The sequence below is a fragment of the Pseudoduganella sp. R-34 genome (assembly GCF_049904655.1).
Taxonomy (GTDB): domain Bacteria; phylum Pseudomonadota; class Gammaproteobacteria; order Burkholderiales; family Burkholderiaceae_D; genus Rugamonas.
The window spans coordinates 6,273,336-6,331,006 of the sequence record NZ_CP184572.1; the positions used below are offsets into that span (position 1 = coordinate 6,273,336).

Genomic DNA, 57,671 nt, shown 5'->3' on the forward strand with positions numbered 1-57,671 from the left:
AAAGTCGGACAGGGCACGTACTTTGGTCTGCAGGTGGCGGTTGCCCGGATAAACGATGTAGGCCACGCGCGGTTGCAGATGCCAGTCCGGCAGGACGCGTTCCAGCGCGCCGTGGGCCAGCATCGGCCGGGCAATGAAGGATGGCAGCGAACCGATGCCCTGCCCGGCCGCCAGCATCTGTCCCAGCATCAGGCTGTTGTCCAGCCACATGCGCACCGGCGGCTCGATTTCGACCGTCCCTCCCTCGCCATCCAGCCGCCACAGGCCGGGCGCTTCCGCCAGGCGGAAGGCCAGGGCGCGGTGGGCAAGCAGGTCGTGCGGCTCCTGCGGCGCGCCGTGTTCTCGCAGGTAGCTGGGGGAGGCGCATAGCCATTGCTCCACCTTGCCGGCCGAACGTACCACCAGCGAGGAATCGGGCAGCGTGGTGCGCACGCGCAGCGACAGGTCGAAGCCTTCCGCCACTACGTCGAGCAAGCGGTCCGCCATGGTCAGCTCGACGTCGATCTCGGGATACTGGTCCATGAAACGCGCCAGCAGCGGCGGCAGCACCACCAGGCTGAGCGACATCGGTGCGTTGATACGCACGCGCCCTTTCATGGCGGCCTGCTCGCCGCTGGTGCTGCGTTCAAGCTCCTCCAGTTCGTCGAGCAGGCGGCAGCATTCCTGGAAATAGGCGCGGCCGGTGTCGGTCAGGCTCATGGTGCGCGTGGTGCGCAATAGCAGTGCTGCGTGCAGGCCCTGCTCCAGCCAGCGCACCTGCTTGCCGATGCCGGCCGGCGACAGCCCCAGTTCCTCGGCCGCCTTGCTGAAGCTGCCGCGCTCGACCACGCGGCGAAAGGCGTGCATGGCCGCCAGCTTGTCCATTCGATCCTCCTGGTAAAAAGTCTTTATCAAAAACGCCTGATTATCTTAGCAGCAGAATCAAATATGCTGGCCTCACTGAACTTTCTTTCAAGGGAACCAAGATGAGACTCGCAACTACCCTCGCCGCCTTGCTGCTGTCCGCCAATGCCCTGGCCGCCGAACCAGGCACCAGCCCGTGGGGGCCGCAAGATGAGATCGGGCGCCTGAACCTGGTCACGCAAGCCTCCCGCGCGGCCATCCTGGCCCGCATCAGCGGAGGCCGCGCATACGACCTGTCGGTGGACTATTTCGTCGGCATGCCGAGCTGGCAGGCTGCCGGCGACCCGCCTTACCTGATGTGGATGACGCATACGCCGCACGGCAATGTGCTGTCGGACCCGATGGAGACCGGCAAAGCCATGAACCAGCACGTCAGCTACACGGGCAGCGCCATCTCGATGTATGCGCACATGGGCACCCATATCGATGCGCTCAACCACTTCGGCCTGAATGGCAAGATCTGGAATGGCTTCAAGGCTTCCGAACACCTGGGAGACCGGGGCTGGAAAGTGGCCGGTGCGGAGAAGCTGCCGCCCATCGTGGCGCGCGGCGTGCTGATCGACGTGGCGGCGGCCAAGGGCGTCTTCATGCTGCCGGATAACTACCGCGTCACTGGCAAGGACCTGGCCGAAGCGCTGGCGCGACAGAAGGTGGCGCTGCAGAAAGGCGATGTGGTGCTGATCCGCACCGGGCGCATGCAGCAGTTCGAGAAGGCCCAGGCCTTCATGCAGAACCCGCCCGGCATGGGCCTGGATGCGGCGCGCTTCCTGGTGGAGCAGAACGGCGCGATGGTGGTGGGGGCGGACAACCTGAGCTTCGAGGCCTTTCCTTCCGAGGCCAAGGACAACTACATCCCGGTCCACACCTACCTGCTGGCCGAGCATGGGGTGCCCATCATGGAGCTGGTCAACCTGGAAGAACTGGCGCGCGACAAGGTCTATGAGTTTGCCTTTATCGGCGCCTCGCTCAAGCTGCGCGGTGCGGATGCGGCGCCAATGCGGCCGATCGCGCTGCCGCTGCGCTGATCACTCCTGGTGGACGTCGCGGTAGGCCAGCATGTCCACCAGGCGTTCTTCCTTGTCGGGATCGAAGCCGCAGGTGGCTTCGAACTTCTCCGGGTTCTCGTAGGTTCCGAACAGCATGTCCCACCACACGATGTCTCCGTAGTTGTTCTTGTGGCGGCCGTACTGGTGGTGGATGCGGTGCATCTCGGGGCGCTGGAAGAACCAGCCGACCCAGCGCGGCGTGGCGACGCTGGTGTGGTAGAAGAATTCGCCGAGCGCCGTGCACAGCGTATAGACCGCGCCGGCTTCCGGCGACAGGCCAAGGAAGGCATAGACCAGCAGGCTGCCGATGATCGAGTTCACGATCATTTCGCCGGGGTGCTTGTAGAAGGAGGTAATGACTTCGATGCGCCGCGGGCTGTGGTGGATCTGGTGGAATAGACGCCACAAGAGGTCCGATTCATGGCGCACACGGTGCCACCAATAGAACACAAAGGTGGCGATGAAGTAGGCCAGCAGGCCGCCGGCAACCGGGCCGACATGGTCCGACAAGTGCAGCAGCGAGGCTTGCGAAGTCCAGCGTTCCCAGCTCACGCCGGCCAGCAGCACGACGCCAAGCTGCACGGCATTGATGGCAAGAACGCGCACGGGCCAGGTGCGGATACGGGGAAGTTTCCAGCCGGGGCGCAGGCGCTCCAGTACAAAGCAGGCGGCGAAAACAATGAAGATTGTGGTGAGCATGGCGTGTCCTTTCGTTTGGCAAGGACGAAATGATCGCGCCAGCGCTTTGCACAAGCCCCGAAATTCCGCCGAGGTATCGGATTCAGATACTGCCGGCATATAGGGCAAGTTCTCGCCTGTTGGCGGCCTAGCATGGTGGCTCTTTCAAACAGGAGACAACCATGAAAAAACTGATTGGGGCACTGGCGCTGGCGGCAAGCGGCGCGGCTGGCGCGGTCGGCGGCACGGCGACGGCAAGTGCACCTGCTGCCGCCGAAATCGAACGGGCGCGGCATGCTTTCGACTTCCTGCACGGCGACTGGACGGTGCAGAACCGGCGCCAGTCCGATTACGCCAATCCGGACAGCCCGTGGGAAACCTTCAGCGCCAGCAACCTGGTGCACGCGCTGCCGGCCGGCATCGGCAACTACGACGAGTACCGGCCGCTGGGCGACTGGCGGCCCGGCTTCGTGGCGATGACCTTGCGCGTATTCGATCCAACGACCGGGCGCTGGAGCATCTACTGGCTGACCAACCGCGACGGCGGGCTCGATCCCGCCACCGGCACCTTGCTGCCGCCGGCGGTGGGCCGTTTCGATGCCGATGGCGTGGGACGCTTCGAAGGCGAAGAAGTCTACAAAGGCCGCACGGCCCGCGTGCGCTTCACCTGGACCCGCAGCAGCGAGCGCCAGGCGCGCTGGGAGCAAGCCTACTCCTGGGATGATGGCACCAGCTGGCAGACCAACTGGGTCATGGAGTTCACCCGTCGATAGCTCAGATCTTCACGCGCACGTAAGCCATGACGCTACGCGGCGCACCTGGCTGGATCTGGAAGTTGTTGTTGGCCGATTCGTAATACACCTTGTCGGCAAGGTTGTTCAGGTTCAGCCCGGCTTCCCAGTTCTTGCCTTTGTAGCCAAGCATCGCATCGAAGCGCACATAGGATGGCAAGCGCACCGCATTGTCCTCAACGGCGAAACGGTCTCCCACGTAGAAGGCGCCGGCGCCGATGGTAAAGCCGTGGCCCAGCTCATAGTTGGACCACAAGCCCGCCGCATGCTTGGGAATGTTGGCGGGGCGATTGCCCACCCTGTAGTTGTTGGACTGGGTAATGCGGGCGTGGTTGACGGTGGCATTGGCAAACACTTTCCAGCCCTGCGCCAGGCTGCCCGTCAAGTCGACTTCGAGCCCGCGGCTTTGCTGTTCGCCGGTCTGCACCTGGCGCACGCCTGCCGGATCTGAAGGGTCTTTGGTCGCCACATTGCGTTGCGTGATCTCGTACAGGGCGACGGTCGACTGCAGGCGTCCATCGAACCATTCGCTCTTGTCGCCAATCTCCTTCTGCAAGGATTCAACTGGCTTGATCTGTGCAAAATCCTTGCCGCCGTAGAAGAAGTCATTCCCTACCGGGAGGAAGGAGCGGCTCAGGTTTGCGTACAGCGCGTGCGCCTGGCCCGGCTGGTAAACCACGCCGATGCGCGGGCTCCACACCGAGTCGGTGCGGCTCTGGACCAAGCCGGTGCGCCGGTCCTCCTGTTCCTGCTTGAAGCGGTCGAAGCGCACGCCGGCAAGCATCTTCCACTGCTCGTTAAACGAGACCTGGTCCTGTGCATACCATGCGGCCGTATCGGCCTTGAAGTCGTTGTCGATCGTGACCGGCAACGCGGCCAGGTCCGGCATGGCCATGAGCTGCTGTGGCGCCTGCAAGCTGACCGGCGTGGTCGCGGCAGCACGCACCAGGCGGCCGGACTTCTGGTGTCCCAGCTCAACGCCGGTCATCAGCGAATGACGAACGCCGCCGGCATCGAGCTGATACGCCGCTTCGGTCTGGTTCAGGAAATTGCTCTGGTCCTGAGGGAAGTAGGTGATCTGGCGACGCACTTGCGTGTTGGCTGCAGCCAGGCCCAGGGTGCGGGTATTGATCGCATCCAGCTTCAGCTTCGAATACTGGAAGCTATTGCGCAGAACCAGCTTGTCGTTGACCGCATGTTCGACATTGAAGCGGGCATTTTGCGCATCCGTCCTGGCGTAGTCATAGCGCTCGCCGTAGAAGTTGCCGACCGGGACATCGGCCGGCACGCCGTTCAGCGAAGGGATGCCACGATCGGGGGTACGGTTTTGGTGAAGGAATTCGGTTTGCAGCAGGAAGCTGGTGTCGCGCCCCGCCGTCCAGGCGATGGATGGCGCCAGCACTGCACGCTCGGAATGGACCACGTCGCGGTAGTTGTCGCCCGCTTCGTAGGCGCTGGTCAGGCGGAACGCTGCCTGTTCGCCAGCAGCACCGCCCAGGTCCAGGTCGATGCGGCGGAAGTTCTCCGAGCCGCCGCTCAACGTCACTTCGCGCACCGGCGTTTTCACCGGCTTCTTGGTGACGCGGTTGATCACGCCGCCCGCCGAGCCACGGCCGTACAGCACCGCGGCCGGGCCCTTCAGCACCTCGATCCGTTCCACATTGCCCAGGTCGCGGAAATACAGGCTGTCGTCGCGCATGCCGTCAAGCAGGGTGTCGCGGGTGGCGTCGAAGCCCCGGATGTAGAACTGGTCGCGCCGCCCTTCCCCCTGGGACGGGGCAACACCGCTGACGTTGCGCAGCACATCTTTCATATCCACCGCCCCTTGCGCCCGGATCAGCTCTTTGTCGACGAACTGCACCGACTGCGGCACGTCACGCAGCGGCACATCGAGCTTGGTGGCGCTGCTGGTGCCGTGCAGCGGATCGGACGCCGCTGCCGTCTGCACGGTGACCATCGGCAGTTCGGTGTCCGCCGCATAGGCAAATTGCGAGCACAGTGCGGCGGCGGCCAGCGCCAGGACATGGGGTTGAATACGACGATGTTGCATGACTTTCCTTCGGATGTGACGTTAAAAAAATCGTTAAGGCCTACGCATCTTCCTGCAGGTAGATATGCTGTGGATGCGGATGGCGCAGGAAATCGTGGTGCGAGATGTGCCAGGCGTAAGCGCCCGCATACTGGAACAGCAGCAGGTCGCCGACCCGCAGGCGATCGAGCATGGCGTCGCTGGCCAGCACGTCTTTCGGCGTGCATAACTGGCCGGCGACCGTCACCGACCGCTGCACGGATTCGGGACGCGAATAGGGATGGTTCCAATCCTCCACCGGCACTACCCGGAACGGATGGCTGTGGCCCTGTGCATAAGGGGTACGGAAGTGATGCGTGCCGCCGCGCACGATGGCGAATACGCGCTCTCCCGCCTCCTTGATGTCCAGCACCTCGGTGGCGTAGTAGCCGCAAAACGCGCTGACGAAACGCCCGAGTTCAAAGCGCAGGCGCGGCACGTCATCGCCATGCTGGCGTGCTTCTTCGGCCAGCAAGCTTGCCAGGCCGGCGCTGAAGCGCGGCCAGTCGAACTGGCGCTGCGGTTCGCGGTAATTGACCCCGATACCGCCACCGACGTTGATATGCTCGATGCGCAAGCCGTATTGTTCGCACCATTCGCGCGCCTGGCGCAGGTAGGCTGACAGCAATTGCAGGTGTTTGTCCGCATCGAGCTGGTGCGACAGCAGGTGGAAGTGGAAGCCGCGCAACTCCAGGAGTAGCTCTTGCCGCAGCCGTTCCAGGCAAGCCGGCAAGTGCTCGATGGCGATGCCGAACTGGGTCGGCTTGCCGCCCATTACCAGCGTGGTGGTCGCCAGCTCGGCCAGCGGCGGATTGACGCGCAGCAGGATCGAGGCCGGCTTGCCGCCGGCGTGGGCCAGCACCGCCAGGCGTTCCAGTTCATGCAGGCTTTCCACGTGCACCGTGGCGCCATGCTGCAAGGCCAGCGCCAGCTCGCTATCCAATTTTCCCGGTCCGCTGAAGATCACCGGCACCTGCGGAAAATGCTGGCGCAGCCAGGCGATTTCACCGCCGGACGAGGCTTCAAAACCATCGACGGTTGGCGCCAGCGTTTGCAGCAGGGGAACGTCCGAATTGGCTTTGATCGCGTAGAAGAAGTCGCATTGGCCGGGCAATCCTTCGCGCAAATGCACCGCGTGGCGCTTCAGCGCCGGCAAGTCGTAGATGAAGGCGCACAGCGGTTCATCCAAGGCGGCGTGCGCCTGCTTCGCCGCCGCGATCGCGCGGTCCCAGTCGAGCCTCATGCGAGTTGCTCCTTGATGGCGGCCAGCGGATTGACAAAGGGCGCGTAGTCGGCCGCGCGGTCGGCCTGCTTGAGGAAGCGGTTGCACAGGTTGCCCTTGGCCGGCAACGGTTCGCCATCGAGTACCGAAGCGATGCGCGCGGCGGATTCCGTCGTGCCGTGCAGGTGCTGGTATTGCTGCAGGTGATGGCGTACCTGCGTCCACAGCCTTTGCTGCAGGGCCGGATTGCCGGCTGCCAGCTGGTGGATCGCTTCGCAAAAATTGTTGACGAACAGGCAGTAGGCGATGCGCTTCCAGCCGCGCTCGCGGTCGTACTGCAGCGCTGCCTGCGCACGCTGGCTGACGCCGGACAGGCGGCTGGCGCCCCACTCTTCCTGCACCAGCTTGACGCCTTCGAAATCGCGCAGGAAGGCTTGCGCCGGCCAATCCCCGACCAAGCCGATCACCACGTTCTGCAGGTGCGGCTCGAACACGACGCCGTGCGCGAAGTAGCAATGCAGCACCGGATACATCATCTGTTGCACATAGCGCGAGAACCACTCGACAGCCACCGCCTCGGGCGCCATGCGCTCACGCTCGGCGATCTGGCGCAGCAGTGCCGACAGGCGCGCCTCGCCCAGTACGTGGTTGCCGAACAAGGCACCGGCCAGCAGGGGCACGGCGCCCGGCAGCAGGTTGTGCTGGTCGAAATTGCCGCGCAAGATCAGGCCGAAGCCTTCCGTGATTTCGCGCTTGGCATCGGCGTCGCCGTCGCGCAGGTTGACCGAGAGGAAGGCCGGTTCCGGCATGATGGCGGCGCCGGGGAAGCGCTCCCTCAGTTCCGGAATCAGGCCGCTCATGATGCGGTTCACTTGCAACGCGCCTTCCAGCTCGTACACCGCGTTCTTGCGCACGCAATTGGTCAGGCGCACATGCAGCGAGAATTTGTAGAAATATGGGTTGCCGGGCTGGTACAGGGTGCGTACCGAGGAGGTCGGGTAATACAGCTCGCCTTGCGCTCCCAGGTGGCGGATACGGCCGTCGCGCATGGCGGCGGCGATCAGCGGCTTTTCCAGCAGCCAGCGCGCCTGCCAAGGGTGGGCGGGAACCAGCAGGTAGTCGTCGCCGGCCACCACCCCTTGCGGCGCCTGGGCGGCCAGGATGTCACCGCAGGATTGCGCCAGGGTCGACTGCTGCAGCACGGCGTCGCGCTGCACGGCAAAATAGTGCAGAGGGAAGCCGCCGCGCAGTTCCGGCGAATAGCGGCGCAGGTCTTCTGCGCTGAAGCCTTGCCTGCTCTTGGGCGCGGGATGGAAGGGATGGCCGTAGGTCAGCGACTGTTCGGAATCCAGGTAGGCCGCCAGCGGATCGGACGGCATCGCGTTTGGCCATGGTGCTTCCAGGATGGCCGTGGTGACCTGCACGCTGTCTTCGATCTGCGCCAGCAATTCGTGGTTGTAGGGCTGGCCGGTCTTTGCCGCGAGGTCGCGGATGATCAGGTCGGCCAGCATGCGCCAATCCAGCAAGGCCCATGGCTGGCCGGCGCTCTTGCAATACAGCGCGGACAGGTAGCGATAGTTGGCGGTTGGCGAGTCATCCTGCACGGCGACCACGACGCGGCTATCGAGACGCGGCAGCACGATGTGCAGGGCCTGGCCGGTGGCCAGTGCGCAACGCAGGGCGAGCGGCCAGTCGTTCTGGCCGAACAGCGGGCCGACGCTGGCGTGTCCTTCCGGGATGGCCACTTCGCGGCAATAGCAGTTCAACAGGGTTTCCAGGCTGCGCTGGCTGGCGGCGCAGTACGCCGCCGACATATTCGGACTACGGTGCAAAGCTGATGTCGACATGAAATTTCTCCAAGCATGTGATGGCTGGCTACACGATCAGTCGGTGCTGTGCGCTGGCTGTTTGAAATCGCCCCGGTATAGGCGGAACATGAGTACAACGAGATAGATGCAACTGGCCGCGAGCGCCGCCGCGCCAAGCAGGAAATGGGATTGCAATCCCCAGCGCTCGGCGGCGATGCCGGCAGCCAGGCCGGCTGCCACCGCGCCCCATTTGGTGCTGCCCTCAAGGGAGCCGAAACGGCGGCCGGCGTTGCCGGCGTCGGTGATCGCGGCCACCATCCCGTGCAAGGCGATATAGCTGGCCGTCATCGCCACGCCCATCACGAGGCGCCATGCGGCCAGCGCTGCCAGAGAATGGCTGCCCGCCTGTCCCAGCAAGGCCGCGATGAGCACTGCCTGGGCGGCAGCCAGCGTCGCAAGCAGGCGCCGGCGGCCGCAAAAGCGCGACAACGGCAGCGCGCACAGCAAGTACACCAGGTGCGGCAGTCCGAACAGCAGCCCCGGCGCCGCCCCAGGCAAGTTCGCCAGCGTTTGCTCGGCATACGGCACGAAGTAGGGAAAGGTGATCACCGTCGCGAAAATGAAAGCGAATTGCAGGCCATACAGTTGGCCGGGCGGGATCGCTTCGCCGGCGAGTGCCTTGCCATCGCCGTCCGTGGCCAGCGCCTCGCTCGCAGCCGGCGGGGCCGCGACGGCCGGCAGGCGCCAGACCAGCAGGGCAGACAGGAGCGGCAGCAGCGCCAGGTAGCGATACATCAGCAAAGGTTCGGCCCCATGGGAGAGCATTCCCATCAAGGCAGGCCCGGCAAACAAGGCGGCGCGGGCCGAGCCTTGCATCAGTGTCAGCAAGCGGGTCAGGCGATGGCCGCTCACCACCGTGGCCAGGTAGGCGTTCGATGCGGCGAAGGTGCCGCCCAACAGGCCTTGCAGGATCAGCGCCGCGGCAAACTGCCAGACATTGCCGGCCAGGCTGGTCAGCCAGAAGCTCACCGCCAGCCCGAGATGGGCGCGCAACAGCAAGCGCTTCTTGCCATAGCGGTCGGCCAGGCGCCCCCACCATGGATTGGACAGCGCCGCCACCAGCGTCGGAATGACGAACAGCCAGCCGGCCAGCCATGCGGCATTGCTGCCCAAGGCCTCGTGCAGGATGCGGTCATAGAACGGCGGCATGCCCAGCGCGGCAAAGGCGGCGGCGAAATGGCCCGCCAGCGTGGCGGCGACAATCCGGCGCGTGCTCATGCGCTCGCCTTCGGTCGCCATCGATGCAATGGATTGGGCACGGTTTGCAGGCGCGCTTCGGTTTCCGCGAACAGGCGGCGCTTGGCCAGTTGCTCGATGCGGATGGCGGGAGCAAACAGGTCGAATGCCGCAAAGCGTTCGACAAGTTCCGGATGGCGCGCCTGGTAGCGGCCGATGCAGGCCGCGATGCGGCGCCAGAAATCGGCTTCCGCCAGGCCGTAGTGCTGCTGCAGGAACATCGCCAGTTCGCCGAAGTTGATGAAGAATACGGCGTCGTGGAAGTAGTCGTGCACCTCCTCCGGCGACATGCTTTCCATTCCCGCGGTGGCGTTGACCTGCTTGCGGAACGATGGCGTCGGCAGCAACTGCGGGCAGATGCCGGGATCGGCCAGGTATTGGCGCACGAAGCGCAAGCCGCCCGGCAAATCCTTGAGCGCAATGCGGTTGGGCAGGCCGGCGCGATGGATCAGCACGATGTTCTGCGCATGGGCCTCCATGCCGATGCCTTGCGCATAGAGCAGGTGGATCAGCGGCGGCAGCGAGGCTTCCATCAGCGCATCCAGCCACGGCAGCAGGCCATGCTGCTCGACCCACGGAGCGATGAAGGGGCGGCCATCCGCTTCACACTGCGAGAGGCCGGAAAACGGTGCGGCGGCTTCGCCAGCCTGCAAGGCACGGTCGGCACTTTCGCGCCAGACTGCGCCCAGCATGCCGTATTGCGCTGCCTGCAGCGCCAGCGGCAGCCCGGCATCGCGATAAGTGATGCCGGCCACTTCGCGCAGGAACACCAGTCCGGTGGCGCGCAGCGCTGCGTCGCGCTGCAGGATGTCGTTCAGCCAGTCCGATACCGGCGGCGCATTTTCCACGTTATGACAGGACAGGATGCGGTCAGCCGAGGTGTTGACGATACCGATCGGCAGTTTGACATGGGCGGCCAGCGGACGCGTGGCATTGGCCAGCGAACGGATCGATTGCAACGGCCGGTACACGTCGCTGCCTTCGCCAAGCCAGACCAGGTCGCGGCTGTGCAGCAAGGGGAACAATTGGCTGGCGATCTTCTCGCGCCAATGCCACGGGTGCGCCGGCAACAGCCAATAATCATCCGGCTCCAGTCCCATGGCGGCCAGCCTGGCGCTGAAACGCGCGTACTGCTCCTCGCCAGCTTCGCTGCGCAGGAAAGATGGCAAGTCGATGTCGCGGCAGGCGGCGACGTTGGCCTTGGCGCGCCGCAGCGCCAGCCAGGACAAGCGTACCGCCGGGGCAAACTCCGGCCCGTAGGCGGCATTGTCGAGCGGATCGAAGCCGACGCGCGACTTGTAGCAGGGGTGGTAGGGGTGCGCGTCCTGCAACTGGCCTTCCAAAGCGGTCAGGTCGCGCCCTTCGCCATCTTGCCGGCGCGTGTAGCGTGCCAGCGTGTCTTTTTGCAGCGTCTGTTGCAGCTCATGCAGGAAGCGGTGCAGCAGGTTCTCGTCGGTATCGATCAAGGCGCCTGCTTCGAGCACGAATTCCTGGAGCGATGCGACGGGCCGCGCGCCATCGGGCGCGCTGCGCATGAGCGAGGCGCCATCCACCCGGATGCGGCCGAAGCTCTCGCTGACGCGGCCCTTGCAGCGATAGGCTACCGGCTGGCCGGCCGCCGTCCGGCCGGGAATGTGGAAGCACACGCCGTCATCCTCTTGCGTGATTTCCGCAGCCAGCACCTGCTCGAACAGCAGTGCCTCGATCAGTTGGCGCAGCACACGCTGTTGCGCGGCCAGATAGTGTTGCGAAGCCAGGGCGTCCGCAAACAAGTCCCAGGTGATGGGCGAAGTCATACCGCCGCTCCAGCGGCAGCGAAGTTGGTCCACATAGGGGATTCCTTGGAAAGCGTGCCATGCCAAGGGAATGCCGGATCGCGCTCCCTGGCAAAACCTCAATGACTGGCAGCTCTCCGCAACTTAAGGAAGCCCGCTGGCTGTGTGGTGTGCAGTGAATAAAAATGCAATTCGCCGATCATAATACAAATGAGAATCATTTTCAATAAGATGGCTGAATCGGAACGGCGGGGGCAAAAAAAACGGAGCCGCGAAGGGCTCCGTTCTTGGGGCGGCAGGCGCTTAGACGACGATGGTCTGGTGTTCGCCTTCCGCGCGGGCGCGGATCTTGCCGATGCGGGATACAGTCTCGCCGGCTGCGGTCAGCTGGGCGACGGCTGCGTCGGCGTTTTCAGCGGACACGATGACGGTCATGCCGATGCCGCAGTTGAACACGCGGTGCATTTCGGCGTCGGCCACGCCGCCGTGCTGCTGCAACCACTTGAACAGTGGTGGCATGGTCCACGAAGAACCATCCAGTTCGGCAGTCAGGTTGTCGGCCAGCACGCGCGGGATGTTTTCCACCAGGCCGCCGCCGGTAATGTGCACCAGGCCTTTGACTTCCATCGATTCCATCAGCGCCAGCAGCGGCTTGACGTAGATGCGGGTCGGCTCCATCAGCACGTCGGCCAGCTTGCGGCCGTGGAAGTCGGCTTCCAGGTCCGGCTTGGCCACTTCGATGATCTTGCGCACCAGGGAGTAACCGTTGGAGTGGGCGCCCGAGGAGGCCAGGCCCAGCACCACGTCGCCCGGCTGAATCTTGCTGCCGTCGATCAGTTTGGATTTTTCCACCGCGCCGACGGCGAAGCCGGCCAGGTCGTATTCGCCGTCCGGGTACATGGACGGCATTTCAGCGGTTTCGCCGCCGATCAGGGCACAGCCGGAGATCTCGCAGCCCTTGGCAATGCCCTTGATCACGTCGGTGGCGGTGGCCACGTTCAGCTTGCCGCAGGCGAAGTAGTCGAGGAAGAACAGCGGCTCGGCGCCCTGCACCAGGATGTCGTTCACGCTCATGGCCACCAGGTCGATGCCCACGGTGTCGTGGCGGTTCAGCTCGAACGCCAGTTTCAGCTTGGTGCCGACGCCGTCGGTGCCGGAAACCAGCACCGGCTCCTTGTATTTCTTGCTGATCTCGAACAGCGCGCCGAAGCCGCCGATGCCGCCCATCACGCCTTCGCGCATGGTGCGCTTGGCGAATGGCTTGATCGCTTCAACTAGGGCGTCGCCGGCGTCGATATCGACACCTGCGTCACGGTAGGACAGGGAAACATTCGAAGGTTGGCTCATGGTGTTGTCGCAACTGAGGCGGAAGAATGGAAAAGCGGTGGCCGAATACGGCAAGTCCGCTATTTTAGCATTTTTGCCCCCGCATTTTCTCTTGTTATCGGCCGTTTTCAGCCACCGGACCGGCAAACTTCCCCAAATCCAGGGCGCGCACCCAGCTTCAGCAGGCGTGCAGCCAATTCCTCGTTCTGCTTTTCCAGGGCGACGTCGTAGGGCGTCAGGCATTCGTTGTCCGGGCTGGCCTTGCCATTCGGGTCGGCGCCTTGTTCGATGGCGAAGCTGACGCGGGCGGTTACCGCCGCCACGCATTTCTGCCACTCCGCTTCGAAGCGCTCGGGAGCAACCAGCTTGCGCGTCATGTCCTTGTCGCATTCGCTGACCAGGCGCACCAGCATGCTGCGCTTGCCCCAGGTGCTGCCGTTGGGATCGGCGCCCAGGGCGACCAAGCGCTTGGCGGCGTCAAACTGGTCCTTGCGGATGAAGCGGTTGAGCAGGGCCGAATAAGTCGTGGACTGGACGTTCGGGTTGGCGCCGGCCTGGATCAGCAGCGCCAGGAATTCATTATCAGTCTCGCAATGGTCGCAGGTGGACAGGTTGATGCCCTTGGCGCTGGCGCCGTGCTCGATCAGCAGTTGGGCCAGCGCCAGGCGGCGCGGCCAGCTTTCCTGCGGGGCATTGCGGGCGAAATAGGCCTGGCTCACGGTCTCCTGCAGCAGCACGGTACCCAGTTCGCCGGAGATGTCGGCCTTCCCGGCCAGGTATTCGAGGACGGCGAAGCGCTTGGCGTCCCTGGCCGGGTCGGGCTTGGTCAGGTAGGTATTGACGGCCACGCCCAGCATGTTTTCCGGCGCAAAGCTGGGGTCTTTCCTGGGGTCGAAGCGCTTGATGCGGTCCAGGTCACCCTCGTCCGTTGCGTCGATGACCTTGGTGGACGGCTTCTTGAAGTTCACCGCCTCGGCGACGTTGGCAGCGGCGTTGGCGGCGGCGTTTGCCACGCTGGCTGCAGCGGCCATGGGCAGGCACAGCAGGCGGTTGAAGCCTTCGCATTTTTCGCCATCATCCGCTGCCATGGCAGGGGAATGCGCGGCGAACGCCAGGGACAGGGCCGCTATGGCGGCTTGGGTACGAACAGACAGCATGACTTCCACTTCAAAGTTTATTTATGGAAATATTAAACTACTGGTAGGCCCCGCGCATGGTGTTTTTAACAGCAGAGGCGTTAGAATAGCCCTTCCTTCGTCCCGACCACGCCCCAGCAGATGCCTCTTCCCCTCTCGGCAGAACAAAAACAAACGCTATTCTGGGTATCGGTCTGGGCCGCCTTCTTTTTCCTGCTCTGGGTCCTGGGGCCGGTACTGACGCCCTTCCTGGCCGCCGCCATTTTCGCCTATGCGCTGAATCCCGCAGTCGACAAACTGTGCCGCCTGCGCCTGTTCAAGCGCTGGAAGATGCCGCGCGCACTGGCAGTATCCATCGTTATCACGCTGTTTGGCGCCGCCGTGCTGGCGCTGCTGCTAATCGTGGTGCCGGTGCTGCAAAAGGAAATCCCGCTGCTGCAGGCGGCCATTCCCGCTTCGCTGGCAAAACTGAATGACACGCTGGGGCCGCGCCTGCAGCAACTGGGCGTGGAATTCACGCTCGATGGCGCCAGCATCAAGGCCCTGGTGGCCGAAAAGATGGCGGAAAGCGGCAACCAGATCTGGACCGCCGTGCTGAATTCCGTGCGCACCGGCGGCAGCGCCGTGCTGGGCTGGCTGGCGACGCTGGTGCTGATCCCGGTCGTGCTGTTCTACCTGCTGCTGGACTGGCACCAGCTGCTGGCGCGCATTGCCGCTGCCGTGCCGCGCCGCTACATCGGCGCCACCATGGAAATGGCGCGCGGGTCGGATGCCTTGCTGGCGCAATACCTGCGCGGCCAGTTGCTGGTGATGCTGGTGTTGTCGGTTTATTACTCTACTGCGCTGGCGGTGGCGGGTTTCGACGTTGCGCTGCCGGTCGGCATCCTGTCCGGCGTGCTGGTCTTTATCCCCTATCTCGGCTTCGGCCTGGGCCTGCTGCTGGCGCTGATGGCGGCGGTGCTGCAATTTACCGACTGGAGCGGGCTGGTGGCCGTGGCCATCATCTACGGCCTGGGCCAGGTCATCGAAGGTTTTTTCCTGACGCCGCGGCTGGTGGGCGAACGCATCGGCCTCGATCCGCTGGCCGTGATCTTCGCTTTGTTGGCCTTCGGCCAGCTGTTCGGCTTCGTCGGCGTACTGCTCGCTTTGCCTGCTTCCGCCCTCTTGATGGTGGGTTTCAGGCACTTGCGCCGCCACTACCTGCGCAGCAGCTTTTATAATGCGTAGTGTGAAGATCGATTACGTTAGCAAAAAATCCACAAAGCCGGGACAAGTCCAATGAAACAGCTGGTGCTTGACCTGGGTGCGGAGCCGGTGTGCACCCTCGAATCCTTCGAGGTGGGCCGCAATGCGGAGGTGGCGGCGCTGATGCGCCAGTTCGCCGACCGCAGCTCCCGCGAGCATTTCGCCTACCTGTGGGGGGAAATTGGCGCAGGCAAGTCGCACCTGCTGAAGGCGCTCGCCTCGAGCGACCGTGCGCGCTATATTTCGCCGTTTTCGATTGAAACCGAGTTCCTGTATTCGCCGGACGTGGACCTGTACCTGCTGGACGACTGCGAAAAGCTGTCGCCGGTGGCCCAGATCGATGCCTTTGCCCTGTTCAACGAGATCCGCGCCAACAACGCCTTCATGGTGAGCGCGGGCTCGGTCGCCCCGGCCGTGCTGCCGGTGCGCGAGGACCTGCGCACACGCATGGGCTGGGGCCTGGTGTACCAGATCCATGGCCTGACCGACGAGGAAAAACTGGCAACGCTGACGCAGATGGCGGAAGCGCGCGGTTTGACCCTGTCGCCCGGTGTGCTACCTTACCTGCTGTCGCACTTCCAGCGCGACATGGTATCGCTGTCCTCGATGCTCGACTCGCTCGACCAGTATTCCCTGGAAACCAAACGCCCGATCACCCTGCCCCTGCTGCGCGAATGGCTGCAGGAGGAAGCGAACGAATGATGAAACTCGCCCTGTTCGACCTTGACCATACCCTGCTGCCGATCGATTCCGATTTCGAGTGGGGCCAATTCCTGTGCCGCGTAGGCGCCGTCGACGCCGTAGAATTCAAGCGCCGCAACGAAGAGTTCTTCGCACAGTACCAAGCGGGCACCCTGGACCCGGTGGAATACCTGGAATTTTCGCTCGGAACCCTGGCTTCCTTCGAGCCTGAGCAACTGGCCGAACTGCAGCAGCAGTACATGACCGAAGTGGTGATGCCGAACATCCTGCCTGCCGCCCGCGCGCTGCTGCAAAAGCACCTCGACGCCGGCGACCTGGTGGCGATCGTGACGGCGACCAACCACTTCGTGGTGGCGCCGATCGCCAAGGCCTTCGGCGTGGAGCACCTGATTGCCGCGATGCCGGAGCGCGATGCCGCCGGCCGCATCACCGGCAAGCTGCTCGGCACGCCAACCCAGGGCGAAGGCAAGATCGTGCACACCAAGGCATGGCTGGAGAAATTGGGACACTCGCTGGACAGCTTCGACAGCGTCCACTTCTACAGCGATTCCCATAACGACCTGCCGCTGCTGTCGATCGTCAGCCATCCGATTGCGACCAACCCGAACGCCAAGCTGTCCGAACACGCGACCGCGCAAGGCTGGCCACTAATTCACCTGTTCAATGATTAAGAAATTCATCCGCAAGATCCTGGGCGTCAAGAACGCGAGACCCCGCAACGAACCGCTCGTGCTGGGCCCGAAGGACCATGGCATCGACCCGCGCATGGTGTCGAACAACGCGATCCGCGTCACCAGCACGCTGCAGGAAGCCGGCTTTGAAGCCTTCGTGGTCGGCGGCGCAGTGCGCGACCTGCTGCTGGGCGTCAAGCCGAAAGACTTCGACGTTGCGACCAATGCCACCCCCGAACAGGTGAAGCGCCTGTTCCGCCGCGCCTTCATCATCGGCCGCCGCTTCCAGATCGTGCACGTGATGTTCGGCCAGGACCTGCTGGAAGTGACCACCTTCCGCGGCACCACCACCGACAATGCGCCGAAGGACGAACATGGCCGCGTGCTGCGCGACAACACCTTCGGCTCGCAGGCGGAGGACGCGGAGCGCCGCGACTTCACCATCAACGCCATGTACTACAATCCTGCCACGCAGGAAGTGCTGGACTACCACGGCGGCATCGAGGATATCCGCAGCAAGACGCTGCGCATCATCGGCCAGCCGGAAGCGCGCTACCGCGAAGACCCGGTGCGCATGCTGCGCGTGGTGCGCTTTGCGGCCAAGCTGAAATTCTCCATCGAGCGTTCGACCGCCGAGCCGATCGGGGTGATGGCGCCGCTGATCGACAATGTGCCTGCGGCACGCGTGTTCGACGAGATGCTCAAGCTGCTCACGTCCGGCCAGGCCCTGGCCTGCCTGCAGCAGCTGCGCAAGGAAGGCCTGCATCACGGCCTGCTGCCGATGCTGGATGTGGTGCTGGAACAGCCGATGGGCACCAAGTTCGTGACGCTGGCGCTGGACTCCACCGACAAGCGCGTCATGGCCGGCAAGACCGTGTCGCCGGGCTTCCTGTTTGCTTCGCTGCTGTGGCACCAGGTGCTGGAGAAATGGGAGGCCTACCAGGCGGCGGGCGAATTCCCGATTCCTGCGCTGCACCTGGCGGCCGACGAAGTGCTGGAGTCGCAGACCGAGAAGCTGGCGATCCAGCGCAAGATCGGTTCCGACATGCGCGACATCTGGGCCATGCAGCCGCGCTTCGAGCGCCGCAATGGCAAGAATCCTTACAAGCTGCTGGAACACCTGCGCTTCCGCGCCGGCTACGACTTCCTGCTGCTGCGTTGCGCTTCGGGCGAGATTGACCGCGAACTGGGCGACTGGTGGACGGCTTTCTATGAAGGCGACGAAACCATGCGCGCCGAACTGGTGTCGACCGCATCGTCCGGCGGTGGCAAGAAGAAGAAACCCGCGGCACGCCGCAGTCGCGCCGCAGCGCTTGACGACGCGCCGGTGGATGCCAATCCGGATGGCGAAGAAGGCGACGAGTCGGATGACGATGACTTCCTGAATCCGCGCCCTGAGGGCGAAGCGCCGACACGCAAGCGCCGCCGTCGTCCGCGCCGCGGCCGCCGCAGCGGCGGTGGCGGCAACGCCCCGGCCGGCGAAGCTTGATGCCTGTTACCGCGTATATCGGCATTGGCGCCAATCTCGGCGATGCGCGCGCGAATGTGCTGGATGCTTTCGAACGCCTGCGCAAAGTGCCGGGTTCCACGCTGGAGGCGGTGTCCTCGCTGTACCGTACGGCGCCCATCGATTCTTCGGGCGACGACTATATCAACGCGGTCGCCCGCCTGAAGACCTCCCTGCCTGCGCAGGCGCTGCTGGAAGCCCTGTTCGACATCGAGCAGGCCCACGGCCGCGAGCGGCCTTACTTCAATGCCCCGCGCACGCTGGACCTGGACCTGCTGCTGTACGGGGATGAACAGATTGCGACGCCGACGCTTACCGTGCCCCATCCGCGCGTGCACCAGCGGGCGTTTGTGCTGATGCCGCTGCTGGAGCTGGCGCCCGAGGTGGTGCTGCCGGGACTGGGGCGCGCGGGCGACTTCGCGCCTTCGGTTTCCGACCAAGGTATTATCCGGCTTTAAACCGGTAAACCTGGGTCCGACCCGCAGGGTCAGACCCAGTCTGCTCGACTGCCGCGGGTTTCGGTTGTGCGCCGGAACCAAACCCGTGGCTTCAAGACCGTCGAGGGTCAGACCCTTCGGGTCTGACCCTGGTTTACCGGTTTTGCCCGCTGTGTACAATAGCGCTTTTCGAATTTAAGGACATCCCATGTCTGGCAACCTGCAAAACCCTTACCCGGCGCCTGCGCGTGCCGTCCCTACCAAGGCGGTCACGATCCCTTCGATTAACGCCCTGAAGGCAGCCGGCGAAAAGATCACCATGCTGACCTGCTACGACGCCAGCTTCGCCTCCCTGATGGACGGCTGCGGCGTGGAAGTGCTGCTGATCGGCGATTCGCTGGGCATGGTATGCAACGGCCACCAGTCCACCCTGCCGGTGACCGTGCAGGAAATCGCCTACCACACCGCCGCCGTAGCCCGTGGTGCGAAAAACGCGCTGATCCTGGCCGACATGCCTTTCGGCTCCTACGCCACACCTGAGCAGGCGTTCAACAACGCCGTGCAACTGATCCAGGCCGGCGCACACATGGTGAAGATCGAAGGCGGCGCCTGGGTTGCCGAAACCGTGCGCTTCCTGGTGGAGCGTTCGATCCCGGTTTGCGCCCACCTGGGCCTGACCCCGCAGTCCGTGCACACGCTGGGCGGCTACAAGGTGCAGGGCAAGACCATCGAGAGCGCAGAACTGCTGAAGCAGGATGCGCTCAAGCTGCAGGCCGCCGGCGCTGCCATGGTGGTGCTGGAGGCAATTCCTACCGCGCTGGGCAAGGAAGTGACCGACATGCTGTCGATGCCGACCATCGGTATCGGCGCAGGTCCGGATTGCTCGGGCCAGGTGCTGGTGATGCACGACATGCTGGGCGTGTTCCCAGGCCGCAAAGCGCGCTTCGTGAGGAACTTCATGGAAGGCCAGGTCTCGATCCAGGCTGCGGTATCGGCCTATATTGACGCCGTCAAGGGCGGCACCTTCCCGGCACTGGAGCATTGCTTCTGAACCCGCTGAACGACGACGAGTACGACCGGCTCGATGAGCTGCTGGCCGAGATCGGCCCGCAGAGCATGGACGTCGCCAAGCTGGAAGGCTTCCTGACCGCGCTGGTGGCCGGCCCGGCCGAGGTGGCGCAGGAGGCGTGGTTGCCAGCAGTCTGGGGCGGCGCAGCCGGCAATGACGAAGCTGCCGCGCTGGCTGTGCGCCATCACGACTATATGCGCGTGTGGATGCAGAAGGACCCGGGCAGCTTCGAGCCGATCTACGAATGCGGCGGCAACTGGACTGCGGAAGCGTGGTGCGAAGGCTTCATGGCGGGCGTGGGCGCTGCGCCTGAAGCGTGGGCACCCCTGCGCGCCCAGCAGCCTGCCTTGCTGCTGCCATTCCAGGCGCCGCTGAACGCCGCCAAGGTGCCGCAGTCCGTCATCAGGATCAACGAATTCTTCCACGCGCCGCAGACTAAAGTAGCCAAGGCTGGCCGCAACGATCCTTGCCCTTGCGGCAGCGGCAAGAAATTCAAGAAGTGCTGCGGCGCTTAAACCTGGATCCAGGTCGTCTTCAACTCGGTGTACTTGTCGAAGGCATGCAGCGACTTGTCGCGTCCATTGCCTGACTGCTTGTAGCCGCCAAACGGCACCGTGATGTCGTCGCCATCGTACTGGTTGACGTGCACGGTGCCCGCCTTCAGCGCCCGCGAGGTGCGGATCGCTTTCGAAATATCCGATGTCCATACCGCGGCGTGCAGCCCATACGGCGTATCGTTGGCCTGCTTCACAGCTTCGTCGAGATCCTTGAACGACAGCACCGATAGCACAGGGCCGAAAATCTCTTCCCGCGCGATCTTCATCGTGTTCTGCACGCCGTCAAACAGCGTCGGCTCGACATAGAAGCCGCCGGTTTCCTTGCGCACCGCATTGCCGCCAGCCAGAAGCTTCGCCCCTTCGTCGCGGCCGGCTTCGATATAGTCCATCACGGTCTTCATCTGGACCGCATCGACAATCGCGCCCATCACGGTCTTTTCGTCGAGCGGGTCGCCCGGCGCGTAAGACGGCACCATGGCCAAGGCCTTCTCCAGGAACTTGTCCTTGATCGACTCTTCCACGAACAGGCGCGAAGGCGCGTTGCAGCTCTCCCCCTGGTTGAAGTAGATCGAACCAACAGCTGCAGCGACGGCGGCGTCGAGGTCGGGACAATCGGCGCACACGATATTGGCCGACTTGCCGCCCAACTCCGTCCACGCCCGCTTCAGGTTTGACTGCCCCGCCATCTGGATGATCTGCTTGCCCGTGCGCGTGGAACCTGTGAAGCCGATGCAGTCCACGTCCATGTGCATGGCCAGCGCGGCGCCAGCCTCGTTACCGTAGCCAGGCAGCACGTTGAACACGCCTGGAGGAATTCCCGCCTCCACCGCAAGCTCCGCCAGCCGCAAGGCCGACAACGGCGATTTCTCGGACGGCTTGAGCACCACGCTGTTGCCGGCCGCCAGCGCCGGCGCGATCTTCCACGCTGCCATCAGGAGCGGGTAATTCCAGGGCACGATAGCCGCCACCACCCCGACCGGTTCGCGCGTGATCAAGGCCAGCGCATTGCCCGGCGTCGGCGCAATCTCGCCGTACACCTTGTCGATCGCTTCTCCGTACCAGCGGATGCAATTGGCCGCGAGCGAAACATCGACCACCTGGCTGTACTTGATGGGCTTGCCCATATCGAGTGTTTCGAGCAGCGCCAGTTCGTCCTTGTTCTGCATCATGAGGTCTGCGAACTTGATGAGAACACGCTTGCGCTGCGCCGGCGCCTGCCCGGCCCAGCGGCCGCTATCGAAGGCGCGGCGCGCCACGGCAACCGCCTGGTCGACGTCGGCCGCATCGCAGCGCGCCGTCTGCGACAGGTAGCGGCCGTCGATTGGAGAAAGGTTGTCGAACTTGCGCTCGCCGCGCGCCCAGGTGCGTTCGCCGTTGATGAAGGCGCGACCGTCGAGGGCCAGCATCTTGGCCCGGTCGTGCCAGTTGATCGCTTCTTTTGCCATGGCTACATCCATCCTCTCTGCTGCAGGTCCGCATAGGTATCGTCAAGGCAGCGCCGGATCAGCGCCACCATCTCGTCGATCTGCTCGCGCGTCATGACCAGCGGCGGCGCGATGATCATGCGGTCGCCCACGGCGCGCATGATCATGCCGTTGTTGAACATATAGCCGCGGCACACCATGCCCACTTCCAGTTTCGGATCGAAATACTCGTGGCCGTGGATTGTGGGTCCCTTGCGCCGTACGAGATTCAGGCCTGCGACGAAGCCGCAGCTATTGGCATAGCCAACCAGCGGATGGTCGCCGAGCGTGGCGAAACGCTGCGCAAGATATGGACCGGTATCTTCGGCCACGCGCTGCACCACCTTTTCTTCTTCGATGATGCGAATCGTCTCAAGCGCCGCAGCACACGCGACAGGGTGGCCAGAGTAAGTAAAGCCGTGCGCGAACTCGCCGCCCTGGCCAATCAGCACTTCCGCCACGCGCTCGCCTACCAGCACGCCACCGAGCGGGATATAGCCCGAAGTGACGCCCTTGGCGAAGGTAATCAGGTCCGGCTTGAAGTCAAAGTACTCGCAAGCGAACATGCGGCCGGTGCGGCCAAAGCCGGTGATCACTTCATCTGCGATCAGGAGAATGCCGTATTTGTCGCAGATGCGCTGGATCTCCGGCCAGTAGGTGCGCGGCGGAATCACCACACCGCCCGCTCCCTGGATCGGCTCGCCAATGAAGGCCGCCACCTTTTCCGGGCCGACGTCGAGGATCTTCTGCTCCAGCCACGATGCGGCCTCGATCCCGAATTCATCCTCCGACATGCCACGCCCCGACTCAAGGTAGTTCGGCTGCCGGATGTGCACGATGCCGGGGATCGGCAAGCCGCCCTGCGCATGCATGCCTTCCATGCCGCCCAGAGAGGCGCCCGCCATGGTGCTGCCATGGTAGGCGTTGAAGCGGCTGATGATGGTGTGGCGGTGTGGCTGACCCTTCAAGTCCCAATAGCGGCGCACCATGCGCACATTGGTGTCGTTTGCCTCCGATCCCGAGCCCGTGAAGAACACATGCTTGAAACCGGGTGGCGCAATCTCCGCCAGCTTGGCGGCCAGCGTCACGGCCGGCACATTGGTCGTGTTGAAGAAGCTGTTATAGAACGGCAGCGTTTCCATCTGGTCGAACACCGCCTTCGATATGCTGTGCCGGCCGTAGCCGACATTCACGCACCACAGCCCGGACATGCCGTCCAAAATCTTCTTGCCTTCAGAATCCCAGAGGTAGATGCCTTCGCCGCGTACCATCACGCGCACGCCGCGCTCGCCGAGCGCCTTGTGGTCAGTGAAGGGATGCATGTAGTGCGCGTGATCACGCGCCTGGAGTGTTTTGGTATCGTCCATGATCGCCTCCTCATACATGCAGCAGCAGGTGCTCGCGCTCCCACGGGCTGATCACGGTCATGAACTCCTGGTGCTCAAGGTCCTTGATGGCTGCATACACGTCGATGAAGCGCTCGCCGAGCACAAAGCGCAGCTTGTCCTCGCCACGCAGTATCTTCAGCGCTTCCGGCAAGCCTTGCGGCAGCTCGTATTTCATTTCGTAGGCGCTGCCGGTGGTCGGCGCGGTAGGTTCGAGCGATTCGGTCATCCCGAGGTAGCCGCAGGCCAGCGTCACTGCCAGCGCCAGGTAAGGATTTGCATCGGCGCCGATGATACGGTTCTCCACGCGCCGGTCTTGCACGCCCGATTCCGGAACCCGGAATCCGACGGTGCGATTATCCATGCCCCACTGGATATTGATCGGCGCCGCCGTGTGGCGCACCAGCCGGCGGTAGGAATTCACATACGGCGCGACGATGGCTAATGCGCTCGGCATATAGCGCTGCAGGCCGCCGATGTAGGCCTTGAACAGCTGCGATGGTGAACCATCCTGGTTGCTGAAGATGTTCCATCCGCTGCGCGCATCGACCACGCTCTGGTGGATGTGCATTGCCGATCCCGGCTCGCCTGCCATCGGCTTGGCCATGAAGGTGGCGTACATATGATGCTTCAATGCCGCCTCGCGCAAGGTACGCTTGAAGAAGAACACCTTGTCAGCCAGGCCAAGCGGCTCGCCGTGCAGGAAGTTGATCTCCATCTGGCCGGCGCCGATTTCGTGAATCAGGGTGTCCACGTCAAGGCCCATCAGATCGCAGTAATCGTAGATGTCCTCGAACAGCGGATCGAACTCGTTCACCGCGTCGATGCTGTACACCTGGCGGCTGGTTTCGGCGCGGCCGCTGCGGCCGATCGGCGCCTTCAGCGGCAGGTCGGGGTCGGAGTTCTTGTCGGTCAGGTAGAACTCCAGTTCCGGTGCAACGACAGGCTTCCAGCCCCGGTCTTCGAACAGTTTCAGCACGCGGCGTAGCACAGAGCGCGGGGCGAAGTCGACCAGGCGGCCATCGCTGAAATAGCAGTCGTGGATCACTTGCGCCGTCGGGTCGACCGCCCACGGCACCATGGTGATGGTGGTAGGGTCGGCCTTCAGGATCATGTCGCGGTCGGTACTGGAGATGGCACGGTCATAGGCATCATCCTCGGTCGGATAATTGCCGGTGACGGTCATGCCAAGCACCGCCTCAGGAATGCGCATGCCGCGCTCCTGGGTGAATTTGCCGCGCGGGAGAATCTTCCCGCGCGCGACGCCGGTCAGGTCAGGGACCAGGCATTCGATCTCGGTGACTCGCTTTTCATTGAGCCACTCGTCCATGTCGGTGTAACTGAAATTTTCGCGGATTGCCATAGCTTCCTCTCAGGTAGTTTAGAAAACAGCACTACTGAAGGAAAGCCACCTAAGGAATGCGATCCCTGTGCACGCGGCACGCGAGGCCGAATGCGCTGAACATGCGCATGGAGTCGTGGTTCTCTTCGATGCGCCATTCCGGGTGCCATTGCACCGCCAGCGCGAACGAAGGAGAAGCCGCGATGGAATAAGCTTCGATCAAGCCATCATCCGAACGTGCTTCGACTTGCAGTCCAGCCGCCAGGCGATCAATGCCCTGCCCGTGCAGCGAGTTCACTTGTATTTCGCTAGCACCATCGAGGATATGCGCCAGCAAGCCACCCTTTTCGAGCTTCACGCGGTGAGCTGCCGCGTATTGCTGCTCCAGCGATTGCGACTTGTCTTCGCGATGGTCAAAGTAGCCTGGCACCGTGTGCACGGCTTGATGCAGCGTTCCGCCCAGCGCCACATTCACTTCCTGGAAGCCGCGGCAAATCGCCAGTATCGGAATGCCGTGCATCAGCGCAGCGCGGATCAGGGGCAAAGTGGTCTCATCGCGCGCGTGATCTTCCGGCAGCGAGGGGTCAAGGGTTTCCTGCCCATACAGGCTTGCCTGCAAATTGGAGGCAGCGCCGGTCAGCATGACGCCGTTGGCAATGCCAAGCAGGCTTTCAATATCGGTGTTGTCGCCCAAGGGAGGGACCAACAACGGCTGGCAGCGCGCTCCCACAGCCACCGCATCAACGTATTTGTTTTGAGCGGCGTAGCTGGGATGGGAGCCTTTATTCTGGCTGCAGGCGGGGACCAGTACGATGGGGCGGCGCATGTTTAGTTTTTTCGGTAACTATCAGTGTGCAGCTTGATCTTATTCCCAATTTTGGAATGTGGCAACCGTGCAGCGTGATACCCGGTATACTGGTTTTTTACTTTGGAGGTGAATCATGCTGACCCTGAAAGATCCCAGCCTTCTGCGCCAACAGTGCTTTATCGCTGGCCAATGGTGCGATGCCGACGGGGGCGCAACCATCAGCGTCACCAATCCCGCTACCGGCGAAGCCCTTGGCAGCGTGCCGAAAATGGGCGCCGCCGAAACGCGCCGCGCTATCGAAGCCGCGAATGCCGCATGGCCTGAATGGCGCAAGAAGCCAGCCAAGGCGCGCGCCGCCATCCTGCGCAAATGGAATGACCTGATCCTCGCCAACGCCGACGACCTGGCAGCCCTGATGACGGCGGAACAAGGCAAGCCGCTGGCTGAATCCAAAGGCGAAATCGCCTACGCGGCATCCTTCATCGAATGGTTTGGCGAAGAGGCCAAGCGCATTGCCGGCGAAACCCTGGCGTCGCCATGGCCCGACAAGCGCGTGGTGGTCACGCGCGAGCCGATTGGCGTCAGTGCGGCGATCACGCCGTGGAACTTCCCGGCCGCGATGATCACGCGCAAAGCCGGACCGGCACTTGCCGCGGGTTGCCCAATGGTGGTGAAGCCGGCGGAACTCACGCCCTTCTCCGCATTGGCATTGGCCGTGCTGGCGGAACGCGCCGGCGTACCGGCTGGCGTGTTCAGCGTGATCACCGGCGCATCGCGCGAGATCGGTGGCGAGATGACCTCCAACCCCATCGTGCGCAAATTGAGTTTCACCGGTTCGACGGCAGTCGGCCGCCTGCTGATGGAACAGTGCGCACCGACGATCAAGAAGCTGTCGCTGGAACTTGGCGGCAACGCACCATTCATCGTGTTCGATGATGCCGACCTGGACGCCGCGGTGGAAGGTGCAATCGCATCCAAATACCGCAACGCCGGCCAAACCTGCGTATGCGCGAACCGCATCTACGTGCAGGATGGCGTGTACGACTCCTTCGCATCGAAACTGGTGGAAGCGGTACGCAAACTCAAAGTCGGCAACGGCGCCGATGACGGCGTGACGCAAGGCCCGCTGATCGAGGAGAAAGCCGTCGTCAAGGTGGAAGAGCATATCGCCGATGCCGTTGGCAAGGGCGCACGCTTGCTGTTGGGTGGCAAGCGGCATGACCTGGGACACAACTTCTTCCAGCCAACCGTGCTGGCCGACGTGAATGCCGACATGTTGGTTGCGCGCGAAGAGACCTTTGGCCCACTGGCGCCGTTGTTCCGCTTCAAAACCGACGAGGAAGCCGTGGCGCTGGCCAACGACACCGAGTTCGGGCTCGCAGCGTACTTCTACTCGCGCGATATCGGCCGTATCTGGCGCGTGGCCGAAGGCTTGGAGAGTGGCATGGTGGGCGTGAATACTGGCCTGATCTCGACCGAAATCGCACCATTCGGCGGCGTCAAGCAATCGGGCCTTGGCCGCGAAGGCTCGACGCACGGCATCGACGACTACCTCGTCATCAAATACATCTGCATGGGCGGCATCTAGCGTGCCTACCCTGCCCGGCGAACGCTGCGTTGTTTCACCACGCCCAACAGGGCCAGGCCTGCAGCCAGCATGGCATAGGTGAACGGCTCGGGAATCGGGATGGTGCCAACCGCGGTCTGTGCCGCGAACTCGAATGACAGGTCTACATAGATTTCGTCGTCCGTGGTATTGGCAAAGCCCAGCCAGAAATTCTCCACATTGGTGCTGCCTGCGCCTGTCGCCAGCTCGACGGTCCGCGTCAGGTACGTCCACAGCTCCGGCTGTCCAGCGGAGCGCATTTCGATCAGCGTGCCGGCCTTGCCCCAGGAGACTGAAAAGTCGGGGTCCTGGCGGATGACCGAGTATTCGGCCGTGCCAGCGACGGTCAAGGCCGCGTTAGGTGCAAGGAAGAACCCAAAGCGCTGATCCAGCCATGCGTTCGCCTTGCCGCCCGGGCCAAGATCGCTGTGGGCATCCGAAACGGCTCCGATGGATCCAGTCATGCCATACATGGCTTGCGCGGACGAATGCGCTGTCGCCAGACCAAGAATATCGTTCGCAGTCCCGGTGACATGACGGCTGTCGGTTTGGGTGTTCAGCGCGACCGTGAGATCCCCGGAAAGGCCGTCCGGACGGAAACTTGCGGCAACACCGTCGTCCGGCTGAAGATCGAGGACGCCGAACTGCAGGTTCGTAACGCGCGCGGTAGCGGTGACACCCGCGTCGGCGGCGGCGCTGGCCGCGACAAGAGCCAGCATTGCACCGGCCAGGAATCTACTGAAAGATGGAATGAGGTTCATTGCAGCCCCCTTTGTCAGCACGATTGTCGGCGCAGTGCGCCCAACAGCATCAAGCCCACGGCAAACATCGCATAAGCCGAAGGCTCAGGAATCGATGAAACGATCATGCCCGCGGCGGCCACGTAGGTATCGACCAGCACCTTCATGTCGCCGTCCGAGGGGTTCGCATACATCAGGAAAAAATTCTCGGACCAACTGTCCCCGCCGCTGTCAGGGGCGGTATCCACGAAGTGGCGGAACACGGTGAAAGTTCCCTCCCACGTCTTGATCAGGGCGGCGGCAGAGACGTAACCGAGGGAATCGTAGGTCCCCACGTCCGTTCTGGCGATGGAGGTGGAGGCTTCACCGCGTACTGTGAGCACGCTGTGCGGCGCGATAGTAACGGTATAGTTACGGAAAACGGACGCACCGGTATCTCCCCCGACGGCCAGGTTGTCATACGCGGCGATGCCAGCTTTCATGCTGCCCACCTGATCATAAGAGAATCCCGCGAACGACGGGCCAGAGGTGTAAAAGACCGTTTCGCTCATCCCCTTGGAGATTGAGCGGATGTCATGGCGTTCCAGCCCACCGGGACTGCGGTCGACAAGGTAGCGGCTGACCATGCCTTCCTCTCCATTGATGGTAATGCCGGCTGCTTGGCCATCGCTCGGCGTCAAGTCGATCACGCCAAACTGCAGATTGCTGATTTGAGACTCCGCGACGACACTAGGATCGGCCGCCGCCATGCCGCAGGCAGCGGCAAGCGCGGTACCGAGCAATTCCTTCCGCACGATATGCAAGACGTTCATTGGTGGACCTCGACAGGTATGGGTTGGGGGCTGTCAGCGCGCCCCAGCGCAATAACCGCAAAGTTGTCCTCGCTTGCATCAAATCAGTAACACTTTCGCAATTATTTCGCAGTCTACCTGTCGGATTTCACCGATGTGCTTTCGTTACCCGTGGACATTACGTGGTTGAAGGTGCAGGCCAGCGTCAATGTGCCGCCATCGGGATCGATCGGTTTTTTGCTTCAGCCCAGCTATATTGCAGCAGGCTATCCAATTCAACGTGCTGGCTTGCCAGTACCAGGCTCGCCATTGAGGCTACGAAGCCGTCAGGGCAATCGCCATTCAAAAGTTGCGACAGACAGGCCGTTACTCGATGCTGAATTTCATTCACCCTTCGAAGCTCAGAAGGATGAGTAAGCTCATTTGTACCTACCTCATAACTATTTCGTCCAGCTACTGTGAGGTTCAAGCTTAGCCTGGCCAGGAATCGAAGCTGACATTCAAGGGGAAGTTCATTAATCCAGGTAGCTTCGTCTGAAATTGTTTGCGCAGGTCTTGTAAGAAAATGGGTGAATCATATTCATGGTTTGCCAAACCATCTGGCTGCAATGGCAGCAGCGTTGCTTCTTTTGCTGGAGGAGTCGCTGGCCCAGGCAACGATACCGTCAGGACGTATCAACAGCGCGCTTAAATCCAGTCGCTCCTTTGCGGAACTCGCGACGTAGCGAATGCTATCGCCCCAGCGAGCGGCAATCTCCTTGAGCGAGTCGTCCCCGTCGAAGTCGAGCAAAACCCCCTGCCCTTTTCGAAGGTGCATGTTCAGCCTCGTTCCGTCGGCAAGCTCGAAATCTGGCGCGCTACGGCCAGCCAGCGGGTGAGCGTCTCCGAGATCGTAGCGGGTTTCGACGCCCCAAACACGTCCGGCGAAATAGGTCGCGCCATCATTCGTCTGAATCAAGTCGCGGATGATCGCTTCCAGCGCACGCGAACTCGGGCCAGGACGCATCAATCCTACCTGCGCACGGGACCAGTCGAGGATTCGTGCGCCTTCCGGATGCCGTTCGCGTTCGTAACTGTCAAGCAGATCGGCTGGAGCGGTTCCATGCAATGTCGCTGCAAGCTTCCAGCCCAGGTTCATTGCGTCGCCAAGCCCGAGGTTCAGCCCCTGCCCGCCAAGCGGCGAATGTATGTGCGCTGCGTCGCCGGCCAACAGCACACGGTCTTTCTTGTATTCCGTTGCCTGGTAAGCGCGGTCGGTCCAGGTAGCGGCAAGTTCGAGCTCCGTTACCCTGACGTCGGCGCCGGAAACCTTGCGTAGCACAGTCTCGACATGCTCTCGCGTGATTGGAACGGTGCGATGGAAAGCGCCTCCGTCAAAGTCGACCATGCCGAGCGTGCCGGGTGCTGCGTAGACATACATTCCTGTCGCCGTGTAATGGCGGCCGGGTTTGAGAATGCCCGGTTCAGCAAGCGTGACCTTGGCCGAGTAGCCTGTGAACTCAGGATCAGTGCCGCTAAACCCGATTCGCGCCAACTTGCGCACCGCGCTGCGGCCCCCGTCGCAGCCGACAAGCCACTGCCCTCGAAACTCGCGGCCTCCTGCGAAGACAGTTACGCCAGCTTCGGACTGCTTGAAATCTTCTACGCCGTAACCTCGCAATATCTCGACGCCCAGCTTGTTCGCGCGCGCAGCGAGAACCGCTTCGATACTTGCCATGTCTGTAGCGACAGTGCTGACCTGCCCCGGCAGACGGTACTGCCACTGCATGCTGTCAACCTGGTCGTGGAAAAATTGGATGCCGGCGAAGTGACCTGCGGGACGGCGCGGCTGCTGCAACCAGTGCGCGGCGGCCGGCGCGTCGCGGCTGACTGCACGCTCCTCGATTGGACGCAGCAGGTCGCGGCGGTCCAGGCTTTCGATGGTCGGTACGGTAAGGCCACGCAGCCCGAATGGGAGTTCCTTCAGCGGGCTGTATGGCTCTTGCGCCTGCTCCAGGATGAGCACTGAGCTGCCGGCCATGCGCAACTCGCAGGCGAGAAACAGGCCAACAGGACCAGCGCCTGCAATCAGGACGTCGTGGGAATTGAGTTTGGGGGTATGCATGTCGAGGCTCCTTTGTCGATGTTCGACCGGAGCGTTTCCTAGCTTGGACTCCGCACGGACGAACAATTGGACGCCAGGTGGCGTCAAATATTCGTCGCGGGGATCTCATGCAAGGGCCAAAGACCAGAGCTTTCGTTACCGAAAGGACTTGGGCTTACCAAACCAAGTCTGCCTTTTCCGACAAGGCGGAATATAGCATTAGCTTTAGAAGGCGGTCAATGCTTTGAAAACCGGTAAACCAGGGTCCGACCCATAGGGGCAGACCCGCCAGGGCTACTGTCTGCGATTCTTTTGGCTTTGCGATTTGCTGCTAGACGTGCAGGAGGAGGTGCTCGCGCTCCCAGGGGCTGATCACGCGCATGAATTCCTGGTGCTCGAGTTCTTTCACAGCGGCGTAGACGTCGATGAAACGCTCGCCCAACACCTGGTGCAGCTTTTCTTCCGCCCGTAGCGCGCGCAGTGCTTCGGGCAAGCCTTGCGGCAGTTCGTACTTCATATCATAAGCGCTGCCGGACGTTGGCGCGGTGGGTTCGATCCGTTCGGTCATGCCGAGGTAGCCACAGGCCAGCGTGACCGCCAGCGCGAGGTAGGGATTGGCGTCGGCGCCGATGATGCGGTTTTCAATGCGCCGGTCCTGCACGCCCGATTCCGGCACGCGGAAGCCTACCGTGCGGTTGTCGGTGCCCCATTGGATATTGATCGGTGCGGCCGTGTGCCGCACAAGCCGGCGGTAGGAATTCACATACGGCGCGGCGATCGCCAGCGCGGCGGGCATGTAGCGCTGCAGGCCGCCGATGTAGAACTTGAACAGTTGCGACGGTGCGCCGTCGGCGTCGCTGAAGATGTTCTTGCGCGTGCGTGCATCGAGTACGCTCTGGTGTACGTGCATCGCTGATCCGGGCTCGCCAGCCATGGGCTTGGCCATGAAGGTGGCGTACATGTGGTGCTTGATGGCGGCTTCGCGCAGCGTGCGCTTGAAATAAAACACATTGTCGGCAAGGCCCAGCGGTTCGCCGTGCAGGAAGTTGATTTCCATCTGGCCGGCGCCGATTTCATGGATCAGCGTGTCGACGTCGAGTCCCATCATGTCACAGTAGTCGTAGATGTCTTCGAACAGCGGGTCGAATTCATTCACCGCGTCGATGCTGTAGACCTGACGGCTGGTTTCGGCGCGGCCGCTGCGGCCGATGGGCGCCTTTAGCGGCAGGTCGGGGTCGGAGTTCTTGTCGGTCAGGTAGAACTCCAGCTCGGGCGCTACGATGGGGCACCAGCCCTTGTCTTCGTACAGCTTGAGCACGCGCCGCAGCACGGAGCGTGGCGCGAAGTCGACCAGGCGGCCATCGGCGAAGTAGCAATCGTGGATGACTTGTGCTGTGGGGTCGGCAGCCCAGGGCACCATGGTGATGGTGCTGGGGTCGGCCTTCAGCACCATGTCGCGGTCGGTGGGCGAGATGGCGCGGTCGTAGGCGGCATCGTCTTGCGGCGAATTGCCGGTGACGGTCATGCCGAGCACGGCCTCCGGGATGCGCATGCCCCGTACTTCGGTGAATTTAGCCCTCGGCAGTATCTTGCCGCGTGCGACGCCGGTCAGGTCCGGCACCAGACATTCAATTTCGGTGACCCGTTTATCGTTGAGCCACTCATCCATGTCCGTGTAGGTAAAGTTGTCACGGATTGCCATGATGCGCTCCCATAACAACTCTACCACGGGCGGGTTTTACGCGGTTTCCTCCACGCGTACTTCGCTCAGCAGTTTCTTCAGCTCCGGCACGCAGGAACCGCAATTCCCGCCGGCTTTCACACAGGCGGTGATCTGTGCCGGCGTAGTCAGGTTCTGCTCGCGGATCGCTTTGCAGATCGTATTGCGGCCGACGCCGAAGCAGGAGCATACCGTTGGCCCAGTGTCGGCGCCTGCCGCAATCGGGCGGCCAGCCAGCAGCGCTGCGCGGTCGGCCAGTTCCAGTTGCGCCTTGTCGAACAGGCTGGCCAGCCATTGGCGGGCCGGCAGGTCCGGGCGGGCCGAGATGAAGATGCACTGCGCAATGCGGTCGTCGACCAGGTGCACGGCGCGGAATACACCGGAGGTGCGGTCGGCGTATTCCAGCCAGTCGGCATCGTCGTCCTGGATGCCGAGCAGCTGGCGCGCCCAGGTGCCGAAATCTTCGATCGCATTGCGGCCGGCCAGTTCGTAGCGCTGGAAGTCCTTGCCCTGCACCTTGGTCCAGTAGGCCAGTGCATCAAGCTCCAGCCCTTCGCGGCTCAGGATAAAGCCGTGCCATTTGACCGGGAAGCGGTCGACCATCACGGGCGTGTGCTTGAACTCCGGCTCGCCGGAGACTGGGTCGACCACAGGATTCACCACGGCTCCGACGCGGGCGTCGGAAGCGGTCTGGTTGTTCCAGTGAATCGGCACGAAGACGCTGCCGCGAGCAATGCCGCCGCCGTGCTGGACGCGGGCGATCATGCTACCCCATTGGCTGGTGACGCGCGCCAGCTCGCCTTCCTTCACACCGCACAGCAGTGCATCCTGCGGGTGCATGTCGATGAAGGATTCCGGGATATGGTCGGCCAGCTTCGGTGCGCGGCCGGTGCGGGTCATTGTGTGCCAGTGGTCGCGCACGCGGCCGGTGTTGAGGGTGATCGGGAATTCGCCGTCCGGCAGGTTGGCCGGTGCGCGCGGCACTGTGGCGACGAAACGCGCGCGGCCGTCGGCGTGCGAGAAGCGGCCATCCGCGAATGGGCGGCTGGCTGGCGGTGCGTCGGTGGATGCAATCGCCGGCCATTGCGTCGGCTGCAGTGCATCGTAGGCCGCTTCACCCAGCGTGGCAAGACCGCCGATGTTGAAGGCGCGCGGCAGTTCGCTGTCGCTATTGCGCCAGGCGCTCAGGCGAGCATGTTCGGTGAAGATCTCGGCGGCGCTGGAGTAGCCAAAGCCATCGTAGCCCATGCGCAGCGCGAACTGCGACAGGATCAGCCAGTCCGCCCTCGCCTCGCCCGGCGCAAGCAGGAAGGCGCGCTGACGCGAGATGCGGCGCTCGGAGTTGGTGACCGTGCCGTCCTTTTCGCCCCAGGCCAACGCGGGCAGCAGGACGTCGGCGTAGGCATTGGTGTCGGTATCTCGCACCACGTCGGACACCACAACCAGTTCGCAGCGCTCCAGCGCGCGGCGCACCTGGTCGGCGTTTGGCAGGCTGACCACCGGGTTGGTGGCGATCACCCACACCGCCTTCACGCGTCCGGCTTCAATGGCTTCGAACAGGTCGACGGCCTTCAGGCCGGGCTTCGATGCAATGCGAGGCGATTCCCAGAATGTCTGCACGGCGTCGCGGTGCGCGGCGTTGTCCAGGTCCATGTGCGCTGCCAGCATATTGGCCAGGCCGCCCACTTCGCGGCCGCCCATGGCGTTGGGCTGGCCGGTGATGGAGAACGGGCCCATGCCCTGCTTGCCGATGCGGCCGCCGATCAGGTGGCAGTTGATGATGCTGTTCACCTTGTCGGTGCCGGCGCTGGACTGGTTGACGCCCATCGAGAAGCCGGTGATCACTTTCGCCGTCGCGGCGAAGGATTCGTAGAACTCCATCAGGTCCTGCAGGTTGAGGCGGCATGCGCGCGCGACCTCTTCCGGCGTCAGCGTGGCCACTGCCAAAGCGTCTTCCAGGCCGTTGGTATGAGCGGCCACGAACTCCGGATCGACGGCACCGATGCGCGACAGGTAACCCAGCAGGCCATTGAAGAGCCAGACGTCGGTTCCCGGCTTGATTGGCAGGTGCAGGTCGGCCAGCTCGCAGGTGGCGGTGCGGCGCGGGTCGACCACGACGATCTTCAGATTCGGGCGCGCTTCCTTGGCGCGCGTCAGGCGCTGGAACAGGATCGGGTGGCACCAGGCCAGGTTGGAGCCGACCAGCACCACCATGTCGGCGTGGTCGATGTCCTCGTAGTTGACCGGCACCACGTCTTCGCCGAAGGCCCGTTTGTGGCCTGCCACGGCGGACGACATGCACAGGCGGGAATTGGTATCGATGTTGGCGCTGCCGATATAGCCTTTAATCAGCTTGTTGGCGACGTAGTAGTCCTCGGTCAGCAACTGGCCGGAGACGTAGAAGGCCACGGCATCAGGGCCGTGTTCGTCGATGATGGCGCTCCATTTATCGGCCACATGGTCCAGCGCCTCCCCCCAGGCTACGCGCTGCAGCGAGCCATCGCCGCCCCGCTCGCGCATCATCGGATAAAGCAGCCGTCCTTCGAGGCCGATCGTCTCACCCAGCGCCGAGCCCTTCACGCACAAGCGCCCCTGGTTGGCGGGATGCGCGGCATCGCCGGCAATCTCGAACCCGCCTTCCGCACGCGGCGTCGCCGTGACACCGCAACCCACACCACAATAGGCGCACGTCGTCTTAATCATGAATTCACGCAGCCTGCGCGCAAAGCGCCTGCCCAAACAAAAGATGGTTGCGCATCGACGAAATGTCGGTGCGGTTCTGGATCAGGTCAAAGTACCAGGGGCCGTCCTGCACGTCGCCATACAGCACGGCGCCGGTGATGCGGCCGCCGTCGAGCACCAGGCGCTTGTAGACGCCGCGCCGCGGGTCTCGCAGCACCAGGTCCTCGCTGCCTTCACCGCCGATGAAGTCGCCAACCGAGTACAGGTCGACGCCGGTCACCTTCAGGCGGGTCGGCGTTACCTGCTGCACGTAACGGCGGTGGCCATTGCCTGCCAGGTGGGCGGCGCAGACGCGCGCCTGTTCCCAGATCGGCGCCACCAGGCCGAAGGTGGCGCGGCGGTGCTGCACGCATTCGCCCACGGCGTAAATGCGCGGATCGAAGCTTTGCAGCGTATCGTCCACCACAATGGCGCGTTCGCAATGCAGGCCGCTGCGCTTGGCCAGTTCGATATTCGGGCGTACGCCGGCGGTCATCACCACCAGGTCGGCCGGGATTTCGCTGCCGTCGGCAAAGCGCACGGCGGTCACGCGGTCGGGGCCGACGATTTCGCTGGTCTGCGCTTCCATGCGGAAGGCCAGGCCCTTCGCTTCCAGCGCCTTTTGCAGCAGTTGTGCAGCAGGCTTGTCCAGTTGCTGGTTCATCAGCGAGTCAGTCACGTGCACGACGGTGACCTGCATGCCCTGGCGCTGCAGGCCATTGGCTGCTTCCAGGCCGAGCAGGCCGCCACCGATAACGACTGCGTGACGGTGATTGCGCGCCGCCTCCAGCATCTGTTCGACGTCGTTGATGTCTCGGAAGGCCAGCACGCCAGGCAGCTCATGGCCCGGCACCGGGATGATGAACGGGCGCGAGCCGGTCGCGATCAGCAGGCGGTCATAGCGCACCTCGAGGCCGGAACGGGCGCGCACCAGGCGGCGCTTGCGGTCGATGAATTCGACCGCGTCGCCGGCGTGCAGGGTGATGCGGTTCTGTTCGTACCACTCGCGGGTGTTCAGCATGATGTCGTCGACCGTCTTTTCGCCCGCCAGCACCGGCGACAACAGGATGCGGTTGTAGTTGCCGTGCGGTTCGGCGCCAAAGACGGTGATGTCGTACATGTCCGGCGCGAGCTTGAGCAGCTCCTCGACCGTGCGCATGCCGGCCATGCCGTTGCCGATGACAACCAGCGCGGGTTTCATGCCCCGACCCAGACCTTTCCGCCTTCGATGCGTGCGGGCCAGGTCGGCACCGAGTGTTCCGGCGCTTCCAGGCATTCACCGGTCTGCAGGTCGAAATGGTGCTTGTAGATCGGCGAGGCAACGACGAGGCGCTCGCCCAGGTTGCCGACCAGGCCGCGCGACAGCACGGAGGCGTCCGAGTTCGGATCGTAGTTGCCGATGGCGAAGACGCGCGGCTCGCTGCCGTCGTTCAGGTGGAACACGGCGACCTGCTGGCCCTGCAGCAAGGCGCAGACACCGGTGTTCGGGACGATCTGGTCAACGTCGCAGATGGCGGTCCAGGCGGAGGCGGATTGGTCACGATGCATGGCTAGTCTCCTTATGCGATGGCTTTGATTGGGATGCGCTTGCGTTCTTCCACAGTGGCGGGGCGGATCTGGCCGCGCTCTTCCATGAAGACCACGTTGCTGTCTGCTTCCGGGCTGTTGACGAAGTGGCGGAAGCGGGCGCGCGTTTCAGGATTGTTGACGGCTTCCTTCCACTCGCAGGCGTAGGTATCGACCACGCGCTGCATGTCTTCTTCCATTTCGGCGTTGATGCCCAGCTTGTCGTTGATGATCACGTCCTTCAGGTAATCCAGGCCGCCTTCCAGGTTCTCGCGCCAGGTGCTGGTGCGCTGCAGGCGGTCGGCGGTACGGCTGTACAACATCAGGAAGCGGTCGACGTAGGCCACCAGGGTTGCCTTGTCCAGGTCGGAAGCGAGCAGCTCGGCATGGCGCGGCTTCATGCCGCCGTTGCCGCACACGTACAGGTTCCAGCCCTTCTCGGTGGCGATGATGCCGACGTCCTTGCCCTGCGCTTCGGCGCACTCGCGGGTGCAGCCGGACACGCCGAACTTGATCTTGTGCGGGGTGCGCAGGCCTTTGTAGCGGTTCTCCAGCTCAATCGCCAGGCCGACCGAATCACCGACGCCATAGCGGCACCAGGTGGAGCCGACGCAGGACTTCACGGTACGCAGCGACTTGCCGTAGGCGTGGCCCGTTTCGAAGCCGGCTTCGATCAGTTCTTCCCAGATCGCGGGCAACTGGTCGACGCGGGCGCCGAACAGGTCAACACGCTGGCCGCCAGTAATCTTGGTGTACAGGCCGTACTTCTTGGCCACCTGGCCAACGGCGATCAGGCCTTCCGGCGTCACTTCGCCGCCCGGCATGCGCGGCACCACCGAATAGGTGCCATCTTTCTGGATATTGCCCAGGAAGTAGTCGTTCGAATCCTGCAGGCTGGCGTGCTCTTTCTTCAGCACGAAATCGTTCCAGCAGGTGGCGAAGATGCTCGCCGCCAGCGGCTTGCAGACATCACAGCCCATGCCCTTGCCGTGGCGTGCCAGCAGGTCTTCGAAGGACTTGATCTGGCCGACGCGGATCAGGTGGAACAGTTCCTGGCGCGAATGCGGGAAGTGTTCGCAGACGTGGTTGTTCACGTCCATGCCCAGCTTCTTCATCTCGGCCTTCATGATCTGCGTCACCAGGGGCACGCAGCCGCCGCAGGAGGTGCCGGCGTTGCAGCACTGCTTGATGGCGCCGATGCTGGTGGCGCCGCCTGCAACAGCCTCGCAGATCGCGCCTTTCGACACGTCGTTGCAGGAGCAGATCTGGGCGCCGGCCGGCAGGGCATCCACGCCCAAGCCCGGCTTGGCGGCGCCGTCGGATTGCGGCAGGATCAGGAATTCCGGCGCTTCCGGCAATTCGATCTTGTTCAGCATCATTTGCAGCAGGGTGCCGTATTCGCCGGCATCGCCCACCATCACGCCACCCAGCAGGTACTTGCCGCAGTCGGAGACCACGATCTTCTTGTAGACCTGCTTGCGTTCATCGGTAAATTGGTAGCTGCGCGCACCTTCCGCCTTGGCGTGCGGATCGCCGATGCTGGCCACGTCCACGCCCATCAGCTTCAGCTTGGTGCTCATGTCGGCGCCGGTGAATTCAGCTTCGGTGTCGCCGCTGATGTGGCGCGCGGTAACGCGGGCCATGTCGTAGCCCGGTGCCACCAGGCCGTACACCATGCCGTTCCACAGTGCGCACTCGCCGATCGCGTACACATCCGGATCGCTGGTCTGGCAGTGGTTGTTGATGGCGATGCCGCCGCGCGGACCGACTTCCAGGCCGCATTCGCGTGCCAGGTAGTCGCGCGGGCGAATACCGGCGGAGAACACGATCATGTCGGCGTCCAGCGAAGTGCCGTCGGCGAACTGCATGCGGTGGGTGCCGGCCTCGCCGTCCACGATGGCGGTGGTGTTCTTGCCGGTGTGGACGGTCACGCCCAGGTCTTCGATCTTCTTGCGCAACACGCGGCCGCCGCCATCGTCGACCTGCACTGCCATCAGGCGCGGGGCAAATTCAACGACGTGGGTTTCCAGGCCCATGTCCTTCAGCGCCTTGGCGCACTCCAGGCCGAGCAGGCCGCCGCCGATCACCACGCCGGTTTTCGAGCGGGCGCCGCATTCCTGCATGGCTTCCAGGTCTTCGATGGTGCGGTAGACGAAGCAGTCCTTGCGGTCCTTGCCTTCCAGCGGCGGCACGAAGGGGAAAGAACCGGTGGCGATCACCAGCTTGTCGTAGGCCAGCACTTCGCCGCTGTTGCTGGTGACGGTGCGTGCGGCGCGGTCGATCGCGACGGCACGGCCGTTCAGCTTCAGGACCATGTCGTCGCGGTCGAAGAAGCCCGGCTCCACCAGGGACAGCTCGTCGGCGCTCTTGCCGCTGAAGAATTCCGACAGGTGCACGCGGTCATATGCCGGGCGCGGTTCTTCGCACAGGATGGTGACTTGCGCGCTGCCTGCCGGCAGGGATTTCAGGAACTGGTGGCCAACCATGCCGTGGCCGATGACGACGATCTTCTTCATGCTGCTGCTCCTGCAATGGCGTTTTCTTTTACGGTGGATTCGCTGAAACGTGCGGCCAGCGCGCACAGGGCGGAGACGGCGACGAACACACCCAGGATCCACAGGGTTTGCTGGGTATTGCCGATGCCTTTCAGCAGGAAGCCTGCTGCCACCGCGCCTACGTTGCCGCCGGCGCCGATGATGCCGGCCACGCCGCCCAGGGCGCGCTTGTCGACGAAAGGCACCAGCGCATACGTCGCGCCGCAGGCCATGTGGGTGAACAGGCCGAATACCAGCATGGCGATCACGGCGAGGGTCACGCTGTCTGCCTTGGCGAAGAACATCAGGCCGATGCCTTCGCCGATCATCATGGCGAACAGCAGGGTGACGCGGCTATTCAGGCTGCCGCGGGCGGCTGCCTTGTCCGAGACATAGCCGCCCAGGGCGCGGGCAAACAGCGCCAGCAGGCCGAAGCTGCCAGCCGCCAGGCCGGCTTGCGGCAGCGTGAGCTTGAAGGTGTCGACGTAATAAGTGGCGGCGATGTTGTGGATGAAGATCTCCACGCCGAAGCAGGCGCCGTAGGTGATGAACAGCAGCCACACACGGTAGTTGGCAGCAGCCAGCTTGAAGCTCGACCAGCCGCCCTTCTTGCCGCCTTCCAGTTCGACGCCGGCAGCGCGCAGGTCGGCGTAGTTGCCTTCCGGGCAGTCCTGGGTGAAGCGGTAGTAGACGAAGGCCATGACCAGCATCAGCACGCCTGGCACCACTAGGGCAGCGCGCCAGCCCATGGTTTCGTTCACGCCCAGCATGACCATGGCGGCCATGATCATCGGCATGGTGGACTGCACCACGCCGCCGCCCGCATTGCCCCAGCCGGCGGCCGCCGCGTTGGCGGTGCCGACCACGTTCGGCGCGAACATGACAGAGGTGTGATACTGGGTGATGACGAAGCTGGCGCCGACCGCGCCGATCAGCAGGCGGAAGAACAGGAAGCTCTCATAGGTCTGCGCCGCAGCCACGCCCAGCACAGGGATGGCGCCCAGCAGCAGCAGGCCGGTGTAGGCCTTGCGCGGGCCGTAGCGGTCGCACAGCGGGCCGATGATCAGGCGCACGATGATGGTGATCGCCACGGCGGCGATATTGATGTTGGCGATCTGCCCCGGGGTCAGGCCGAACTCGCCTTTAATCACCGGCATCAGCGGCGCGCAGGCGAACCACGCGAAGAAGCAGACGAAGAAGGCCATCCACGTGAGGTGGAAGGCACGCATCTGCGGCGTTGAGAACGAAAACAGTTTGATGCTGGTCGCTTTGGCCATGTCGTTATCCCTGAAAACAAAAAGGCGTCCGCACAGCCGCTGCCGATCGAATCGTGTCGAAGGTAGCGCTGCGCGGACGCCGTTGTCCGGTTTTGCCGATCCTCCGTTAGACCGACCCTTTACCTATTGCTTTGCAAGACCTGTGCCAGCTCCTTGCAGGGGGAAAAGCGCGTCAATGGGCCCTGCCGAGGGCCGATTTCGCCATCTCGCGGTGCACCGCGCCCAACTATGGTGCACCGCAATAGCGCACGCGGCTCAGGCACTGGCCGCTTGCAGGGCGGCCTTCACCATGTCGTCGATTTCCGTCGTGATATTCGAGAGCACGCCGGCCACCACGGCAAATTCGCGCCCGGCGTGGCCTGCCCGTGCCGCCACCACGCGTGCATTGAAGGTGACCATTTTTGCCTGCCGGGCAATGGTTTCGATATCGGTAATCACGCCGCGCAGTTGTTTCTTCATCAGCACCGCATGCTGCTTGGACTGCTCTTCATAGATAGCGGTAATCTGGTTCAGGACCGCCAGCACGGGCGTGGCCGTTTCCACCAGTTGCTCCAGCGCTGGACCGGCGCGTCCCCGGTCGAGCGCGCGCTGGGCCAGGTCGATGAACTCCTTGATCTGGCGTGCGCCATCGGGCTTGCCGTAGTAGGCTTCCTGCAGCTCGGAGCAGAAAATGCCGGGCAGCGTGTCGCTGCCGTTCAGGAGAACGTGGTGCGCTTCGCGGAACAGGTTCAGCGCATCCTGCGCCGTTGCGGCGGCGCCAGGCTGGCCCTGGGCCGCCAGAACGGCATACAGCACCAGCCTTTGGGAGGTAAAGCGGCGACGGCCGGACAGGTTGATCAAAGCGCCGAATACTTCGCCCGACAGGGGCTTGGCCGGTTCCTGCATGGATTCTCCTTCGCTACATGTGAATGTCGAAGGAGCCGGCGTAGCGCTCGGGGTCCTTGCCATCCCAGGTGGTCCCGTCGATGAACACCGAGCTGCGCAAGGTGCTGGCGGGGATCGGAGTCTCCGTTATTTCGGCCGCCTCTTTATACAGGGCGGTCTGGTGGACCTTGAGGGCCACGCCGAGGTAGTCGGGCGAAGCCTTGAGCAAGCCCCAGCGCTTTTGCTGGGTCATGAACCACATGCCGTCCGACAGGTAAGGGAAATTGGCCGCGCCTTCCTGGTGGAAGCGCATGCTGTGCGCATCTTCCCAGCTGCGTCCCATGCCGTCTTCATAATGGCCGAGGATGCGCTGCCAGATCACGTCCTTGCCGGTATTGACGTACTGGATGGCGGAAATGATCTCGGCCATCGCCATGCGGTTGGCGGAATTGGCGTCGATCCAGCGGCTGGCCTCCAGCACGGCGGCAACCAGGGCACGCGCGGTATTGGGGTGGCGGCGCACAAAATCGGCGGTAGTAGCCAGTACTTTTTCCGGATGGTCGGGCCAGATCTGCTGGCTGGTGGCGATGGTGACGCCCACGCCGTCCATCACGGCGCGGTGGTTCCACGGTTCGCCGGCGCAGAAGCCGTCCATATGCCCTGCCGCCAGGTTGGTCGCCATCTGCGATGGCGGCACCGTGATCACGCGCGCTTCCCGCAAAGGATGCACGCCATGCGCCGCCAGCCAGTAGTACAGCCACATGGCGTGGGTGCCGGTCGGGAAGGTCTGGGCCCAGCGCAGCTCACGCTCGTGCGACAGGGCGGCAACGGCGGCGCCGTCGCGCACGCCCTCCTCCGCCAGGCGGCGCGACAGGGTAATGGCCTGGCCGTTGCGATTCAAATTCATCAAGATTGCCATGTCGCGCCGCACCGAGCCCACGCCGAGGTGAGTTGCATAGACAAGCCCGTACAGCGCATGGGCGGCATCGAGTTCGCCGCTCAGCAGCTTGTCGCGCACGCCGGCCCAGGATGTCTCTTTGCTCAAGACGATGCGGATGCCGTGCTTGCGGTCCAGCCCAAGCACGGACGCCATCACCAGCGACGCGCAATCGGTCAGCGGGTTAAAGCCAATCCTGACGATGTCTTTTTCAATCTGCATGCTTCACTCCAGCCCGGAATGCACCACGACGGTGCATCATCCGAGCAAATCCTCTGCGTCCAGGATGCGCTGGGCCAGGTCGGCCAGCTTCAGGTTCTTGTTCATGGCCATGCCGCGCATCTTCTGGAAAGCCTGGTCTTCGGTCAGGCCCTGGCGCGCCATCAGGATGCCCTTGGCGCGGTCGATCAGCTTGCGCTCGGCCAGCTTGAGGCGGGTGCCTTCCAGCTCGTCCAGCAGCTTCTGTTCGCGCTTGAAGCGCACCAGCGCCACGTCCAGTACGGGCTTGATGCGCTCGGGCTGCAAACCCGCCACCACATAGGCGGAAACCCCCGCCGCCATTGCCGCTTCCATGGAATCGGCCTTGTCGTCTTCGGTGAACATGACGATCGGTCGACGCTCGTCGCGGGTGGCGATGACGATGTGCTCAAGCACGTCGCGCGCATCCGATTCGGCGTCGACGATGATCATGTCGGGCTGCAGGCGGGCGATGTGTTCGGGCAGGTGGAAATCGGCCGGCAGCGAGGCGATAAGGTCGTACCCCGCCTCCGCCAGCCCGGCCTGCAGGGCGTGCGCGCGTGCCTCACTTTCGTGAGGCGGGTGAATCAAAACGATGCGTAACGGGCGGCTCATGCTACTAATCGAGCAAGAACCGGGCCAGCTTTCGAGTTACTATTCGCATATGAACAAAACAATCTCCCCCTTGCACCTGGCGCTGGGCGCCATTGTTCTTTTGGTATTGGCCTGGTCGGGCATCGGTCCTTATGACCGTGCGACCTGGTGGATGGAAGTGGCGCCGGCGCTGGTGGCCTTGCCGCTGATGGCAGCGACTTACCGCAGCTACCGCCTGACGGACCTGCTGTATGTGCTGATTGCGGTGCATTGCGTGATCCTGATGGTGGGCGGCGCCTACACCTATGCGCGGGTGCCGTTCGGCTTCGACCTGCAGCACTGGTTCGGGCTGTCGCGCAACCCTTACGACAAGATCGGGCATTTTGCGCAGGGCTTCGTACCGGTCATGGTGGCGCGCGAAATCCTGCTGCGCGGCCGCCACCTCCCGGCCGGGAAGATGCTGGCCTTTATCGTGCTCTCCATCGTGCTGGCGATCAGCGCGACCTATGAGCTGATCGAATGGGGCGCTGCCGTGGCGCTGGGCCAGGGCGCGGACGAATTCCTCGGCACCCAGGGCGACCCGTGGGATACGCAGTCGGACATGTTCATGGCCCTGATCGGGGGCATCGCCGCCCTGCTGACGCTGACCCGCCTGCACGACCGCCAACTGGCTGGCCGCTAAGATGCTTGGCTCGATCATCCCGGTCTTCCTGCTGATCATGCTGGGAGTGGCGATCCGCCAGTCCCGCTGGATGCCGGACGATTTCTTTCCCTCGGTCGAGAAGTTCTCGTATTTCATCGCCTTCCCTGCCCTGCTGTTCACCGGTATAGCGCGGCTCGACTTCCACGGCCGCATGGTGGAGGAACTGGCGCTGGCGACGCTGCTGCCGACCTTTATCGTGGTCGGCATCGCCCTGCTGGTGCTGCTGTTCTGGCGCGGGTTGCCCGACCCAAGCCGCTCCTCCGTAGTGCAGGGCGCGATGCGGCCGAACAGCTACTTCGGGATTGCGGTCTCCGCCCTGTTCTTCCAGCCGCAGACAGCTGCGCTGGTGATGCTGGCGCTGGCCTTATGCCTGCCGGTGGTGAACGTGGTCTCGATCCTGGCCCTGTCATGGTGGAGCGGCAGCAAGGCGGACCTGGGCAAAGTGGCGAAGACGCTGGCGACCAATCCCATCATCCTGGCGACACTGGCGGGGATGGTTTTCAGCCTTGGCGGGCTGGCCCTGCCGGCGCCGTTGATGAACACACTGGATATCCTCGGCAAGTCGGCGCTCGCGCTTGGCCTGATCAGCGTCGGGAGCGGCCTGGTGTTTTCCATGGAAGGCCTGCGGCCCGCGGCGCTGGCCTTTACTTCCGTTCTCAAGCTGCTGGTGCTGCCCTTTGTGGCATCGCGCGTGTGCCTGGCGTTCGGCGTGTCCGAACCCGTATCGCTGGCGGCCTGCTTCTACTGCGCGCTGCCGACCGCCCCTAACGCGTACATCATGGCGCGGCAACTTGGCGGCGATGCGCGGCTGATGGCGTCCCTGATTACGCTGCAAACGCTGCTGGCGGCAGCCACGATTCCGCTGAGCCGGATGCTCTCAGCTTAGGTTATAGCAGACGCTTTGCTTCGAGCAGTGCATCGATGATGGCCTGGCGCGCTGCGGCACGGGCTTCGCTGCCGGGGACGCGCAGCGCGTAGGCGGGATGGTAGGTGGCGATGATCCAGCGGCCGCCCCGCTCTACCGGCTGGCCCATATAGTCTTTCAACGCCACGCTGCCGCTTTGCAGGACAGACTTCAGCGCAGTAGCGCCAAGGGCGACGATGATGTCTGGCGCCACGCTTTCCAGTTCGGCTTCGAGCCAGTAGTGGCAAGCAGCGACTTCCTTCTGCGCCGGCGTCTTGTGCATTCGGCGCTTGCCGCGTGGTTCCCATTTGAAGTGTTTGACCGCGTTGGTGATGTAAACCTGGCGGCGGTCGATGCCGGCTGCCTCCAGCGCCTCATCCAGCAGGTCGCCTGCCGGGCCGACGAAGGGTTTGCCGGCCAGGTCTTCCTGGTCACCCGGCTGCTCACCGACCAGCATCAGCTTTGCATGGCGCGCGCCCTGCCCGCCGACAGGCTGCGTGGCATTGCGCCATAAATCGCAGCGGCGGCACTCATCCAGCGTGGAGGGACGTTGCTCATCCGGCTTGGCTTTCATCCGGCCATTGTACGGCGCACCCGGCAAAGCGGCGCACGATGCAGGGAAGAAAAAAAATGGCACGGGCGGCTGGCGCCCGTGCCACGAATACTAGCCTGGCTGGGAGTGCCTGGCCGGTCAGAGAGACACAGTAAAGTCGTCGATGTCGACGTAGCCACCCTGGGCGCTGGATGCTGCGCTGAACAGGCCCATGCGGGCGCCGACCCAGCGGCCCACGGTGGCGGTGAATGGCATGCCGATTTCCTGGAAGCGCTTTTGGTCCAGGCTGTAGCTGAAAACGGTGCGGCCGCCTTCCGTCACCTGCAGGCGCAGGTAGACGCGGCGCGCAGGAAGTTCGATGCCCGCCTGCTCTTCGTCGCGGCAGCCGGCCATCGCCTTCAAGCAGGTTTTCAATACAAGGCGGTTGGCGCCGCCGCTGCGCTGCACGCCGATCCAAGCGTAATCGAGGCCGTACATCAGCAAACCGCTGCTGTCGCCGTCGGCCATGCCGGACAGGTCAAGGCTGGCAGTGGCGGTGAAGCGCTCGGCCGGAAGCTTCTGCATCAACAGGGAGGCGCGGTTCCACAGGCTTCCCTGTTGCTGGGCCTGGGCGTCGAACTGGGAGAACAGGCGCAAGTGGCCGGGGCGGGCCTGGAGCGAATACCACTCGCTGCGCCAGTTGGCATTCCATTGCCATTGCAGGCCGAGTTGCGGGCCGTCGAAATTGTCGCTGGTGGCCGGGGCCACGGCATTGAATGCGCCGGCGACCGGCTGGCGATAGTTGCTGACTGGTTGGCCGATGCCTTTGCCATCCTGCTGTTCGCCCATCACCGGCCAACCATCCTGCCAACGCATCGGCTGCAGGTGGACGATGCGGCCATAGGCGCCCTTGTCCTGGAAGTGATAGAACCAGTCGCTGCCATCCGCCGCCTGCACCCATGCCCCCTGGTGCGGGCCGTTGACGGCCGTGCGCCCTTGGGCCAGCACGATCTTCGCTTCATACGGTCCTTCGATGCTGCGCGAGCGGAACACCGATTGCCAGCCCTGCCCAACGCCGCCAGCCGGGGCGAAGACATAGTAGTAGCCCTGGTGCTTGTACAGCTTGGGCCCTTCCAGCGTGTGGTAGCCGGTGAACTTGCTGCCGTCGATGGCGACGCTGCCTTTGTCGTCCAGCAGGCGGCTGGCGTCGGGCGCCATGCGGCGCAGCGTCAGCAGGTTGTTGATGCCGGCGCGGCTGCGCGCCCAGGCGTGCATCAGCCATGCGCTGCCGTCGTCGTCCCAGAATGGCGCTGGATCAATGATGCCTTTGCCGGGTAACAGCAGCGTAGGCGCACTCCATGGGCCGCGGAAATCGGGTGCCGTCATCACGTACACGCCCTGGTCCGGGTCGGGATAGAAAATCCAGAACTTGCCATCGTGATGCCGCAACGCCGGTGCCCACACGCCCTTGCCGTGCGCGGGACGCTCGAACTGCGCGGCCGGCACCAGTTGCGGCAGTGCGTGGCCGACCAGCTGCCAATGCACCATGTCGCGCGACTCCAGCAGCGGCAAACCGGGGGCGTTGTTGAAACTGGACGCGGTCATGTAGTAAGTGTCGCCGACACGGATCACGTCCGGGTCGGAATAGTCGGCGTGCAGGATCGGGTTGCTGTAGTCCGGCGCCAGGGCCTTCGCCACCGGCTTGGCCGCAGTGGGGGAAATGGTGAAACTGTAGCGCGCCGGCTGCAGTTTGATGCGATAGCGCGCCAGCGGCCAGCCATCCGGACTCCAGCCGGTATCGCCGCCCACGCCTGCCTGCGCAAGGTCCACCAGCAAGCTGCCATCGCCATGCGGCGCGATGTCGGTGTTATGGCGCTCGCCGCGCGGGCGCAGGTAAAGGTCTTCGTAGGGGAAGGCCAACGCGTTCATCGACAGCGGTACGGGGCCCGCTGCGCGGATGCCTGCACCGTCGGCATCGGTCAGCGAGAGCCAGCGCACGCCGGTCTTGTTGCCGCTTTCCTGCGGACGCATATAGCCTGCATAGTATTGATCGGCGACCTTGCCGCTGTAACGGCCAAGAGCGGCGCCGGTCAGGCGGTCGGCGTAGGATTCGCGCGGGCCGCGGCCATACCAGGTTACAGTGTCCAGCGCGGCGCTATGGTTAAAACGCATGCCGATGCGCATTGGTTCCGGCAGGTCGTCGCGCAGCGGGGTAAAGGCAGCTTCCACCTGCAGCTTGCCGTCCGGCGCCATGCGGTAGGCGCTTTCCCATTCCGCTGCGCCGGCGCCGAACGCGTATTGCACCTTGACGAAGTCATGGCCCGCTTCGATCGCGCGAACTTGGCGCTGCTCGGTGAAATGCTGCCATATCTTCTGGCGCTGTTCGGCACCCGTGCCTTCGTCATTGTCGGTCGCGCCGCGCCAGAAGTTCGGCATGCCGCCATTCAGTAGCAGCTGTCCGTTGGCGCTGTAGTTTACCAGGCCGGTACTGGTGTCGATCTCCAGCTTTGCATTGGCGGCAGCCAGGGTAATCGAACCGGCGCTGCGCTGCGGAGCGATAAACTTGCCGGATGGCGCCTTGGCGGCCGGCGCGGAGGCAACGATGAACTGGCTCCAGCCGAGGATTGTTCCTGCCTCGACACCCGGGACCGCACCTTCCCTCACCTTTGCGCGCAGGGTCAGGACCAGCTCTCCTCCTTGCGGCGCGGCCGATGGCAGCTTGAAGGCGAAGCTGCGGGTAGCGCCGGCGGGCGCATTCACACCTTCCAGCTTGCCTGTGGCGATCTGCTCGCCGTCGCGCGCCAACATCCAGTCGAAGTCGAAGCCGGACAGGTCGCGAAAGTCGTAGCGGTTCACTACCGACAGCTTGCCGCTGCGCGGGTCGCCTTCGAAGACGACGGGCGAATACACTTTCTGCAGTTCGTAGTATTCGGGCTGCGGCGCGCGGTCGGCCGTGACCACGCCGTCGCCTACCACGCTGTTGTCGCCGCGTTCAGGATTGAGGTCGAAGCCGGAGGCCCAGTATTCGCGGCCTTGCGCATCCTTGGCGCGCACGCCCTGGTCGACCCAGTCCCACACGAAGCCGCCCTGCAGCTTGCGGTACGAGCGGATCACCTTCCAGTAGTCTTCCAGGTTGCCGAGCGAGTTGCCCATGGCGTGGGCATATTCGCATTGGATCATCGGCTGCAGGTAGCGTGGATCGCGCGCATAGCCGGCTATCTTGTCGATATCGTCGTACATCGGCGCGTAGATGTCGACGTAGGCGTTCGGCAGGTGCTCCTCGCCAAGGGTGCCGTGGCCCAGGTAGCTTATCAGGCGGCTCGGATCGCGCTGGCGGATCCATGCGGCGGCCTGCTCGAAGTTCATGCCGGTGCCGGCCTCGTTGCCGAGCGACCAGAAGATGATCGATGGATGGTTCTTGTCACGCTCGACCATGCGCGAGACGCGGTCCAGGTGGGCGTCCTTCCAACTTTCCAGGTAGCCCAGCTGGGTTGCGGCGCGCGTCGCGGGATCGGTTGCGGCGTCACCCTTCTGCATGTATTCATGCGACTCGATATTGGCTTCGTCCATCACGTACATGCCGTATTCGTCGGCCAGTTCGTACCAGCGCGGGTCGTTCGGGTAATGCGAGGTGCGCACGGCGTTGATGTTGGCGCGCTTCATCAGCTCCATGTCGCGCCTCATCGATTCCAGCGACATTACGCGGTAAGTATCCGGGTCGTGCTCGTGGCGGTTCATGCCCTTGATCATCACGCGCTTGCCGTTCACGCGGACCTCGCTCTGCGCCACTTCGACCGTGCGGAAGCCGATCTTGCGCGAAGTGGCGGACAACAGCTTGCCGCCTGCATCGCGGTATTCCAGCTGCAGGCGGTACAGGTTTGGCGTTTCGGCCGACCAGGCTTTCACGTTGGGCAGCGTGGCGCGCAGCGCAGGAACCTGACCGGCAGTGATCGCGGCGGCCGCGCTCCAGACGCTCCTGGCGCCATCATAAATGGTGGCGACGATGCTGCCGCCGGCAGGCTGGCCCGCCATGGCGGCTTCCAGCGCAAAGATGCCGTCGCGGTAGTGGGCCTTGTCCAGTGCGGCAGTGACCGTGAAATCGCGCAGGCGCGCCTTCGGCTCGGCATAGATGTAGACGCTGCGTTCGATGCCGGACACCCGCCAGAAATCCTGGTCCTCCAGGTAGGAGCCGTCTGCCCAGCGATACAGTTCGATCGCGATGGTGTTGCGGCCGGCGCGCACGAATTTGCCGATGTTGAATTCGGACGGCAGCTTGGAGTCTTCCGAGTAGCCGACTTTTTCGCCGTTGATCCAGATGTAATAAGCCGCACCCGCGGCGCCGATGTGCAGGAATACGTCGCGTTCCTGCCAGCCTGCCGGCACCTCGAAATCGCGCCGGTAGGATCCTACTTCGTTCAGGTCATGCGGAATGAAGGGCTGGTTGGCCGGGAAAGGGTATTTGATATTGGTGAAAATGGGCTTGCCGTAGCCTTGCGCCTGCATCATGCCCGGAACCTGGATGGTCTTCCAGCTGCTGATGTCGTAACCGGGCTTGTAAAAGTCCACCGGGCGCTTGTCGGTTCCCTGCGTGTAGGCGAACGACCAGGTGCCGTCCAGCGAACGGTAATACTGCGATGCCGCCATATCGCCCGCCACTGCCTTTTCCACGCTCTCGAAATTGAAGAACGTCGCCTTCATCGGCTCGCGATTGAGCGCAACTACTCCTGGCTGTTCCCATTCCGGGGTGGCCGCTGCGCAGCCGAATGCGGCTGCCATGGCAAGGGCGGCGAAGATATAACGAATACTCACTGCATGCTTCCTTTAAAAAACGCCGGACCACGCCATTCAGGGCGAAGTCCGGCATCAAGGTGCTGGGATGGCACCGGAGAAAACAAAGCTTAGCCGCCGAACTTGTAGCTCAGGCCAAGGCTGAAGGTGCGGCCGTTGTAGAAGTGCTGGTACTCGATCGGCACCTGGGTCGAACCTGGCTCGCCAAGGGCGCGGTTAGCCGCCTTGTTGAGGATGTTCGAGGCGTTGAAGCGCAACGTCAGGCTTGGCGCAACCTGGTAGCTGATCGAACCATCCAGCAATCCGTAGGACTTGATGTAGCGGGCCCAGATCGGGAACGGGTCGACGTTGAACAGCACCGACGGCGAGCGCCAGGTATAGACCAGGCGGGCCGACAACTTGTCGTCCTCATACATGCCGGACACGCTGACATTGTTCTTGGAGACGAACGGCTGCATGGTTTCGACGATCTTTGGCGCGGCGGCGCTGCCGAAGTTGACCGGGTTGGAGGTCTTGACGTAGCTGTAGGAACCGGACACGCCGAAGTTGTTCAGGAAGCCGTAGCTGGAATCGAAGAAGTACTGGCCCGCCACTTCCAAGCCGCGTGCATAGCCTTTTTCGGAGTTGACCTTCTTGGTCACCAGGTACTGCCCGTCCGAGCAGCCATTCGCGATGGCGCCGGAATAAGCCGGGGCGTTGCTCAGGGTTTCGCAGGAATTGATCCCGTTCGGGAAGTCCTTGATCTCCTTGTCGAACAGGGCAAGCGAGGCGTAGTTGGTCTTGTTGAAGTAATGTTCGAGCGAGATGTCGAAGCTGTCGGCCACCAGTGGCTTCAGTTGCGTATTGCCGATGCTGCCGGTACCGGTGGTGGTGTTGACGCTGATCACAGGATTCAGGTCGCCCAGCCCCGGACGGGTCATGCCGCGGCCTGCGCCGAGGCGCAGCAGGGTGTCCTGCGCCAGGTCGTAGGTCATGTTAAAGGTCGGCAGCACATTGTTGTAGGTGGAATTCTTCACGACGTCCACCAGTTGGCCGGTGCGGGTATCGGTGGCGCGGGCCGTTGCCGTGGTGTTGGTGCGCACCAGACGCACACCGACGTTACCCTTGATGCGGTCGTTGAACGCGGTGAAGTCGCCAACCAGGTAGGCCGCCGAGTCGTGCTCGCCGAAGATGCTGCGCGCACCCTGGTTTTCAACATAGGAATCCTGCGGCAGGATGCCGGCGTTCGGGAATGCCGTGCGCACCTGGTCGCCCAGCAGGGCGTCCGGGGTGTAGACCAGGTAACCGCCGCTGTAGCCGGCTTGGCCGTTCATGAAGTTGGTCGGCGCCTGCTCCAGGTTGCCGGCCAGGGTGCTGGCCGACAGCGCATTGGAACGAGTGGCGTTGACGTCCTTGCCGTCGGTGGTCAGGAACTTGCTGAAGCCGTAGTTCTGGAAGAAGTCGTGCTGGTAGGCGTGGCGCGCACCGAAGCGCAGCTTGTTGAACATGCCGTCCATGGCATAGGAACCGGACAGCGCGACCGCGAAGCCGTTATCCTTGTTGTGGTAGTTCTGGCCGTTGCCGTAATCCTTGAACACGAAGTTCTGCGGATCGCTCAAGCTTGGGCCGGTGAACGTCAACGGATGCGGCGCGCCGTCGGCGACGCGGTTGGTGGTCCATTGCAGGCCGGCCGCAGAGTCCAGTCGAATCGAGCGGTTGTCGCTCTTCTTGTCGGACCTGATGTAGTTGGCGTCGGCCTTCAGCGACAGGCGCGAGGTCGGACTCCACTCGACGCCGATGGCGCCGATCATGGTTTCCCACGGCGTGTGCTCGTCGCCGCCGATGGTGGTCATGGTCGAATTGAGGAAACTGCCGCTCAGCAGGCGCTTGTTGACGATGGTGTCGTTGCTGCCGCCGTTGCTGTTGCGGTTAGCCAGGTTCTCGTCGTAGTTGAACGGGGTGGTCTGCAGGTTCTGCACGTTCGCGCCGTCGTTCGAGTTCAGGCCGCGGTAGTTCTGGTGGTACAGGAAGGAGTAATAATTCGCCTCGGTGTAGAAACGCAGGGTGTTGCTGACGCGGTAGTCCGCCGCCAGGTTCAGGCCTTTGCGCTCGCGCATGATGGTTTCCTGGAACACGTTGGTGTTCACCCACGGAGCGATCATCACACTGTCTTGCTGGGCGGCGGTCAGGCCCGCCAGGTTCGGCGTCTGGGCGCTGGTGGTCGGTACATTGGCCAGGTAGCTGATGTCGTTGCGGCCGACGTAGGCCGACATCGGCTGGTTGGTCGCATTCGCGGTATTGGCAGCCGCCATGGTGGCGTATTCGGCGCTGTCGGCGCGGATGGCGCGCTTCAGGTTCGGGCCGCGGCCGCCGGCCGGGTTGTTGTCATTGCGCGTGGTGCTTTTCTGGTAGGTCGCTGCTGCCAGCACGCCGATGCGGCTGCCGCCGCCCAGGTCGAAGCGGTTGGCGATCAGGCCGAAGAGTTCCGGATCGGCTTTCTTGGCCAGCGAGTTTTCGCGGTAATTCACGCCCAGCGATACGGTCAGGTTCTTGAAGTCGCTCGGGTTGCGGGTACGCACGTTCACCAGGCCGCCAATGCCGCCTTCGATGTGCTCCGCCGAAGGGTTCTTGTATACGTCGATGCCGGCCACCATCGCAGGGACCGCAGCTTCGACGTTGTATTCGCGGCTGCCGGCGCTGAAGTACGAGCGGCCGTTGGTCTGGAACGCGGTGTAGCCCAGGCCGCGGATGGTCACGCCGGAGCCGAAGCCGCCGAATGGGGCCGAAGCTTCGCCGCCAAAGCGGTAAGCCTGCACGCCGGGAATGCGGGTCAGTGTTTCGCCCACGTTCGGGTCGGGCAGCTTGCCGATATCGTCGGCAGTGATCGAGTCGACCACTTCCATCGTATCGCGCTTGATTGCCACGGAACTGCGGGCGCTGGCACGGATGCCGGTCACCACCACGGTGTTCTCATCGGACGCCTTTTCCTGCGCCATGGCTTGCGGCGCGAAGGCTTGCATCACTGCCAGCGCAACGCCGGACAGCTTGAGGGACATCTTGATCTGCTGCTGATTCATTCTCCATCTCCTCCAGGTATATATTTTTGTAATACTGATTTCGAAGACTGTCAGCGGAAGGTCACTCCGCTGGCGTGTGGGCCAATATCCAGCAAGTTGGGAGCGGCGCCGGTAAGACGCTTGCCGGCTACCGTCACGTTGTCGATGACGATGTTGCGCACCTGGCGGCCGGGATCGTAGCCGTAGATGACGGACGCGCTGGGCGAGCCCTTGCCGGTGTAACTGATATTGCGAAGCGTGACGTTTTCGATGCCACGCCCGGGACTGGTGTTGTACTTGGGTGTATAGGCAATGTGCAGGTTGAACAGCTTGCCTTCTTCGATGCGGTCGACGCGGATGTCCTCGAACACCACGTCGCGCACCAGGTTGTCGTCGCCGGCCATGATGCCGATGGCGCCTTCGTACTCGGGTTCATCCTCGTCGTGCTCGAGGATATCGATATTGCTGAAGCGGATGCGCTCCAGGACTTCGGGTTCGGGATGGGCAGGCGTCGGCGTATTGCCGTGGATGCCGATCATCACGGCGTGGGCCACGTCGGCCCACAGGGTGGAATCGGTCACCGTCACGTCGCGTGTATTGCCCCAGATGTCCCAGCGGTGGTTATACAGCGTGATGCAGTCGTCCGAAGTGCGGATGAAGCTGTCGGAGATGCGCACCCGTTCGCAGGCGAAGTGTCCCAGGCCATCGGACCATTGGCCGGCGCCGATGCTGCGGATGCTTTTTTCCTCGATGTCCTGCGAGGTGATGCAGCGCATGGTGCCGTGCGGCTGGTTGATGAAGATCGGGCCGTCGATGCTGACGTTTTTCGAGTTACGGATGGCGACCATGTCGACGCCGTCGAATACGCCATCGCTGATCACTTTTACGTTTTCCACGCCATCGATGAGCAGGGGGCTTTTCAGGAAGGCGGAGCCGTCGATATAGACCGTGCTGTTGGAACGCAGGCGAAACTCGCCGCTGTGGATACCTGGTCCGAAAACTACCACCGGCTGGGTGAAGTCGGGCATCTTACCCTGGGTGATGCTGTAGCTGTCCAGGGCCGCCTGCTGCGCCGGCATGTCCTTGCGGATGGCATGGGTGAAGACGTGCAGGTTGTGCAGGCGGTCGTCGTCGAATTCCACGCTGAGGTTTTCCGGCCGCTGCATGGTGAAGTAGGCAATGCCGTCGCGTACCACAGGCTTGATGCCGCGCCCTGCGGGCCGCACGGCCACTTTGGCAAAGTTGCCGTTGTTCTTCTGCACCGCCACTTCCACCGCGCCGTCGAAATTGAAGTAGACCATGGAGGCGTCCTGCTGCTTGTCCAGGTCCACTTTGGCGCGGTATTCATACAGGTCCTGCCACACGCCGCCCGGGGTGCGCACGCGCACCGTGAAATCGTCGTTATGGTGCGAGTAGCGCAGCGGCTGCGGGAAAGGGAACACCTGCAGGCGATCGGCAGCCAGGGCGGCGGCTGGCAACAACAGGGCAAGGCTGGCGCAGGCAAGGCGCCGGGTCAGGTACGTCAACACTTGGTCTCCTCCGATGACTTAGTCATTCTAAGTTTAGTGTTATCGATAACGCGCTTTGACGAATGCAATGGCTGGGTTTTTGGCGCGTTTTTTACATGCTACTGAAAGAAGTAGACCCGGAACAATAAAAAAATGCATCAGAGCTATATGAATCTGGCATAAATCCGCCGCGCCGGAGCGCATATACTTGTTATCGATAACAGAAATGGAGGCGGTTAATGTTCGAAAAGTGCTACCACGCGACCCACCCTGACATGATGGCCGGCGCCAGCAACGAGCAGTTGCGCGAGCGCTACCTGGTCGACGGCTTGTTCCAGCCAGGCCAGCTCCGGCTCAATTACTGCCATCACGAGCGCTTCGTGATCGGCGGGGCGGCGCCGGTGCACAGCGAACTGGCGCTGCCGCGCCAGACCGAACCTGCCGCCGCCGCAGGCCAGCCTTTCCTGGCGCGGCGCGAACTGGGCATCATCAACGTGGCGGACGGCGCCGGCCGCGTCACGGTCGACGGCCAGGTCATTTCGCTGGCGCCGCGCGACGGCCTGTATGTGCCGATGGGCGCAGGCGACGTCAGCTTCGCTTCCGACGATCCGGCCAACCCGGCCCGCTTCTACCTGGTGTCGACGCCGGCCCACCAGCGCTTCGAACTCACCAAGATCACCCACGCCCAGGCGGTGCCGCTGGAACGCGGCAGCCCGGAAACTTCGAATGCGCGCACCATTTACCAGTATGTGGTGCCCGGCGTCTGCCAGTCGGCCCAACTACTGCTTGGCCTGACGGTGCTGCAGACCGGCAGCGTGTGGAACACCATGCCGCCCCACCTGCATGAGCGCCGCTCCGAGGTGTACTTCTATTTCAGCCTGCCGCCATCCGAACGCGTGTTTCACTTCATGGGCGAACCGGACAGCGCGCGCCACATCGTGGTGGCCAACGAGGAAGCCGTAGTGTCGCCGCCATGGTCGATCCATATGGGTTCCGGCACCTCGAACTATGCCTTCATCTGGGCCATGGGCGGCGAGAACCTCGACTACACCGACATGCAGGCAGTCGATATCTGCCAATTGAAATAAAGGACGCGCCATGCCTTACTTGTTCAACCTGAGCGGCCAGGTGGCGCTGGTAACCGGCGCCAACACGGGCCTGGGCCAGGCAATTGCCGTGGCGCTGGCGGCCGCCGGCGCCGACATCGTGGCTGCCGGCCGCAGCGCCGCCGACGATACCGCGGCGCGCTTGGCGGCAACCGGCCGCCGCTTCCTGTTCCTGCAGGCAGATTTTGCCGCCGATGGCGCCGCCATGCGGCAGGTGGCCGATGCGGCCTATGCCTGGCAGGGCAGGCTCGACATCCTGGTCAACAATGCCGGCACCATCCAGCGTGCCGACAGCCTGGATGTGAGCGAAGAGGACTGGGACCGCGTGGTCGACACCAACCTCAAGGCGCCCTTCTTCCTGGCGCAGGCGGCGGCGCGCCATATGGCCGGCCAGGGTTCTGGCAAGATCATCAACATCGCCTCCATGCTGTCCTTCCAGGGCGGCTTGCGGGTGCCGGCCTACGCCGCCAGCAAGAGCGCCATCGCCGGCCTGACACGCGCCCTGGCCAACGAATGGGCGGCGTGCGGCATCAACGTCAATGCGCTGGCGCCGGGCTACTTTGAAACCAATAACACCGCGCCGCTGCGCGACGACCCGCAGCGCGCGCCGGCGATCCTGGCGCGCATCCCGGCCGGCCGCTGGGGCCAGCCGGGCGACCTGGCCGGCGCCGCCGTATTCCTGGCCAGCCGCGCCAGCGACTACGTGCACGGCATCGTATTGCCGGTCGATGGCGGATGGCTGGCGCGATGAAGGGCCGCATCGTCTGCTTTGGCGAAATGCTGCTGCGCCTGTCCTCGCCGGCCGGACAACTGCTGCTGCAAACGCCGCAACTCGACACCTGCATAGGCGGGGCGGAAGCCAATGTCGCCGTCTCGCTGGCGCGCTTCGGCCAGCCGGCTGCCATGGCCAGCACCCTGCCGGACAACGCACTTGGCTGGGCCGCGCGCGACCAGTTGCGCATGCACGGCGTGGCGGTGGACGGGCTGCGTTTCGAGCCGGGCCGCATGGGCCTGTATTTCCTCACGCCGGGCGCCGTCATGCGCCCATCCGAAATCGTGTACGACCGCGCCGGCTCCGCTTTTGCGCTGGCCGATCCAGCGGCTTACGACTGGGCGGAGCTGCTTGATGGCGCGGCCTGGCTGCACGTGTCGGGCGTTTCGCCAGCCGTCGGCGAACAGGCGGCGCAAGCCGTGCTGGACGCGATGACGGCGGCGCGCGCATGCGGCGTGCAGGTGTCCTACGACGGCAATTACCGCGCCTCGTTGTGGGCCGCGCGCGGCAGCGACGGCGCCGGCGTGCTGCGCACCCTGCTGGCGCAAGCCGACCTGGCGTTTGCCGGGCCGCGCGACATCGCCCTGCTGCTCGGCGAACCTGGGCTGGCGCAGCAAGGACGCGCCGAGGAAGCCATTGCCGCCTGCTTCGCCGCCTTCCCGCAATTGCAGCGGCTGGCGGCCACGCAAAGGGCGCAGGACAGCGTCGACCAGCATACCCTGTCGGCCACGCTGCACACGCGCCAGGGCGCGCTGCAGGCCGGCAGCTACGCCATGCACGGCATTGTCGACCGCATCGGCGGCGGCGACGCATTTGCCGCAGGCATGCTGCATGGTTTGCACAGCGGCTGGAGCGACAGCGAAGCGCTGGAATTCGCGCTGGCAGCGGCCGTCGCCAAGCACAGCATCGCGGGCGACTTCAACCTGGCCAGCGTGGCGCAGGTGGAGGCCGTGCGCGGCGGGAGGCTGGATGTCCAGCGCTGACCACTTCGTGCGCACCACGCGCGGCCCGTGGCGCCTGTGCTGGGCCCACGGCAGCGCCGAAATCCAGGCCCTGGGCGGCATGCTAGGGCCGCTGCAGTTCCGCCTCGACGATGAACGCGAGCTGGACGTCATGCACGTGGCGCCCTGGTCCGGGCTGACGCGCGCCAGCGCCCTGCCCGGCGTGCTGCGCCGCCTGCGCGGCGAATGGCCCTGCATTCCTTTCGGCCGCGCCGACCAGCCGCCCGCGCTGCCGCCCGGCTGGCGGGTGCAGCCGGCCGACGACAGCTGGCATCATGGCTATGCCGCCAACCACCGCTGGCAATGCCTGCATGCCGATGCCGGCCGGGTACGGCTGGCGCTCGACTTTCCGCCCGGCGCCGCAGTGGCGCGCGTGGAGCGCGAAATCTGCGCCGACCCGCACGCGGCGGCCATCGA

Annotated in this window: 45 protein-coding genes (2 of these 45 cut by a window edge); 16 read left to right on the plus strand and 29 right to left on the minus strand. The window is 63.6% G+C overall.

What is annotated here, in order from left to right; translation table 11 throughout:
* On the minus strand, positions 1–864 hold the 5' portion of the coding sequence (locus tag ACN9MW_RS28925; protein ID WP_426165415.1) for a LysR family transcriptional regulator. 30 nt of this gene lie to the left of the window's left edge; the window shows 864 of its 894 coding nt (coding positions 1–864); it begins with the start codon at positions 862–864; its stop codon lies beyond the left edge, outside the window.
* Between the two features lie 101 nt (positions 865–965).
* On the opposite strand from ACN9MW_RS28925, the gene ACN9MW_RS28930 reads away from it, so the two are divergent.
* Positions 966–1,928: a cyclase family protein gene (locus ACN9MW_RS28930; RefSeq protein ID WP_426165417.1), complete on the plus strand. Its 963-nt coding sequence runs from the start codon at positions 966–968 to the stop codon at positions 1,926–1,928.
* On the opposite strand, the gene ACN9MW_RS28935 is transcribed toward ACN9MW_RS28930, so the two are convergent.
* On the minus strand, positions 1,929–2,648 hold the full coding sequence (locus ACN9MW_RS28935) for a sterol desaturase family protein (protein ID WP_426165419.1): 720 nt from the start codon (positions 2,646–2,648) through the stop codon (positions 1,929–1,931).
* 161 nt (positions 2,649–2,809) lie between these two features.
* Between ACN9MW_RS28935 and ACN9MW_RS28940 the strand changes: the two genes are divergently transcribed.
* The gene (locus tag ACN9MW_RS28940; protein WP_426165421.1) at positions 2,810–3,400 is read left to right on the plus strand and encodes a hypothetical protein; all 591 of its coding nucleotides are present in this window, start codon (positions 2,810–2,812) and stop codon (positions 3,398–3,400) included.
* 1 nt (position 3,401) lies between these two features.
* On the opposite strand, the gene ACN9MW_RS28945 is transcribed toward ACN9MW_RS28940, so the two are convergent.
* The 7 genes from ACN9MW_RS28945 to ACN9MW_RS28975 all read right to left on the minus strand — a co-directional run bounded on the left by ACN9MW_RS28945 (position 3,402) and on the right by ACN9MW_RS28975 (position 14,070).
* Positions 3,402–5,468, minus strand: coding sequence for a TonB-dependent receptor (locus tag ACN9MW_RS28945; RefSeq protein WP_426165423.1), 2,067 nt, complete (start codon positions 5,466–5,468; stop codon positions 3,402–3,404).
* 40 nt (positions 5,469–5,508) lie between these two features.
* Complete coding sequence (locus ACN9MW_RS28950; protein ID WP_426165425.1) at positions 5,509–6,729, minus strand: type III PLP-dependent enzyme; 1,221 nt, start codon at positions 6,727–6,729, stop codon at positions 5,509–5,511.
* Positions 6,726–8,555, minus strand: a complete 1,830-nt coding sequence (locus tag ACN9MW_RS28955; RefSeq protein ID WP_426165427.1) for an IucA/IucC family protein — start codon at positions 8,553–8,555, stop codon at positions 6,726–6,728. Before ACN9MW_RS28955 ends, ACN9MW_RS28950 begins: the two co-directional genes overlap by 4 nt.
* Positions 8,556–8,591: 36 nt before the next feature.
* The gene (locus tag ACN9MW_RS28960) at positions 8,592–9,794 is read right to left on the minus strand and encodes an MFS transporter (protein WP_426165429.1); all 1,203 of its coding nucleotides are present in this window, start codon (positions 9,792–9,794) and stop codon (positions 8,592–8,594) included.
* Positions 9,791–11,608: an IucA/IucC family protein gene (locus ACN9MW_RS28965; protein ID WP_426165431.1), complete on the minus strand. Its 1,818-nt coding sequence runs from the start codon at positions 11,606–11,608 to the stop codon at positions 9,791–9,793. The genes ACN9MW_RS28960 and ACN9MW_RS28965 overlap by 4 nt, the downstream gene beginning before the upstream one ends.
* Before the next feature lie 282 nt (positions 11,609–11,890).
* The gene (purM, locus tag ACN9MW_RS28970; RefSeq protein ID WP_426165433.1) at positions 11,891–12,934 is read right to left on the minus strand and encodes a phosphoribosylformylglycinamidine cyclo-ligase; all 1,044 of its coding nucleotides are present in this window, start codon (positions 12,932–12,934) and stop codon (positions 11,891–11,893) included.
* Between the two features lie 107 nt (positions 12,935–13,041).
* Complete coding sequence (locus tag ACN9MW_RS28975; protein ID WP_426165435.1) at positions 13,042–14,070, minus strand: ankyrin repeat domain-containing protein; 1,029 nt, start codon at positions 14,068–14,070, stop codon at positions 13,042–13,044.
* Positions 14,071–14,190: 120 nt separating this feature from the next.
* On the opposite strand from ACN9MW_RS28975, the gene ACN9MW_RS28980 reads away from it, so the two are divergent.
* From ACN9MW_RS28980 to ACN9MW_RS29010, 7 genes are all read left to right on the plus strand, one after another.
* On the plus strand, positions 14,191–15,276 hold the full coding sequence (locus ACN9MW_RS28980) for an AI-2E family transporter (RefSeq protein ID WP_426165437.1): 1,086 nt from the start codon (positions 14,191–14,193) through the stop codon (positions 15,274–15,276).
* Positions 15,277–15,327: 51 nt separating this feature from the next.
* Complete coding sequence (gene hda / locus ACN9MW_RS28985; RefSeq protein ID WP_426165439.1) at positions 15,328–15,996, plus strand: DnaA regulatory inactivator Hda; 669 nt, start codon at positions 15,328–15,330, stop codon at positions 15,994–15,996.
* On the plus strand, positions 15,996–16,667 hold the full coding sequence (locus tag ACN9MW_RS28990) for an HAD family hydrolase (protein ID WP_426172328.1): 672 nt from the start codon (positions 15,996–15,998) through the stop codon (positions 16,665–16,667). Before hda ends, ACN9MW_RS28990 begins: the two co-directional genes overlap by 1 nt.
* Positions 16,660–18,156: a polynucleotide adenylyltransferase PcnB gene (gene pcnB, locus ACN9MW_RS28995; RefSeq protein WP_426165441.1), complete on the plus strand. Its 1,497-nt coding sequence runs from the start codon at positions 16,660–16,662 to the stop codon at positions 18,154–18,156. Before ACN9MW_RS28990 ends, pcnB begins: the two co-directional genes overlap by 8 nt.
* Positions 18,156–18,632, plus strand: a complete 477-nt coding sequence (gene folK, locus ACN9MW_RS29000) for a 2-amino-4-hydroxy-6-hydroxymethyldihydropteridine diphosphokinase (RefSeq protein WP_426165443.1) — start codon at positions 18,156–18,158, stop codon at positions 18,630–18,632. Before pcnB ends, folK begins: the two co-directional genes overlap by 1 nt.
* Positions 18,633–18,819: 187 nt before the next feature.
* Positions 18,820–19,662 (plus strand): 3-methyl-2-oxobutanoate hydroxymethyltransferase, encoded by an 843-nt coding sequence (gene panB / locus ACN9MW_RS29005; protein WP_426165445.1) that lies wholly within the window; start codon positions 18,820–18,822, stop codon positions 19,660–19,662.
* The gene (locus ACN9MW_RS29010; protein WP_426165447.1) at positions 19,653–20,195 is read left to right on the plus strand and encodes a UPF0149 family protein; all 543 of its coding nucleotides are present in this window, start codon (positions 19,653–19,655) and stop codon (positions 20,193–20,195) included. The genes panB and ACN9MW_RS29010 overlap by 10 nt, the downstream gene beginning before the upstream one ends.
* Here the strand turns inward: ACN9MW_RS29010 and ACN9MW_RS29015 are convergent.
* Genes ACN9MW_RS29015 through ACN9MW_RS29030 form a run of 4 tightly spaced genes read right to left on the minus strand, consistent with a single transcriptional unit; the run spans position 20,192 to position 25,253 of the window.
* Positions 20,192–21,682 carry an aldehyde dehydrogenase gene (locus ACN9MW_RS29015; protein WP_426165449.1) on the minus strand — a complete coding sequence of 497 codons (1,491 nt, stop codon included), beginning with the start codon at positions 21,680–21,682 and terminating at the stop codon, positions 20,192–20,194. The two genes, ACN9MW_RS29010 and ACN9MW_RS29015, sit on opposite strands and share 4 nt — an antisense overlap.
* A 2-nt stretch (positions 21,683–21,684) precedes the next feature.
* Positions 21,685–23,067, minus strand: coding sequence for an aspartate aminotransferase family protein (locus ACN9MW_RS29020; RefSeq protein WP_426165451.1), 1,383 nt, complete (start codon positions 23,065–23,067; stop codon positions 21,685–21,687).
* A gap of 10 nt (positions 23,068–23,077) precedes the next feature.
* Entirely contained in the window at positions 23,078–24,448 is a 1,371-nt protein-coding gene (locus ACN9MW_RS29025) for a glutamine synthetase family protein (protein ID WP_426165453.1), read from the minus strand.
* Positions 24,449–24,497: 49 nt separating this feature from the next.
* Positions 24,498–25,253: a gamma-glutamyl-gamma-aminobutyrate hydrolase family protein gene (locus tag ACN9MW_RS29030; protein ID WP_426165455.1), complete on the minus strand. Its 756-nt coding sequence runs from the start codon at positions 25,251–25,253 to the stop codon at positions 24,498–24,500.
* A gap of 115 nt (positions 25,254–25,368) precedes the next feature.
* On the opposite strand from ACN9MW_RS29030, the gene gabD reads away from it, so the two are divergent.
* Positions 25,369–26,823, plus strand: a complete 1,455-nt coding sequence (gene gabD / locus ACN9MW_RS29035; RefSeq protein WP_426165457.1) for an NADP-dependent succinate-semialdehyde dehydrogenase — start codon at positions 25,369–25,371, stop codon at positions 26,821–26,823.
* A 5-nt stretch (positions 26,824–26,828) separates the two neighbouring features.
* Here gabD and ACN9MW_RS29040 read toward each other — a convergent pair whose 3' ends face one another.
* The 12 genes from ACN9MW_RS29040 to ACN9MW_RS29095 all read right to left on the minus strand — a co-directional run bounded on the left by ACN9MW_RS29040 (position 26,829) and on the right by ACN9MW_RS29095 (position 42,926).
* Positions 26,829–27,602 carry a hypothetical protein gene (locus ACN9MW_RS29040; protein WP_426165459.1) on the minus strand — a complete coding sequence of 258 codons (774 nt, stop codon included), beginning with the start codon at positions 27,600–27,602 and terminating at the stop codon, positions 26,829–26,831.
* Between the two features lie 14 nt (positions 27,603–27,616).
* Positions 27,617–28,393 carry a PEP-CTERM sorting domain-containing protein gene (locus tag ACN9MW_RS29045; RefSeq protein ID WP_426165461.1) on the minus strand — a complete coding sequence of 259 codons (777 nt, stop codon included), beginning with the start codon at positions 28,391–28,393 and terminating at the stop codon, positions 27,617–27,619.
* Between the two features lie 559 nt (positions 28,394–28,952).
* Entirely contained in the window at positions 28,953–30,476 is a 1,524-nt protein-coding gene (locus ACN9MW_RS29050) for an FAD-dependent monooxygenase (RefSeq protein WP_426165463.1), read from the minus strand.
* Positions 30,477–30,786: 310 nt separating this feature from the next.
* A complete protein-coding gene (locus ACN9MW_RS29055) occupies positions 30,787–32,157 on the minus strand; it encodes a glutamine synthetase family protein (RefSeq protein ID WP_426165465.1) in 1,371 nt (456 codons plus the stop codon).
* 36 nt (positions 32,158–32,193) lie between these two features.
* Complete coding sequence (locus ACN9MW_RS29060) at positions 32,194–34,878, minus strand: molybdopterin-dependent oxidoreductase (protein ID WP_426165467.1); 2,685 nt, start codon at positions 34,876–34,878, stop codon at positions 32,194–32,196.
* A gap of 4 nt (positions 34,879–34,882) precedes the next feature.
* The gene (locus ACN9MW_RS29065; RefSeq protein WP_426165469.1) at positions 34,883–36,097 is read right to left on the minus strand and encodes an NAD(P)/FAD-dependent oxidoreductase; all 1,215 of its coding nucleotides are present in this window, start codon (positions 36,095–36,097) and stop codon (positions 34,883–34,885) included.
* Entirely contained in the window at positions 36,094–36,444 is a 351-nt protein-coding gene (gene nirD, locus ACN9MW_RS29070) for a nitrite reductase small subunit NirD (RefSeq protein ID WP_426165471.1), read from the minus strand. Before nirD ends, ACN9MW_RS29065 begins: the two co-directional genes overlap by 4 nt.
* A gap of 11 nt (positions 36,445–36,455) precedes the next feature.
* Positions 36,456–38,978: a nitrite reductase large subunit NirB gene (gene nirB, locus ACN9MW_RS29075; RefSeq protein WP_426165473.1), complete on the minus strand. Its 2,523-nt coding sequence runs from the start codon at positions 38,976–38,978 to the stop codon at positions 36,456–36,458.
* The gene (locus tag ACN9MW_RS29080; protein ID WP_426165475.1) at positions 38,975–40,273 is read right to left on the minus strand and encodes an MFS transporter; all 1,299 of its coding nucleotides are present in this window, start codon (positions 40,271–40,273) and stop codon (positions 38,975–38,977) included. The genes nirB and ACN9MW_RS29080 overlap by 4 nt, the downstream gene beginning before the upstream one ends.
* 255 nt (positions 40,274–40,528) lie before the next feature.
* Positions 40,529–41,158 (minus strand): methyl-accepting chemotaxis protein, encoded by a 630-nt coding sequence (locus tag ACN9MW_RS29085; RefSeq protein WP_426165477.1) that lies wholly within the window; start codon positions 41,156–41,158, stop codon positions 40,529–40,531.
* A 13-nt stretch (positions 41,159–41,171) separates the two neighbouring features.
* Positions 41,172–42,296, minus strand: coding sequence for a CmpA/NrtA family ABC transporter substrate-binding protein (locus ACN9MW_RS29090; RefSeq protein WP_426165479.1), 1,125 nt, complete (start codon positions 42,294–42,296; stop codon positions 41,172–41,174).
* Positions 42,297–42,332: 36 nt separating this feature from the next.
* A complete protein-coding gene (locus ACN9MW_RS29095; protein WP_426165481.1) occupies positions 42,333–42,926 on the minus strand; it encodes an ANTAR domain-containing response regulator in 594 nt (197 codons plus the stop codon).
* 49 nt (positions 42,927–42,975) lie between these two features.
* Between ACN9MW_RS29095 and ACN9MW_RS29100 the strand changes: the two genes are divergently transcribed.
* Both ACN9MW_RS29100 and ACN9MW_RS29105 read left to right on the plus strand, forming a co-directional pair.
* The gene (locus ACN9MW_RS29100; RefSeq protein ID WP_426165483.1) at positions 42,976–43,587 is read left to right on the plus strand and encodes a DUF2238 domain-containing protein; all 612 of its coding nucleotides are present in this window, start codon (positions 42,976–42,978) and stop codon (positions 43,585–43,587) included.
* Between the two features lies 1 nt (position 43,588).
* Positions 43,589–44,494 (plus strand): AEC family transporter, encoded by a 906-nt coding sequence (locus ACN9MW_RS29105; RefSeq protein WP_426165485.1) that lies wholly within the window; start codon positions 43,589–43,591, stop codon positions 44,492–44,494.
* Position 44,495: 1 nt separating this feature from the next.
* Here ACN9MW_RS29105 and ACN9MW_RS29110 read toward each other — a convergent pair whose 3' ends face one another.
* The 4 genes from ACN9MW_RS29110 to ACN9MW_RS29125 all read right to left on the minus strand — a co-directional run bounded on the left by ACN9MW_RS29110 (position 44,496) and on the right by ACN9MW_RS29125 (position 54,396).
* Positions 44,496–45,086 carry a UdgX family uracil-DNA binding protein gene (locus ACN9MW_RS29110; protein ID WP_426165487.1) on the minus strand — a complete coding sequence of 197 codons (591 nt, stop codon included), beginning with the start codon at positions 45,084–45,086 and terminating at the stop codon, positions 44,496–44,498.
* Positions 45,087–45,203: 117 nt separating this feature from the next.
* Complete coding sequence (locus ACN9MW_RS29115) at positions 45,204–49,853, minus strand: glycoside hydrolase family 2 TIM barrel-domain containing protein (RefSeq protein ID WP_426165489.1); 4,650 nt, start codon at positions 49,851–49,853, stop codon at positions 45,204–45,206.
* 89 nt (positions 49,854–49,942) lie between these two features.
* Positions 49,943–52,888: a TonB-dependent receptor gene (locus tag ACN9MW_RS29120; protein WP_426165491.1), complete on the minus strand. Its 2,946-nt coding sequence runs from the start codon at positions 52,886–52,888 to the stop codon at positions 49,943–49,945.
* 50 nt (positions 52,889–52,938) lie between these two features.
* Positions 52,939–54,396 carry a hypothetical protein gene (locus ACN9MW_RS29125; protein ID WP_426165493.1) on the minus strand — a complete coding sequence of 486 codons (1,458 nt, stop codon included), beginning with the start codon at positions 54,394–54,396 and terminating at the stop codon, positions 52,939–52,941.
* A gap of 218 nt (positions 54,397–54,614) precedes the next feature.
* Between ACN9MW_RS29125 and kduI the strand changes: the two genes are divergently transcribed.
* The 4 genes in view from kduI to ACN9MW_RS29145 are tightly spaced (at most 10 nt apart) and all read left to right on the plus strand, a layout consistent with a single transcriptional unit that may run on beyond the window.
* Positions 54,615–55,463 (plus strand): 5-dehydro-4-deoxy-D-glucuronate isomerase, encoded by an 849-nt coding sequence (gene kduI, locus ACN9MW_RS29130; protein WP_426165495.1) that lies wholly within the window; start codon positions 54,615–54,617, stop codon positions 55,461–55,463.
* Between the two features lie 10 nt (positions 55,464–55,473).
* Positions 55,474–56,232, plus strand: a complete 759-nt coding sequence (gene kduD / locus ACN9MW_RS29135) for a 2-dehydro-3-deoxy-D-gluconate 5-dehydrogenase KduD (protein ID WP_426165498.1) — start codon at positions 55,474–55,476, stop codon at positions 56,230–56,232.
* The gene (locus tag ACN9MW_RS29140) at positions 56,217–57,236 is read left to right on the plus strand and encodes a sugar kinase (RefSeq protein WP_426165500.1); all 1,020 of its coding nucleotides are present in this window, start codon (positions 56,217–56,219) and stop codon (positions 57,234–57,236) included. The genes kduD and ACN9MW_RS29140 overlap by 16 nt, the downstream gene beginning before the upstream one ends.
* Positions 57,223–57,671: the 5' end (the start) of a hypothetical protein gene (locus ACN9MW_RS29145; protein ID WP_426165502.1), read on the plus strand. Its footprint extends 622 nt past the window's final position; the window shows 449 of its 1,071 coding nt (coding positions 1–449); it begins with the start codon at positions 57,223–57,225; its stop codon lies off the right edge, out of view. Before ACN9MW_RS29140 ends, ACN9MW_RS29145 begins: the two co-directional genes overlap by 14 nt.

What these genes read in the sequence shown, in the direction of transcription:
- ACN9MW_RS28930 (WP_426165417.1), top strand. Translation starts at nt 966, where the DNA reads ATGAGACTCGCAACTACCCTCGCCGCCTTGCTGCTGTCCGCCAATGCC.
- ACN9MW_RS28935 (WP_426165419.1), bottom strand. Translation starts at nt 2,648, where the DNA reads ATGCTCACCACAATCTTCATTGTTTTCGCCGCCTGCTTTGTACTGGAG.
- ACN9MW_RS28940 (WP_426165421.1), top strand. Translation starts at nt 2,810, where the DNA reads ATGAAAAAACTGATTGGGGCACTGGCGCTGGCGGCAAGCGGCGCGGCT.
- ACN9MW_RS28945 (WP_426165423.1), bottom strand. Translation starts at nt 5,468, where the DNA reads ATGCAACATCGTCGTATTCAACCCCATGTCCTGGCGCTGGCCGCCGCC.
- ACN9MW_RS28950 (WP_426165425.1), bottom strand. Translation starts at nt 6,729, where the DNA reads ATGAGGCTCGACTGGGACCGCGCGATCGCGGCGGCGAAGCAGGCGCAC.
- ACN9MW_RS28955 (WP_426165427.1), bottom strand. Translation starts at nt 8,555, where the DNA reads ATGTCGACATCAGCTTTGCACCGTAGTCCGAATATGTCGGCGGCGTAC.
- ACN9MW_RS28960 (WP_426165429.1), bottom strand. Translation starts at nt 9,794, where the DNA reads ATGAGCACGCGCCGGATTGTCGCCGCCACGCTGGCGGGCCATTTCGCC.
- ACN9MW_RS28965 (WP_426165431.1), bottom strand. Translation starts at nt 11,608, where the DNA reads ATGACTTCGCCCATCACCTGGGACTTGTTTGCGGACGCCCTGGCTTCG.
- purM (WP_426165433.1), bottom strand. Translation starts at nt 12,934, where the DNA reads ATGAGCCAACCTTCGAATGTTTCCCTGTCCTACCGTGACGCAGGTGTC.
- ACN9MW_RS28975 (WP_426165435.1), bottom strand. Translation starts at nt 14,070, where the DNA reads ATGCTGTCTGTTCGTACCCAAGCCGCCATAGCGGCCCTGTCCCTGGCG.
- ACN9MW_RS28980 (WP_426165437.1), top strand. Translation starts at nt 14,191, where the DNA reads ATGCCTCTTCCCCTCTCGGCAGAACAAAAACAAACGCTATTCTGGGTA.
- hda (WP_426165439.1), top strand. Translation starts at nt 15,328, where the DNA reads ATGAAACAGCTGGTGCTTGACCTGGGTGCGGAGCCGGTGTGCACCCTC.
- ACN9MW_RS28990 (WP_426172328.1), top strand. Translation starts at nt 15,996, where the DNA reads ATGAAACTCGCCCTGTTCGACCTTGACCATACCCTGCTGCCGATCGAT.
- pcnB (WP_426165441.1), top strand. Translation starts at nt 16,660, where the DNA reads ATGATTAAGAAATTCATCCGCAAGATCCTGGGCGTCAAGAACGCGAGA.
- folK (WP_426165443.1), top strand. Translation starts at nt 18,156, where the DNA reads ATGCCTGTTACCGCGTATATCGGCATTGGCGCCAATCTCGGCGATGCG.
- panB (WP_426165445.1), top strand. Translation starts at nt 18,820, where the DNA reads ATGTCTGGCAACCTGCAAAACCCTTACCCGGCGCCTGCGCGTGCCGTC.
- ACN9MW_RS29015 (WP_426165449.1), bottom strand. Translation starts at nt 21,682, where the DNA reads ATGGCAAAAGAAGCGATCAACTGGCACGACCGGGCCAAGATGCTGGCC.
- ACN9MW_RS29020 (WP_426165451.1), bottom strand. Translation starts at nt 23,067, where the DNA reads ATGGACGATACCAAAACACTCCAGGCGCGTGATCACGCGCACTACATG.
- ACN9MW_RS29025 (WP_426165453.1), bottom strand. Translation starts at nt 24,448, where the DNA reads ATGGCAATCCGCGAAAATTTCAGTTACACCGACATGGACGAGTGGCTC.
- ACN9MW_RS29030 (WP_426165455.1), bottom strand. Translation starts at nt 25,253, where the DNA reads ATGCGCCGCCCCATCGTACTGGTCCCCGCCTGCAGCCAGAATAAAGGC.
- gabD (WP_426165457.1), top strand. Translation starts at nt 25,369, where the DNA reads ATGCTGACCCTGAAAGATCCCAGCCTTCTGCGCCAACAGTGCTTTATC.
- ACN9MW_RS29040 (WP_426165459.1), bottom strand. Translation starts at nt 27,602, where the DNA reads ATGAACCTCATTCCATCTTTCAGTAGATTCCTGGCCGGTGCAATGCTG.
- ACN9MW_RS29045 (WP_426165461.1), bottom strand. Translation starts at nt 28,393, where the DNA reads ATGAACGTCTTGCATATCGTGCGGAAGGAATTGCTCGGTACCGCGCTT.
- ACN9MW_RS29050 (WP_426165463.1), bottom strand. Translation starts at nt 30,476, where the DNA reads ATGCATACCCCCAAACTCAATTCCCACGACGTCCTGATTGCAGGCGCT.
- ACN9MW_RS29055 (WP_426165465.1), bottom strand. Translation starts at nt 32,157, where the DNA reads ATGGCAATCCGTGACAACTTTACCTACACGGACATGGATGAGTGGCTC.
- ACN9MW_RS29060 (WP_426165467.1), bottom strand. Translation starts at nt 34,878, where the DNA reads ATGATTAAGACGACGTGCGCCTATTGTGGTGTGGGTTGCGGTGTCACG.
- ACN9MW_RS29065 (WP_426165469.1), bottom strand. Translation starts at nt 36,097, where the DNA reads ATGAAACCCGCGCTGGTTGTCATCGGCAACGGCATGGCCGGCATGCGC.
- nirD (WP_426165471.1), bottom strand. Translation starts at nt 36,444, where the DNA reads ATGCATCGTGACCAATCCGCCTCCGCCTGGACCGCCATCTGCGACGTT.
- nirB (WP_426165473.1), bottom strand. Translation starts at nt 38,978, where the DNA reads ATGAAGAAGATCGTCGTCATCGGCCACGGCATGGTTGGCCACCAGTTC.
- ACN9MW_RS29080 (WP_426165475.1), bottom strand. Translation starts at nt 40,273, where the DNA reads ATGGCCAAAGCGACCAGCATCAAACTGTTTTCGTTCTCAACGCCGCAG.
- ACN9MW_RS29085 (WP_426165477.1), bottom strand. Translation starts at nt 41,158, where the DNA reads ATGCAGGAACCGGCCAAGCCCCTGTCGGGCGAAGTATTCGGCGCTTTG.
- ACN9MW_RS29090 (WP_426165479.1), bottom strand. Translation starts at nt 42,296, where the DNA reads ATGCAGATTGAAAAAGACATCGTCAGGATTGGCTTTAACCCGCTGACC.
- ACN9MW_RS29095 (WP_426165481.1), bottom strand. Translation starts at nt 42,926, where the DNA reads ATGAGCCGCCCGTTACGCATCGTTTTGATTCACCCGCCTCACGAAAGT.
- ACN9MW_RS29100 (WP_426165483.1), top strand. Translation starts at nt 42,976, where the DNA reads ATGAACAAAACAATCTCCCCCTTGCACCTGGCGCTGGGCGCCATTGTT.
- ACN9MW_RS29105 (WP_426165485.1), top strand. Translation starts at nt 43,589, where the DNA reads ATGCTTGGCTCGATCATCCCGGTCTTCCTGCTGATCATGCTGGGAGTG.
- ACN9MW_RS29110 (WP_426165487.1), bottom strand. Translation starts at nt 45,086, where the DNA reads ATGAAAGCCAAGCCGGATGAGCAACGTCCCTCCACGCTGGATGAGTGC.
- ACN9MW_RS29120 (WP_426165491.1), bottom strand. Translation starts at nt 52,888, where the DNA reads ATGAATCAGCAGCAGATCAAGATGTCCCTCAAGCTGTCCGGCGTTGCG.
- kduI (WP_426165495.1), top strand. Translation starts at nt 54,615, where the DNA reads ATGTTCGAAAAGTGCTACCACGCGACCCACCCTGACATGATGGCCGGC.
- kduD (WP_426165498.1), top strand. Translation starts at nt 55,474, where the DNA reads ATGCCTTACTTGTTCAACCTGAGCGGCCAGGTGGCGCTGGTAACCGGC.
- ACN9MW_RS29140 (WP_426165500.1), top strand. Translation starts at nt 56,217, where the DNA reads ATGGCTGGCGCGATGAAGGGCCGCATCGTCTGCTTTGGCGAAATGCTG.